Source organism: Helicobacter pylori (assembly GCF_011175115.1).
In the GTDB taxonomy this organism is placed as follows: Bacteria; Campylobacterota; Campylobacteria; order Campylobacterales; family Helicobacteraceae; genus Helicobacter; species Helicobacter pylori_DF.
In genome coordinates, this window is record NZ_SHOW01000001.1 from 403,341 (window position 1) to 461,011 (window position 57,671).

Annotated in this window: 51 protein-coding genes, 2 tRNA genes and 3 pseudogenes (2 of these 56 cut by a window edge); 34 read left to right on the forward strand and 22 right to left on the reverse strand. The window is 39.7% G+C overall.

The window, feature by feature from the left end; all coding sequences use genetic code 11:
• Positions 1-868 carry the 3' portion of a threonine synthase gene (gene thrC / locus EXS92_RS01895; protein WP_165515379.1) on the forward strand. Its footprint begins 587 nt before the window's first position, so only the last 868 of its 1,455 coding nucleotides appear in the window; its start codon lies off the left edge, out of view; it ends in the stop codon at positions 866-868.
• A gap of 105 nt (positions 869-973) precedes the next feature.
• Positions 974-1,687 carry a hypothetical protein gene (locus tag EXS92_RS01900; protein WP_097701662.1) on the forward strand — a complete coding sequence of 238 codons (714 nt, stop codon included), beginning with the start codon at positions 974-976 and terminating at the stop codon, positions 1,685-1,687.
• Between the two features lie 177 nt (positions 1,688-1,864).
• On the opposite strand, the gene EXS92_RS01905 is transcribed toward EXS92_RS01900, so the two are convergent.
• Positions 1,865-2,809, reverse strand: coding sequence for a D-2-hydroxyacid dehydrogenase (locus EXS92_RS01905; protein WP_165515380.1), 945 nt, complete (start codon positions 2,807-2,809; stop codon positions 1,865-1,867).
• A 72-nt stretch (positions 2,810-2,881) separates the two neighbouring features.
• Between EXS92_RS01905 and EXS92_RS01910 the strand changes: the two genes are divergently transcribed.
• Positions 2,882-3,412, forward strand: coding sequence for a hypothetical protein (locus EXS92_RS01910; RefSeq protein ID WP_165515381.1), 531 nt, complete (start codon positions 2,882-2,884; stop codon positions 3,410-3,412).
• A gap of 95 nt (positions 3,413-3,507) precedes the next feature.
• The gene (locus tag EXS92_RS01915; protein WP_165515382.1) at positions 3,508-4,407 is read left to right on the forward strand and encodes an alpha-1,2-fucosyltransferase; all 900 of its coding nucleotides are present in this window, start codon (positions 3,508-3,510) and stop codon (positions 4,405-4,407) included.
• A gap of 16 nt (positions 4,408-4,423) precedes the next feature.
• Here the strand turns inward: EXS92_RS01915 and EXS92_RS01920 are convergent, their stop codons facing one another.
• The 3 genes from EXS92_RS01920 to EXS92_RS01930 all read right to left on the reverse strand — a co-directional run bounded on the left by EXS92_RS01920 (position 4,424) and on the right by EXS92_RS01930 (position 6,569).
• Positions 4,424-5,248 (reverse strand): DNA-methyltransferase, encoded by an 825-nt coding sequence (locus tag EXS92_RS01920; protein ID WP_165515383.1) that lies wholly within the window; start codon positions 5,246-5,248, stop codon positions 4,424-4,426.
• 3 nt (positions 5,249-5,251) lie between these two features.
• Positions 5,252-6,259: an HTH domain-containing protein gene (locus tag EXS92_RS01925; protein ID WP_165515540.1), complete on the reverse strand. Its 1,008-nt coding sequence runs from the start codon at positions 6,257-6,259 to the stop codon at positions 5,252-5,254.
• 218 nt (positions 6,260-6,477) lie between these two features.
• Positions 6,478-6,569 (reverse strand) — tRNA-Ser (locus EXS92_RS01930).
• Between the two features lie 127 nt (positions 6,570-6,696).
• Between EXS92_RS01930 and fabD the strand changes: the two genes are divergently transcribed.
• The 9 genes from fabD (at position 6,697) to EXS92_RS01975 (ending at position 16,928) form a co-directional block, all read left to right on the forward strand.
• Complete coding sequence (gene fabD / locus EXS92_RS01935) at positions 6,697-7,626, forward strand: ACP S-malonyltransferase (RefSeq protein ID WP_165515384.1); 930 nt, start codon at positions 6,697-6,699, stop codon at positions 7,624-7,626.
• A gap of 10 nt (positions 7,627-7,636) precedes the next feature.
• Positions 7,637-8,332, forward strand: a complete 696-nt coding sequence (locus tag EXS92_RS01940) for a 5'-methylthioadenosine/adenosylhomocysteine nucleosidase (RefSeq protein ID WP_165515385.1) — start codon at positions 7,637-7,639, stop codon at positions 8,330-8,332.
• Positions 8,333-8,529: 197 nt separating this feature from the next.
• On the forward strand, positions 8,530-10,587 hold the full coding sequence (gene rpoD / locus EXS92_RS01945) for an RNA polymerase sigma factor RpoD (RefSeq protein WP_165515386.1): 2,058 nt from the start codon (positions 8,530-8,532) through the stop codon (positions 10,585-10,587).
• A gap of 19 nt (positions 10,588-10,606) precedes the next feature.
• Positions 10,607-11,980, forward strand: a complete 1,374-nt coding sequence (locus tag EXS92_RS01950; protein ID WP_165515387.1) for a C40 family peptidase — start codon at positions 10,607-10,609, stop codon at positions 11,978-11,980.
• Positions 11,981-12,033: 53 nt separating this feature from the next.
• Positions 12,034-13,386 carry an FAD-dependent oxidoreductase gene (locus EXS92_RS01955; protein ID WP_033776733.1) on the forward strand — a complete coding sequence of 451 codons (1,353 nt, stop codon included), beginning with the start codon at positions 12,034-12,036 and terminating at the stop codon, positions 13,384-13,386.
• Between the two features lie 6 nt (positions 13,387-13,392).
• Positions 13,393-13,581: a DUF5408 family protein gene (locus EXS92_RS01960; RefSeq protein WP_001123739.1), complete on the forward strand. Its 189-nt coding sequence runs from the start codon at positions 13,393-13,395 to the stop codon at positions 13,579-13,581.
• Between the two features lie 354 nt (positions 13,582-13,935).
• Positions 13,936-14,361 carry a 50S ribosomal protein L13 gene (gene rplM, locus EXS92_RS01965; RefSeq protein WP_000167675.1) on the forward strand — a complete coding sequence of 142 codons (426 nt, stop codon included), beginning with the start codon at positions 13,936-13,938 and terminating at the stop codon, positions 14,359-14,361.
• Positions 14,358-14,747, forward strand: coding sequence for a 30S ribosomal protein S9 (rpsI, locus tag EXS92_RS01970; protein ID WP_001227269.1), 390 nt, complete (start codon positions 14,358-14,360; stop codon positions 14,745-14,747). The genes rplM and rpsI overlap by 4 nt, the downstream gene beginning before the upstream one ends.
• Before the next feature lie 159 nt (positions 14,748-14,906).
• Positions 14,907-16,928, forward strand: a complete 2,022-nt coding sequence (locus EXS92_RS01975; RefSeq protein ID WP_165515388.1) for a methyl-accepting chemotaxis protein — start codon at positions 14,907-14,909, stop codon at positions 16,926-16,928.
• A gap of 378 nt (positions 16,929-17,306) precedes the next feature.
• Here the strand turns inward: EXS92_RS01975 and EXS92_RS01980 are convergent, their stop codons facing one another.
• The gene (locus tag EXS92_RS01980) at positions 17,307-19,079 is read right to left on the reverse strand and encodes a dentin sialophosphopreproprotein (RefSeq protein WP_165515389.1); all 1,773 of its coding nucleotides are present in this window, start codon (positions 19,077-19,079) and stop codon (positions 17,307-17,309) included.
• Between the two features lie 249 nt (positions 19,080-19,328).
• Positions 19,329-20,096 (reverse strand): outer membrane protein, encoded by a 768-nt coding sequence (locus EXS92_RS01985; protein WP_120980166.1) that lies wholly within the window; start codon positions 20,094-20,096, stop codon positions 19,329-19,331.
• Between the two features lie 272 nt (positions 20,097-20,368).
• Between EXS92_RS01985 and EXS92_RS08070 the strand changes: the two genes are divergently transcribed.
• Positions 20,369-20,491 (forward strand): hypothetical protein, encoded by a 123-nt coding sequence (locus EXS92_RS08070; protein WP_269558139.1) that lies wholly within the window; start codon positions 20,369-20,371, stop codon positions 20,489-20,491.
• 5 nt (positions 20,492-20,496) lie between these two features.
• On the opposite strand, the gene prfA is transcribed toward EXS92_RS08070, so the two are convergent.
• Complete coding sequence (gene prfA / locus EXS92_RS01990) at positions 20,497-21,555, reverse strand: peptide chain release factor 1 (RefSeq protein WP_101007699.1); 1,059 nt, start codon at positions 21,553-21,555, stop codon at positions 20,497-20,499.
• 123 nt (positions 21,556-21,678) lie between these two features.
• Positions 21,679-21,948 carry a 30S ribosomal protein S20 gene (rpsT, locus tag EXS92_RS01995; protein WP_001273611.1) on the reverse strand — a complete coding sequence of 90 codons (270 nt, stop codon included), beginning with the start codon at positions 21,946-21,948 and terminating at the stop codon, positions 21,679-21,681.
• A gap of 89 nt (positions 21,949-22,037) precedes the next feature.
• Here rpsT and glmM point away from each other — a divergent pair, with 89 nt between their 5' ends.
• The 10 genes from glmM to EXS92_RS02045 all read left to right on the forward strand — a co-directional run bounded on the left by glmM (position 22,038) and on the right by EXS92_RS02045 (position 30,125).
• The gene (gene glmM / locus EXS92_RS02000) at positions 22,038-23,375 is read left to right on the forward strand and encodes a phosphoglucosamine mutase (RefSeq protein ID WP_165515390.1); all 1,338 of its coding nucleotides are present in this window, start codon (positions 22,038-22,040) and stop codon (positions 23,373-23,375) included.
• Positions 23,369-23,842: a signal peptidase II gene (lspA, locus tag EXS92_RS02005; RefSeq protein ID WP_165515391.1), complete on the forward strand. Its 474-nt coding sequence runs from the start codon at positions 23,369-23,371 to the stop codon at positions 23,840-23,842. The genes glmM and lspA overlap by 7 nt, the downstream gene beginning before the upstream one ends.
• A 20-nt stretch (positions 23,843-23,862) precedes the next feature.
• Positions 23,863-23,938: transfer RNA gene (locus tag EXS92_RS02010), tRNA-Val, on the forward strand.
• A 249-nt stretch (positions 23,939-24,187) separates the two neighbouring features.
• Positions 24,188-24,904, forward strand: a complete 717-nt coding sequence (ureA, locus tag EXS92_RS02015; protein ID WP_000779223.1) for an urease subunit alpha — start codon at positions 24,188-24,190, stop codon at positions 24,902-24,904.
• 3 nt (positions 24,905-24,907) lie between these two features.
• Positions 24,908-26,617 (forward strand): urease subunit beta, encoded by a 1,710-nt coding sequence (gene ureB, locus EXS92_RS02020; RefSeq protein WP_000724295.1) that lies wholly within the window; start codon positions 24,908-24,910, stop codon positions 26,615-26,617.
• A gap of 205 nt (positions 26,618-26,822) precedes the next feature.
• A complete protein-coding gene (ureI, locus tag EXS92_RS02025) occupies positions 26,823-27,410 on the forward strand; it encodes an acid-activated urea channel protein UreI (protein WP_000901256.1) in 588 nt (195 codons plus the stop codon).
• A 1-nt stretch (position 27,411) separates the two neighbouring features.
• The gene (ureE, locus tag EXS92_RS02030) at positions 27,412-27,924 is read left to right on the forward strand and encodes an urease accessory protein UreE (protein WP_000583098.1); all 513 of its coding nucleotides are present in this window, start codon (positions 27,412-27,414) and stop codon (positions 27,922-27,924) included.
• Positions 27,925-27,935: 11 nt separating this feature from the next.
• Positions 27,936-28,700, forward strand: a complete 765-nt coding sequence (locus EXS92_RS02035) for an urease accessory protein UreF (RefSeq protein WP_165515392.1) — start codon at positions 27,936-27,938, stop codon at positions 28,698-28,700.
• A 28-nt stretch (positions 28,701-28,728) separates the two neighbouring features.
• Complete coding sequence (gene ureG / locus EXS92_RS02040) at positions 28,729-29,328, forward strand: urease accessory protein UreG (RefSeq protein WP_000238762.1); 600 nt, start codon at positions 28,729-28,731, stop codon at positions 29,326-29,328.
• On the forward strand, positions 29,328-30,125 hold the full coding sequence (locus tag EXS92_RS02045) for an urease accessory protein UreD (protein WP_165515393.1): 798 nt from the start codon (positions 29,328-29,330) through the stop codon (positions 30,123-30,125). The genes ureG and EXS92_RS02045 overlap by 1 nt, the downstream gene beginning before the upstream one ends.
• A 67-nt stretch (positions 30,126-30,192) precedes the next feature.
• Here the strand turns inward: EXS92_RS02045 and EXS92_RS02050 are convergent, their stop codons facing one another.
• The 11 genes and pseudogenes from EXS92_RS02050 to EXS92_RS02100 all read right to left on the reverse strand — a co-directional run bounded on the left by EXS92_RS02050 (position 30,193) and on the right by EXS92_RS02100 (position 40,707).
• Positions 30,193-32,619 (reverse strand): FtsK/SpoIIIE domain-containing protein, encoded by a 2,427-nt coding sequence (locus EXS92_RS02050; RefSeq protein ID WP_165515541.1) that lies wholly within the window; start codon positions 32,617-32,619, stop codon positions 30,193-30,195.
• A complete protein-coding gene (locus EXS92_RS02055; protein WP_165515394.1) occupies positions 32,612-32,959 on the reverse strand; it encodes a hypothetical protein in 348 nt (115 codons plus the stop codon). Before EXS92_RS02055 ends, EXS92_RS02050 begins: the two co-directional genes overlap by 8 nt.
• A 1-nt stretch (position 32,960) precedes the next feature.
• Positions 32,961-33,379 (reverse strand): annotated as a pseudogene (locus EXS92_RS02060) (SMI1/KNR4 family protein).
• The gene (locus EXS92_RS02065) at positions 33,349-35,166 is read right to left on the reverse strand and encodes an HNH endonuclease (protein WP_165515395.1); all 1,818 of its coding nucleotides are present in this window, start codon (positions 35,164-35,166) and stop codon (positions 33,349-33,351) included. The pseudogene EXS92_RS02060 and the gene EXS92_RS02065 overlap by 31 nt, the downstream one beginning before the upstream one ends.
• 9 nt (positions 35,167-35,175) lie before the next feature.
• Positions 35,176-35,436, reverse strand: a complete 261-nt coding sequence (locus EXS92_RS02070; RefSeq protein WP_079338278.1) for a type VII secretion protein — start codon at positions 35,434-35,436, stop codon at positions 35,176-35,178.
• 15 nt (positions 35,437-35,451) lie between these two features.
• The gene (locus EXS92_RS02075) at positions 35,452-36,015 is read right to left on the reverse strand and encodes a hypothetical protein (protein WP_165515396.1); all 564 of its coding nucleotides are present in this window, start codon (positions 36,013-36,015) and stop codon (positions 35,452-35,454) included.
• A pseudogene (locus tag EXS92_RS07975) lies at positions 36,012-38,425 on the reverse strand (hypothetical protein). Before EXS92_RS07975 ends, EXS92_RS02075 begins: the two are co-directional and overlap by 4 nt.
• 10 nt (positions 38,426-38,435) lie before the next feature.
• The gene (locus tag EXS92_RS02090) at positions 38,436-39,308 is read right to left on the reverse strand and encodes a coiled-coil domain-containing protein (protein WP_165515397.1); all 873 of its coding nucleotides are present in this window, start codon (positions 39,306-39,308) and stop codon (positions 38,436-38,438) included.
• Complete coding sequence (locus EXS92_RS02095) at positions 39,309-40,079, reverse strand: hypothetical protein (protein WP_425251183.1); 771 nt, start codon at positions 40,077-40,079, stop codon at positions 39,309-39,311.
• A complete protein-coding gene (locus EXS92_RS08165; RefSeq protein WP_425250276.1) occupies positions 40,033-40,185 on the reverse strand; it encodes a hypothetical protein in 153 nt (50 codons plus the stop codon). The genes EXS92_RS02095 and EXS92_RS08165 overlap by 47 nt, the downstream gene beginning before the upstream one ends.
• A 312-nt stretch (positions 40,186-40,497) precedes the next feature.
• Positions 40,498-40,707 (reverse strand): hypothetical protein, encoded by a 210-nt coding sequence (locus tag EXS92_RS02100; protein WP_165515398.1) that lies wholly within the window; start codon positions 40,705-40,707, stop codon positions 40,498-40,500.
• Positions 40,708-41,035: 328 nt separating this feature from the next.
• Here EXS92_RS02100 and EXS92_RS02105 point away from each other — a divergent pair, with 328 nt between their 5' ends.
• The 10 genes and pseudogenes from EXS92_RS02105 to EXS92_RS02145 all read left to right on the forward strand — a co-directional run bounded on the left by EXS92_RS02105 (position 41,036) and on the right by EXS92_RS02145 (position 54,082).
• Positions 41,036-44,593, forward strand: a complete 3,558-nt coding sequence (locus EXS92_RS02105) for a bifunctional proline dehydrogenase/L-glutamate gamma-semialdehyde dehydrogenase (protein WP_165515399.1) — start codon at positions 41,036-41,038, stop codon at positions 44,591-44,593.
• A 26-nt stretch (positions 44,594-44,619) separates the two neighbouring features.
• Entirely contained in the window at positions 44,620-46,119 is a 1,500-nt protein-coding gene (gene putP, locus EXS92_RS02110; protein WP_165515400.1) for a sodium/proline symporter PutP, read from the forward strand.
• A gap of 37 nt (positions 46,120-46,156) precedes the next feature.
• Positions 46,157-46,280 (forward strand): annotated as a pseudogene (locus EXS92_RS08170) (DNA cytosine methyltransferase); the annotation flags it as partial.
• Between the two features lie 64 nt (positions 46,281-46,344).
• Positions 46,345-47,568 carry an HNH endonuclease gene (locus tag EXS92_RS02115; RefSeq protein WP_165515401.1) on the forward strand — a complete coding sequence of 408 codons (1,224 nt, stop codon included), beginning with the start codon at positions 46,345-46,347 and terminating at the stop codon, positions 47,566-47,568.
• A complete protein-coding gene (locus EXS92_RS02120) occupies positions 47,565-48,632 on the forward strand; it encodes a DNA cytosine methyltransferase (protein WP_165515402.1) in 1,068 nt (355 codons plus the stop codon). The genes EXS92_RS02115 and EXS92_RS02120 overlap by 4 nt, the downstream gene beginning before the upstream one ends.
• A complete protein-coding gene (locus tag EXS92_RS02125; protein ID WP_165515403.1) occupies positions 48,629-49,327 on the forward strand; it encodes a DNA-methyltransferase in 699 nt (232 codons plus the stop codon). Before EXS92_RS02120 ends, EXS92_RS02125 begins: the two co-directional genes overlap by 4 nt.
• A 51-nt stretch (positions 49,328-49,378) precedes the next feature.
• A complete protein-coding gene (locus EXS92_RS02130) occupies positions 49,379-50,371 on the forward strand; it encodes an agmatine deiminase family protein (RefSeq protein WP_165515404.1) in 993 nt (330 codons plus the stop codon).
• The gene (gene hypF, locus EXS92_RS02135; protein WP_165515542.1) at positions 50,368-52,620 is read left to right on the forward strand and encodes a carbamoyltransferase HypF; all 2,253 of its coding nucleotides are present in this window, start codon (positions 50,368-50,370) and stop codon (positions 52,618-52,620) included. Before EXS92_RS02130 ends, hypF begins: the two co-directional genes overlap by 4 nt.
• Before the next feature lie 2 nt (positions 52,621-52,622).
• On the forward strand, positions 52,623-53,621 hold the full coding sequence (gene hypE / locus EXS92_RS02140; protein ID WP_165515405.1) for a hydrogenase expression/formation protein HypE: 999 nt from the start codon (positions 52,623-52,625) through the stop codon (positions 53,619-53,621).
• 176 nt (positions 53,622-53,797) lie between these two features.
• A complete protein-coding gene (locus EXS92_RS02145; protein ID WP_165515406.1) occupies positions 53,798-54,082 on the forward strand; it encodes a hypothetical protein in 285 nt (94 codons plus the stop codon).
• 392 nt (positions 54,083-54,474) lie between these two features.
• Here EXS92_RS02145 and EXS92_RS02150 read toward each other — a convergent pair whose 3' ends face one another.
• The 3 genes in view from EXS92_RS02150 to EXS92_RS02160 are tightly spaced (at most 9 nt apart) and all read right to left on the reverse strand, a layout consistent with a single transcriptional unit that may run on beyond the window.
• A complete protein-coding gene (locus EXS92_RS02150) occupies positions 54,475-55,407 on the reverse strand; it encodes a GDP-L-fucose synthase family protein (RefSeq protein WP_165515407.1) in 933 nt (310 codons plus the stop codon).
• The gene (gene gmd, locus EXS92_RS02155; protein ID WP_165515408.1) at positions 55,400-56,545 is read right to left on the reverse strand and encodes a GDP-mannose 4,6-dehydratase; all 1,146 of its coding nucleotides are present in this window, start codon (positions 56,543-56,545) and stop codon (positions 55,400-55,402) included. The genes EXS92_RS02150 and gmd overlap by 8 nt, the downstream gene beginning before the upstream one ends.
• Positions 56,546-56,554: 9 nt before the next feature.
• Positions 56,555-57,671: the 3' portion of a mannose-1-phosphate guanylyltransferase/mannose-6-phosphate isomerase gene (locus EXS92_RS02160; RefSeq protein ID WP_165515409.1), read on the reverse strand. 302 nt of this gene lie beyond the right edge of the window; only the last 1,117 of its 1,419 coding nucleotides appear in the window; the start codon falls outside the window, past its right edge; its stop codon occupies positions 56,555-56,557.

Consider the following 57,671-nt stretch of genomic DNA (forward strand, 5'->3'; position numbering starts at 1 on the left):
CGCGCTCAAAAACCTTTTAAAAGACGACGATTTTAACGAAGCTTTAAAAGCGCACCAATTGAAATTAAGCGTGGCTAATTCCGTGAATTTTGGGCGCATCGCTTTTCAAATCGTCTATCATATTTGGGGCTTTTTGGAATTGTATAAAAAAGGCGCGATCAATTCTAAAGAAAAAATCACCCTGGCCATACCCAGCGGTAATTTTGGGAACGCTTTAGGGGCGTTTTATGCCAAAAAAATGGGCTTAAATATCGCTAAAATCAAGGTCGTAACCAACAGCAACGATGTTTTAAGGGAGTTTATAGAAACAGGGCGTTACGATTTAACCCACCGCTCTTTAAAGCAAACTTACTCGCCGGCTATGGATATTTTAAAAAGCTCTAACGTGGAAAGGGTGCTTTTTAGCCTTTTTGGGTTTGAACGCACGCTAGAATTGATGCAAGCTTTAGAAGAAGAGAAATTTTATGCCTTAAAGCCTAAAGAATTAGCCCTTTTACAGGAGCATTTTTCTTGCGCGAGCTGCTCAGATGAAGATTGTTTGAAAACCATTCAAGAAGTTTATGCAGAGCACCAATACCTGATTGACCCCCACACCGCCACCGCTTTAAACGCCAGCTTGAAAACTAATGAAAAAACCCTTGTTTCCGCCACCGCTTCTTATGAAAAATTCCCTAGAACCACCCTTTTAGCCCTAAACGAGCAAAAAAAAGACGATAAAACCGCCCTAGAAGCGCTAAAAAACAACTACAATACCCCAGATAGCCAACGCCTTGATGATTTATTTGAAAGAGGGATCAAGCACCAAGAAGTTTTAAAACTCAATGAGATCAAATCTTCTATTCTTTTGTGGTTAGAAAGCCTACATTAAATCTTTTTTTGAGCTTTTAACCTTAATAAAAGTTACATTTTAAGTTAAAATACACTATAATAAATAAACTCTAAACGAAAATTAAACTGAATGAAAGGAGTTTGAATGAAAAAAATCGTTTTAGTAGCGATAGCCTTACTGATAAGTGGTTGCGCGAGTTATAAGATCACGCCTGAACATGTTACATCTTATAATAATGGGATTCAAGTGATGACCTCCACGCAAGCCAAGTCTAAAGTCCAGTTAGAAATCGCTCAAAGCAAATTGAAAGGTTTGAATGAATCCCCCTTAGTGCTGTATGTAGCGGCGCAAGTTATAGAGGGAAATCCTGTGGTGTTTAGCCGTAAAGCCATTTCGGTGTCTATCAACCAAACGAATTTACCGGTCTTAAGCTTGAGACAGGTGATGAAATCCAGTTTTGATTTTGAGGGCATTTTACAAAGCTTTAATATCAGCGTGCCGACCGCCCCTATTGATAATATCAATATGATCACCCCACCTATGTTTTATTACGGGCAAGGGAGTTTTTTAGCTTATAACGGCATGATGTATGGGGGAATGGGCATGTATGGACCGGGCTTTGGCATGATGATGATGGATGATGTAGAAGAGCAAGAAGTCATGCAAGAAAGCCGCCAAGCTTTAAAAATCCTAGCGATCAATTACCTTAAGAAAAACACCCTTAATGTTGAAAATAAGGCTAAAGGAGGGTTTGTCGTGGTGGATACCAAAAACCTTAAAACCCCGGGCGTGGTGGTGGTTAAAGTCTTTTTAGAAGATGAAATCCACACCTTTAAAATTGATATTTCTAAGATGTAATCACCCCCTTTAATAAAAGCCTTTGGGGGTCAATCCACCTTAAAGGCTTTTTTCTTAATGGGTTAAATCTAGCGGATTGTCTGATAACCATTAAAAACGATTAAACCCCTTTTTTAGATTTTATTTTATGGCAAACAAAAAGGAAAAACCAAACGATTAAACCCCTTTTTTTTGCGTTTATTTTTGAGAAGCTAAAAAATCCTGGATATTTTCTTTGGTTTTTTCCACTAAAGTTTTCAAGCTATCGCTATACGCCCATGCGATATGGGGGGTTAAAAGCAATTTGTTTTGGATCTTTGGGTTCAAAAACGCATGGTCTTTTTCAAAAGGCTCTTTCACAAACACATCGCTCGCGTAATACAAATCTTTGGTTTCTAAAGTTAAAGCCAAATCCTTTTCATTCACAATGCCCCCACGCCCCACATTGATTAAAATCGCCCCTTCTTTTAGGCTTTGCAATTCTTTGAGAGCGATTAAATCGCGCGTGCTTTCATTTAAGGGGGCATGAATGCTGATAATATCGCTTGTTGTGAGCAGATCTTTTAAACTCAAGCGCTCATATTCTTCTTTTTTATCTTTAGGGGAATAATACACCACCTTTGCCCCAAAAGCTTGAGCGATCTTGGCGACTCTTTTACCGATTGCGCCTAAACCAATAACCCCCCATTGACTCCCTTTAATAAGCCCCATTTTCATACCGCTAATGTGCGTAAAAATATCGCTTTGACTATATTCCCCGCTTTTACAATAACGATCGTAATCATTAATCCTCCCCAACAAAGACAACGCGCACGCTAAAGTGTGCTGGGCTACGGATTCTGTAGAATAAGCGCTCACGTTTTTGACTTCTATGCCTAAAGCTTTCGCGCTTTTTATATCCACATTATCCGTGCCTGTAGCGGTGATGCAAATGAGTTTGAGTTTAGGCAATTGGCTTAGAACCTCTTGGGTGATAACGACTTTATTCAATACCATTATTTCAGCGTCTTTACAGCGTTCAACCACTTGATTAGGCGAAGTGATCTCATAAAAATCAAAATCCGCCACTTCTTTTAAAACTTCTAAAGCTTTCAGCCCCACGCTTTTAGCGTCTAAGATTACGCCTTTTTTGAATGTTTTCATCTCTATACTCCTAGATTTAATTTTAAAATTATATAATTAAACCACAAAATCCTTTTTTAAAAGAAACTAAGCATGCCAAAACCCAAGAAAAACACCCTCCCCTGTAGCCTTTCTATCAAAATGTCTTATTTCATGCGTCTTCTCATTAAATGGCGCACCCGCTCTTTAAGCCATAAAATGATGACTCTCATTCAAATCTTAAGCATTCTGGCTTTAGCGAGCAAGGCCAGTGAAGATTTAGAAGAGCAGCTCAAAAAAATCAAAGATTACATTTATAGAACCCTAAACGCTAAAATCGCATCGGATGTGTATGACCGAGTGCTTATTTTAGTGAATGAATATTGCGCTAATGAAGAATTGTTTGATAAAGAGAGCGTTAAAATTTCAGATTTACTCATTCAAGACATTCAGCTTTACGCTTTAGTCGATGAAATGCTTAAAGAAGACAAATACCAGGTCCAGCACACCATTTTAAAGGGCATCATCAAGCGCAAATACGATGAAGCCTACTCGCTCAATAGCGAAGACAGGATTCTTTTAGAATACCAAGAACGCTTGCTAGAGCCCTCATACGCGTCTTTTTCAAATAAAAAATTCAAATGATTTGAAAGCGTTATTCCGCTTTTTGGGCTTTTATTGAAAAAGGGCTTTAAAATGGGCTAAAATTAGGGTTTTATTTGACAATATAAAGGGATTGAATGGCTTTTAAGGTGGTGCGAATTTGCGGGGGGCTTGGGAATCAAATGTTTCAATACGCTTTCGCTAAAAGTTTGCAAAAACACTCTAACACGCCTGTGCTGTTAGATACAACTTCTTTTGATTGGAGTAATAGGAAAATGCAATTGGAGCTTTTCCTTATTGATTTGCCCTATGCGAGCGAAAAAGAAATCGCTGTGGCTAAAATGCAACACCTCCCCAAGCTAGTAAGAGACGCACTCAAACGCATGGGGTTTGATAGGGTGAGTCAAGAAATCGTGTTTGAATACGAGCCTAAATTACTAAAGCCAAGCCGCTTGACTTATTTTTATGGCTATTTTCAAGATCCACGATATTTTGATGCTATATCCCCTTTGATCAAGCAAACCTTCACCCTACCCCCCCCCCCCGAAAATGGAAATAATAAAAAAAAAGAGGAAGAATACCACCGCAAGCTTTCTTTGATTTTAGCCGCTAAAAACAGCGTGTTTGTGCATATAAGAAGAGGGGATTATGTGGGGATTGGCTGTCAGCTTGGTATTGATTATCAAAAAAAGGCTGTTGAGTGTATGGCAAAGCGCGTGCCAAACATGGAGCTTTTTGTGTTTTGCGAAGATTTAAAATTCACGCAAAACCTTGATCTTGGCTACCCTTTTATGGACATGACCACTAGGGATAAAGAAGAAGAGGCGTATTGGGACATGCTGCTCATGCAATCTTGCAAGCATGGCATTATCGCTAACAGCACTTATAGTTGGTGGGCGGCTTATTTGATAAACAATCCAGAAAAAATCATTATTGGCCCCAAACACTGGCTTTTTGGGCATGAAAACATCCTTTGTAAGGAATGGGTGAAAATAGAATCCCATTTTGAGGTGAAATCCCAAAAGTATAACGCTTAAAGCGGCTTAAAAGGGCTTATTGGAAATTCAAATCTTTGATTTTAGATCGGATTTCTTTATAGCGAGCGTCTAATTCTAATTTTCTGTTCATGGATATTTTGATAAATCCGCTTTCTTTTTCTATGCCAATAAATTTTCTCTTCAAAAGATTAGCCGCAATGCCTGTGGTGGAGCTCCCGCTAAAAGGATCGCCAATGAGGGAATTGTCATCGCTCGCCATTAAAAGCAAGCGCACCAACAAAGCGAGGGGTTTTTGAGTGGGGTGCTTGCCATTAATTTTTTCCCAAGGAGCGATCGCTGGGAAATTCCACACATCACGCATTTGTTTATCGTTATTGATCTTTTTTAAAATCTCATAGTTAAAAACATGCTTGTGCTTGCGGCTTTTCCTCGCCCAAATGATTTGCTCAGCCGAATGCGTCAAATAACGGCAGCTGAAATTTGGGGGAGGGTTGGTTTTTTGCCAGGTGATGAGGTTTAAAATCTTAAAATCCAATTTTTGTAAAATGCGCCCCAAAGAAAAGATATTGTGGTAAGTCCCGCTGATTAAAAGGCTTCCTGTGTTTTTTAAAGCCTTTTTGGCGTTGTTTATCCACTGGTGATTAAACTCATCAATATCGTTAATCCCATTTTCTTTATCCCAATCGCCTTTATTGACGCTCACAATCTTACCGCTCTGTATGCTTAAGCCGCCATTAGAAAGGAAATAAGGCGGATCGGCAAAAATCAAATCAAAAGCATTTTCAAATTGGGGCAACACCTCATTACAATCCCCTTGATAAAGAGTAAAAAGCTCGTCTGCACTTTTAAAAATGGGGCGAGAAAGATAAGGCGCTCCCATTTTTTATTCTGCTTTAATGCCTTTATCTTCAATGTGTTTTTCAATGTGTTTTTGCATTGCTTCATCATCAAGCACTGGATCAAAAAACTTCTCCATATCCACTGCCGTATCAAGTCCTTTTTCAATTTGCTTGTTAATCTTTTCCATAAAAGGCTTAAAATCCTTCGGACTTTGTTCTATAAGCATGTTGAGTGTGGGTATATCAACCTCCCTTTCTCTAGCTGAAAACAAGATTTTGGAGTTTGAGATCCCAGATTCTAGCTTGATCACCCCTATACCAAAGCTTTGGTTGAGTCGTCCCAATTCACCTAAAATATCATCTTTATCTTTATCTTTAATATTTTTTACTACCAAATACCCCTCATTAGCCCAGCTAGAATTGCTCACCGCTTGAAAATAGCTCTCTTTTAAATTGGAAAGACTAAGCTCTCTTTTAAGCTCAAAGGAAAAAAGCTTGTGTCTTTTTTGACCGGTATGGTGTAAAAATTTCAAAGTTTGTTCTTTATATTTACTTTTAAGATCTTTATCATAGGGAAAATACACGCCCACGATGTCAGGATAATTCCACTCACACTTGCCTTGTTTGTCTTTTTGGCACTTTTCATGATAGATGGTTTTGCATAGGAGCCTGAATTTTGGATCTTCGCTGAGGAATTTCACAAGCAGTGGGTGTAAATCCCTTTCGTTAAAAGAGACTTCTTGTTTTTTGGCTGCATCTAAACACCCGCTCTGTCCATCATCTTTTTCTTTGGCGTTTGAGGTTTCTTGTGGAGGAAATTCTCTTTCGCGAGATTTGAGCCAATAAAAATAGGCTTTTCCTTGTTTGTGTGCAACATAAAATTGCTTCTTGTCTTGACCAAGATCACTTCCAATTGTGGACCAAGGTGTTTTTCCTATGCTTGTGCGTTCTTTATCCAATCCCATTTCACAAGCTTTCTCAAAAATTTCTTTAACGCTCAAAGGTCTCTCTGCTTGTTCTAAAACTTTTTTAGCTAATTCTCTATAAAAAATCATGTTCTTTCTTTTTTGTGGTTATGAGCAGAAACGATTATACTCAAAATGTTTGAAAATACCGCAACCCTTATAGGGTTAGGCTGGGTGTCTCTCTTCACCCAACCTAAAATTTGTATTTGTAAAATCTGTAAAAGGAGTGTCGTAAAAGGAATGCTTAGAAACTATGGTGTCTCGTTAATACATTCTAAACAAAAAGTTTTTAAAGGCAAAAAGGCTGGCGGACAGGGAGGGATTCGAACCCTCGGTAACCTTGACGGCTACGCATCCTTAGCAGGGATGTGGTTTCAGCCAACTCACCCACCTGTCCTTCAAAAAGTAGAATTATAGTAAAAATAAGTTAAAATAAACCTTAAACTTTAATGGTTTCTAAACAAAACTAAGGGCTTTTATATTACAATTTTAAATTATGGATTAATAAAATTTAAAGGATAACCATGCAATACGCGCTATTATTTCCAGGGCAAGGCTCGCAATGTATAGGAATGGGGAAATCGTTCTATGAGAGCCACACCCTAGCTAAAGAATTGTTTGAAAGGGCTTCTAACGCGCTTAAAGTGGATATGAAAAAAACGCTTTTTGAAGAAAACGAGCTTTTAAAAGAGAGCGCTTACACCCAGCCTGCCATTTACTTAGTGAGCTATATCGCTTATCAGTTACTCAACAAGCAAGCAAATGGGGGGTTAAAACCCGTTTTCGCTTTAGGGCATTCGCTCGGCGAAGTGAGCGCGGTGTCTTTGAGCGGGGCACTAGATTTTGAAAAAGCCCTTAAACTCACGCACCAAAGAGGCAAAATGATGCAAGAAGCGTGCGCGAATAAAGACGCGTCCATGATGGTCGTTTTGGGCGTTTCTGAAGAAAGCCTTTTGAGTTTGTGTCAAAGAACCAAAAACGTGTGGTGCGCGAATTTCAATGGCGGCATGCAAGTGGTTTTAGCTGGGGTTAAAGACGATTTGAAAGCCCTAGAGCCGACTTTAAAGGAAATGGGAGCTAAAAGAGTGGTTTTTTTAGAAATGAGCGTGGCGAGCCATTGCCCTTTTTTAGAGCCTATGATTTTTAAATTCCAGGAATTGCTAGAAAAAAGCCTGAAAGATAAATTCCATTTTGAAATCATCTCCAATGCGACTAACGAAGCGTATCACAACAAAGCAAAAGCCGTTGAATTATTGAGCTTGCAACTCACTCAGCCGGTGCGTTATCAAGACTGCGTGAAATCTAACAATGACCGAGTGGGTGTCTTTTTTGAATTAGGCTGTGGGAGCGTGTTAAAAGGACTTAACAAGCGCTTAAGCAACAAGCCCACCATAAGCGTAGGGGATAATAAGGGGCTTGATGAAGCCATTGAATTTTTAGAAGAATACGTGTGATGGGGAGAAAATGGTGCAAAAAATTGGCATTTTAGGGGCGATGAGAGAAGAAATAACCCCTATACTAGAATTGTTTGGCGTGGGTTTTGAAGAGATCCCTTTAGGGGGGAATGTTTTCCATAAAGGCGTTTATCGTAACAAGGAAATCATTGTCGCTTATAGCAAGATTGGCAAGGTGCATTCCACTTTAACCACAACGAGCATGATTTTAGCGTTTGGCGTTCAAAAGGTGCTTTTTAGCGGGGTGGCTGGAAGCTTAGTCAAAGACTTAAAAATCAATGATTTGTTAGTGGCTATTCAATTGGTCCAGCATGATGTGGATTTGAGCGCGTTTAAGCACCCTTTAGGGTTCATCCCAGAAAGCGCGATTTTTATTGAAACGAGCGAAAGTTTGAACGCTTTGGCTAAAAAGATCGCTAATGAGCAACACATCGTGCTCAAAGAGGGCGTCATCGCATCAGGCGATCAGTTTGTGCATAGCAAAGAAAGGAAAGAGTTTTTAGTTAGCGAGTTTAAGGCGAGCGCGGTGGAAATGGAGGGGGCGAGTGTGGCGTTTGTGTGCCAAAAATTTGGCGTGCCATGCTGCGTGTTAAGGAGCATTAGCGATAACGCTGATGAGGAAGCTAACATGAGCTTTGATGAATTTTTAGAAAAAAGCGCTCACACTTCAGCGAAATTTTTAAAAAGCATGGTGGATGAGCTTTAGGGTTTGTTTTTATAGAGTGGCGGGATGGAGGGGTGGAATGTAAAAAAGCTTTTTAGTATTTTTTACATTTTGTGATGAATATTGATATAAAGCGAGGAAAAATTCCAATAATATAATTAGAATTTAAGCTATCTTTTAGTAAAATAAAATAGGAATAGGTGTATCTTATCTTATAGACCTAGCTTTTGATTGAAAGCATGGGTTCTTATTTTATGGAGTGTCCAATGAAAAAGAAAGCTAACGAAGAAAAAGCCCCCAAAAGAGCTAAACAGGAAGCCAAAGTAGAAGCCGCACAGGAAAATAAAACTAAAGAAAACAATAAAGCCAAAGAGAGCAAAATTAAAGAAGTTAAAACCAAAGAGAGCAAAGTCAAAGAAACTAAAGCGAAAGAACCTGTTCCTGTTAAAAAGCTTAGTTTTAATGAAGCGTTAGAAGAATTATTCGCTAATTCCTTAAGCGATTGCGTTTCTTATGAGTCCATCATTCAAATCAGCGCGAAAGTCCCCACTCTAGCCCAAATCAAAAAAATCAAAGAATTGTGCCAAAAATACCAAAAAAAATTAGTCAGCTCTTCAGAATACGCTAAAAAACTCAATGCGATTGACAAGATTAAAAACACCGAAGAAAAGCAAAAAGTTTTAGATGAAGAATTAGAAGATGGCTATGACTTTTTGAAAGAAAAGGATTTTTTAGAGTGGAGCAGGAGCGATAGCCCAGTGCGCATGTATTTGCGTGAAATGGGGGATATAAAACTTTTAAGCAAAGATGAAGAGATCGAATTAAGCAAGCAAATCCGCTTGGGTGAAGACATTATTTTAGACGCGATCTGTTCAGTGCCGTATTTGATTGATTTTATCTATGCGTATAAAGACGCTTTAATCAATCGTGAAAGAAGGGTTAAAGAGCTTTTTAGGAGCTTTGATGATGACGATGAAAATAGCGTGAGTGATCCTAAAAAAGATGATGACAGCGAAGAAGACGAAGAAAACGAAGAAAGGAAAAAAGTCGTTTCCGAAAAAGACAAGAAGCGCGTTGAAAAAGTCCAAGAGAGTTTTAAAGCCCTAGACAAGGCTAAAAAAGAATGGCTTAAAGCCCTTGAAGCCCCCATAGATGAAAAAGAAGACGAGTTAGTGCGTTCATTGACCCTAGCTTACAAACGCCAAACGCTCAAAGACAGACTCTATGATTTAGAACCTACCAGCAAACTGATTAATGAATTAGTCAAAACGATGGAAACCACTTTAAAAAGCGGCGATGGGTTTGAAAAAGAGTTGAAACGCTTGGAATACAAACTGCCCTTATTCAATGACACCCTAATCGCAAACCATAAAAAAATCCTTGCTAATATCACTAACATGACTAAAGAAGATATTATCGCTCAAGTGCCAGAAGCGACTATGGTGAGCGTGTATATGGATCTTAAAAAGCTTTTTTTGACTAAAGAAGCGAGCGAAGAAGGCTTTGATTTAGACCCTAACAAGCTAAAAGAAATTTTAGAGCAAATCAAAAGAGGGAAATTGATTTCCGATCGTGCTAAAAACAAAATGGCTAAATCCAATTTAAGGTTGGTAGTGAGCATCGCTAAACGATTCACGAGCAGAGGCTTACCTTTCTTGGATTTGATTCAAGAGGGTAATATCGGCTTGATGAAAGCGGTGGATAAGTTTGAACATGAAAAGGGCTTCAAGTTTTCTACCTATGCGACCTGGTGGATCAAGCAGGCTATCAGCAGAGCCATAGCCGATCAAGCCCGCACTATCCGCATCCCCATTCACATGATTGACACGATTAATCGCATCAATAAAGTCATGCGCAAACACATTCAAGAAACCGGCAAAGAGCCTGATTTAGAAGTGGTGGCTGAAGAAGTGGGGCTTTCCTTAGATAAAGTGAAGAATGTGATTAAGGTGACTAAAGAGCCTATCAGTTTGGAAACCCCAGTCGGCAATGATGATGACGGCAAATTTGGGGATTTCGTGGAAGATAAAAATATCGTTAGCTCCATTGATCACATCATGCGAGAAGATTTGAAAGCCCAAATTGAAAGCGTTTTGGATCAGTTGAACGAGCGAGAAAAAGCGGTGATCCGCATGCGTTTTGGGCTTTTAGACGATGAAAGCGATCGGACTTTAGAAGAAATCGGCAAGGAATTGAATGTTACTAGAGAAAGGGTGCGCCAGATTGAAAGCTCTGCGATCAAAAAATTGAGAAGCCCGCAATACGGGCGCATTTTAAGAAATTATTTGCGCATTTGATGTTGAGGTTCTCTAAAGCATGCGTTACTTTCTTGTAGTTTTCTTGTTTTTATTTGTGGGTTGCATGAAAAAGGATTTCACGCTCAAAGATTTATCCTTGCCCCAAGAGGCTTCAAGCTATCTTGCAAGCTCTCAAAATGGCAGTAACAATAACCAAAGCATCGACCCTCAAGCGTTAAGAGAAAATCTAAAAGAGAGCTATCTCAAAGCGTGGTATTCCCCATGGCTAGATGCGAAAGTCAAAAGCAATAAAAAAGAAGTGTTTTGGATCCTTAAGGAGATGAATAAATCCACCGGTTATGGCGAAGATCTAAAACCCAACGCAAAAGCCTTCAATGATGAGCTTATTAAGAGCATGGATATTGAGCATTACCCTAGTGCTAAGATTAAGGCTGTGGTGGTGCGAGATAGCGATGTGAGGGCTGTACCCACTAACAAGCCTTTTTACCTCTCTCAAAAAGGCTACCCTTTTGACAGGTATCAAAATTCGCTGATTTTTCAAGGCACACCGGTTTTAATCACGCATTTCAACACGGATAAAACTTACGCCCACATTCAAAGCAGTTTTGTTTATGGTTGGATCAAAGTTAGCGATTTAGCCTACATGCATGATAAAGACATAGAGCTTTTAATTCATCTTAAAGATTATGTCATGCCTATAAAAGATAAAATCCCCCTTTATACAGACTATGGGGATTTTTACACCAATGCTAGAGTGGGCGAATTGTTCGCTCTCATCCCCCAAAGTCAAAAAACGCCTGAAAAATCCCCAAAAAAGGAATTAAAAGCCTATGGTTTTTTGAGGGACGCTAAGGGCTATGCAACTTTACAAAGCGTGATTTTAGAAGAAAAGGATTTTTTTGTTTTCCCTAAAGCTTTTAACAGCGAGAACATGGCGTATTTTATAGACACCATGCTAGGGCAAAAATACGGCTGGGGTGGGCTATTGGGCAATAGGGATTGCTCGGCTTTCACTAGGGATAGTTTTGCTAATTTTGGTATTTTGCTCCCCAGAAATTCCTACGCGCAAAGCCGTTATGCGAACAATTATGTGGATTTAAGCTCTATGAAAGCCAAAGAAAAAGAAGACTACATCCTTAAAAACGCCACGCCTTTTGGAACGCTCATCTATTTAAAAGGGCATATCATGCTCTATTTAGGTACACACAACCATCAAGCGATAGTCGCTCACAGCATTTGGTCGGTGCAAACCCAAAAGCATTTTAAAACCTTGAGCCATAAAATAGGAGGCGTGGTGATCACTTCATTATGGTTAGCAGAAGAACATAATGGGGCATTTTCTAAAAAGAAATTATTGATTGATAGGGTGCTTGGAATGAGCGATTTGAAAGATTTTGTCCATAAAACTTCAAGCCCTTTGAATGCGAATTGATTTTCTTATACTATGATTACGATTCATTAATTTAAAACATTTGGAGAAAGACAATGAGTATGGAATTTGATGCTGTCATTATTGGAGGTGGGGTTTCAGGGTGTGCGACCTTTTATACTTTGAGCGAATACAGCTCTTTAAAGCGCGTGGCTATTGTGGAAAAATGCTCTAAATTAGCTCAAATCAGCTCCAGCGCTAAGGCTAATTCGCAAACCATTCATGATGGCTCTATTGAAACGAATTACACTCCAGAAAAAGCTAAAAAAGTGCGTTTGAGTGCTTATAAGACCAGACAATACGCGCTCAATAAAGGCTTGCAAAATGAAGTGATCTTTGAAACCCAAAAAATGGCCATAGGCGTGGGCGATGAAGAATGCGAGTTCATGAAAAAACGCTACGAATCCTTTAAAGAAATCTTTGTGGGGCTAGAAGAATTTGACAAACAAAAGATTAAAGAATTAGAGCCTAATGTGATTTTAGGGGCTAATGGGATAGACAGGCATGAAAACATTATCGGTCATGGCTATCAAAAAGACTGGAGCACCATGAATTTTGCGAAGTTGAGCGAAAACTTCGTTGAAGAAGCTTTAAAATTAAAGCCTAACAACCAGGTGTTTTTGAATTTTAAAGTGAAAAAGATTGAAAAACGAGACGACACTTACGCCTTAATTTCTGAAGACGCTGAAGAAGTGTATGCTAAATTCGTGCTAGTCAATGCCGGCTCTTACGCTTTGCCTTTGGCTCAGAGCATGGGTTATGGCTTGGATTTAGGGTGCTTGCCTGTGGCGGGTAGCTTTTATTTTGTGCCTAATTTATTAAGGGGCAAGGTTTATACCGTTCAAAACCCCAAACTCCCTTTTGCAGCCGTGCATGGCGACCCTGATGCCGTCATTAAGGGTAAAACGCGCATCGGGCCTACCGCTTTAACGATGCCTAAATTAGAGCGCAACAAATGCTGGCTTAAGGGCATTAGCTTGGAATTACTAAAAATGGATTTGAATAAAGATGTGTTTAAGATCGCGTTTGATTTGATGAGCGATAAAGAAATCCGTAATTATGTGTTTAAAAACATGGTTTTTGAATTGCCCGTTATCGGTAAAAAGAAATTTTTAAAAGACGCTCAAAAAATCATCCCCTCTCTTAGCCTAGAAGATTTAGAATACGCTCATGGTTTTGGCGAAGTGCGCCCGCAAGTTTTAGACAGAACCAAGCGAAAGCTGGAATTAGGCGAAAAAAAGATTTGCACGCATAAAGGCATCACTTTTAACATGACCCCCTCTCCAGGCGCGACGAGCTGCTTGCAAAACGCCCTTGTGGATTCCCAAGAAATCGCTGCGTATTTGGGCGAGAGCTTTGAATTAGAACGCTTTTATAAAGATTTATCCCCAGAAGAATTGGAAAATTAAAAACGCATGCCAAAAGAACAAGAAGCCCGAGAAATCGCTAAAAAGGCCGTTCAAATCGTGTTTTTTTTAGGGATTGTGGTGGTGCTTTTGATGATGATAAACCTTTACATGCTCATCAATCAAATCAACGCGAGCGCTCAAATGAGCCAACAAATCAAAAAGATAGAAGAAAGGCTCAATCAAGGGCAAAAATAGAAGCTTTGGCTTATTAAGCATGAGTAACAAAATTAAAAAAAGCTTAAAGGCATTTTTTAAAATAAATACAATAAAATAGCTTGCGTAAGCAAGTGATAGCCTCTTTAAAAAGCGGTCTTTTGGGGTTAGGGGGTTTTTAGTTGGGGGTTGTAGGGGAGGGCTATTGTAAAATACCCCCCTATTCTTTTAAAAAAAATGCGTTTTACTTAAGAAATGAGTTTGACCATAAAATCAAAAGCAATCAAACAAATTTTTTAAAAAACCCTATTTTTAAACTTTAAACTACGCTTAAATTCAGCAATATTTAAGTTTATTTCCTTATAATGAGTGCTTTAATTTTATCAAAGGATTCTTATGACAAAGACTGCTAAAGTCAATGACATCGTTCGTGATTGGGTCGTTTTAGACGCTAAGGACAAAGTTTTTGGCCGCTTGATCACTGAAATCGCTGTGCTTTTAAGAGGGAAACACCGCCCTTTTTACACCCCTAATGTGGATTGTGGGGATTTTGTGGTGGTTATCAACGCCAATAAGGTTAAATTTTCAGGCATGAAATTAGAGGATAAAGAGTATTTTACCCATTCAGGCTATTTTGGCAGCACCAAGAGCAAGACTCTCCAAGAAATGCTAGAAAAAACCCCCGAAAAGCTCTACCACTTAGCCGTTAGGGGCATGCTCCCTAAAACGAAATTAGGGAAAGCGATGATTAAAAAACTCAAAGTTTATCGTGATGACAAGCACCCTCACACCGCACAAACTAGCAAAAAGGACGCTAAATGAGAAAAATCTATGCTACCGGTAAAAGAAAAACCGCTATCGCTAAAGTGTGGCTCACTCCGGGTAAAGGCGAATTGAGTATCAATGAGCAGAGCTTGAATCAATGGTTGGGCGGGCATGAAGCCATTAAAATGAAAGTCATGCAACCTTTACTTTTAACCAAACAAGAGCAATCTGTGGATATTAAAGCGGTGGTTTTTGGTGGGGGCTACTCAGCGCAAGCGGAAGCCTTAAGGCATGGCATTTCTAAAGCCTTGAACGCTTATGATATTGCTTTTAGAGCCATTTTAAAACCTAAAGGCTTGCTCACTAGGGATTCAAGGGTGGTTGAACGCAAAAAATATGGTAAAAGAAAGGCCAGAAGAAGCCCGCAATTCTCTAAAAGGTAATTTTTATTTCTTTTTCTCTTCTTTGGGGGAGTTTTGGGGGCTTTGGAGGGCTTTGGCTCTCTTTTATTTTCTGCTTTTTATTCTCTCTTGTTTTATTAAAGTTTCAAAATAATGTATAATAATCATTCTCTATCAATTCGTTTTAAAAGGGCAAAGGGAATGAAATCTACAAAAATTGGTTTTAAGATTGTGGTGATGGTGTGCGCGGTCGTTATAGCGATTAGCGCTATTATGGGCTTTATTATCAACCACAAGGTTGAAAGCGTGTTGCAAAGCCAAGCCACGGAATTGTTGCAAAAAAAAGCTCAGTTAGTCGGTTTTAAGATTCAAGGCATTATGAAGCGTATTTTTATGGGCGCTAACACCCTTGAAAAATTCTTAAGCGATGAAAATGGCTCTATCAATGACACCCTAAAAAAGCGCATGCTCTCTGAGTTTTTATTAGCAAACCCTCATGTGTTATTGATTAGCGCTCTTTATGCTAACGATGACAAACGAGCGATTAGCGCTATTAAAATCCATTCAAAAATCGCTTACCCTAGTATTGTGCTCAATGAAAACATGATCAATCAAATCCATTCGCTCAAAGAGACAACCCGTTCAGATCCCTATTATAAAGAGGTTGATGGCGATAAAATCTATGGCATGGATATTACCTTCCCCTTAAAGGATAAAAATCAAAATATTATAGGCACTTTAAACTTCTTTTTAAACATTGACGCTTTTTATACAGATGTGGTAGGCAAGAAAAAGAGCAACACCTTTTTAATGGGGAAAGACGGCAGGCTTTTAATCAACCCTAATCGTGAGATCCAAGATAAGATTTTAAGCGCTATCAATCCGGATAAAAGAGTCGCTAAAGCTGTGGAGTATTACAATCAAAACGAAGCGGGCACTTTGAGCTACCATTCATTGAGCGGGAATACAGAAACCTTTTTAGCCATACAGCCCTTTGATTTTTTTGAAGAAAAAGGGGATAACGGCAATCAGTGGCGTTGGGCAATTGGGAAATATGTCAATAAATCTTTAGTCTTTAAAGAAGCGACAAACACCAGATACATTATCATCACCACTTTGATTTTAGGCGTGCTGGTGTTAGCCCTTTTAGTCTTTATCATCATTTCCAGTCTCATAACCAAACGCATCAGTAGGGTCAATAACACCCTAAATGATTTTTTCAACTTGCTTAATAACCCCAAAAATAACCACGCCATAAGCCTAACGCCCCCAAGCGCTTATGATGAAATCGGGCAAATGCAAGCTTCTATCAATGAAAACATCCTTAAAACCCAAGAAAACATTCAAGCCGATAATAAAGCCATTCAAAACAGCATTGAAGTGGCTAATTTTGTGGAAAGTGGGGATTTCACGCAAGAAATCGCATGCGTGCCTAAAAATAAAGATTTGCAAGCTTTAAGAAACACGATTAATAGCATTATCCAGTATTTCCGCAACCAAATTGGCGCCAATATTGAAGCCCTAAACAACGCCCTAGAGCATTATAAAAACCTGGATTTCACCCACCACATCCAAAACCCCAAAGCCAACATGGAAAAAGCGCTCAACACTTTAGGGCAAGAAATTTCTAGCATGCTTAAAGCTTCTTTAGGGTTTGCGAACGCGCTCAATCATGAATCCAAAGATTTAAAAACTTGCGTGGATAACTTAACCAAAACCGCTCACAAGCAAGAAAGGAGCCTGAAAAACACCACCCAATCCTTAGAAGAAATCACTAATATTATCACAACAATTGATTCTAAAAGCCAAGAGATGATCTCTCAAGGCGAAGACATTAAAAGCGTGGTGGATATGATTAGAGATATTGCCGATCAAACGAATCTATTAGCCCTAAACGCCGCTATTGAAGCCGCAAGAGCCGGCGAGCATGGCAGAGGCTTTGCGGTGGTGGCTGATGAGGTGAGGAAACTCGCTGAAAGGACGCAAAAATCGCTCAGCGAGATTGAAGCCAATATTAATATTCTTGTTCAAAGCATTGCCGATAACGCTGAGTCTATCAAAATGCAAAACAAGGGCGTAGAAAACATCCACAACTCCATTAACGCCTTGCAACAAGATGTGCAAGATAATTTGACTATCGCTAATGATTCTTTACAAGTCAGCACTAAAATTGATGGGATCTCCCAAGATATTTTAGAAGACGTGAGCAAGAAGAAATTTTAATTTCTGCTTTTAATTTTGAGCGTCTAAAATATAAAACCGCCCCCTTTTTCTAAAGCAAGGGGTTTTTTTAACTAAAGCACCCTAACGAACGCTAATGCGAAAGGCTCTTTAAAGTCTGCATGGGCATTCCCTAACCTAAAAAGATTAGAGGTATTTTGTTAGCTTGAATATAGCCTAAGCGCTACATCTTGCACCCTAAAGGACGGAGTTTTTTGCGCTAGTTTGATGATAAAAAGCTTTGGTTGGATTTTTAAAAGCGTTCTTAAAGGGAGTTAGTTGGGGTTAAAGGGGTATTCATCGCCAAAGTATCCCCCTTAAAAGAATTATAAATAAAAATATTAAGTTTCGGCTATCACTCTTTGATGTTGGGGTTTAATCTCAATTCCCCATATCGCCACCCATATCCCCCATGTCTCCCATATCGCCACCCATATCCCCCATGTCTCCCATATCGCCACCCATGTCGTCGTTCATGTCCCCCATATCGCCCATGTCATCGTTGCCATTACCCATGTCGTCGTTCATGTCGTTCGCGTTGTTCATGTCATCGCCCATGTCGTTGCTCATGTCGTCATTAGCGTTGCCCGTATCATCGTTGCCATTGTTCATGTTGCTCATATCATCAGTGTTACCGGTATCGGTGTTACCAGTGTCCGTATTGCCGGTATCCGTGTTATTCATATCGCCGGTATTGTTGCCGCTAGCATCTTTATCATCAGTGGGGGTGTCGTTTGCGTTGCCGGTGTCAGTGGTGTTAGTGTCCATGTGATCATCGTTGTGATCATCGTTAGTGGTGCTGTTAGGGTTTATGAACGCGTTACCCCCTTGATCTTTGCTGTCATTCGCATGGGTGTTGTCCATGTTGTTAATAGGCGTTTGTTGCACAGGTTGTTGTATAGGGTTATTGATCGCATCATTCAAATCGTCTCTATCATCGCCATCAATTTTCAAACTCCCGTCTAAATAATTCCCCACCACATCGCTGCTATGGCTTAATTGTTGCACGCTGTCTAGGGCTTTATCCACTTGAGCTTGTTGCTCGCTTGAAAGCCCTTTTTGATCTTTTAAGTCATTGTCCAATTGGTTGAGATTGTTGTCTAATTTGTCCCTCACTTCCATAGCTTTATCAACAACCGAATCAATCTTACTAGGACTCGCCCCGTCTTGCTTCATTTCTTTGATTTGCCCCACTAAATGGTTAAGCTCTTTGGCTTGAGAAGTTATCGCATCCACGCTTTTAGTGGGCATGGCTTTAGTGTGGAAAAGCGAATTGTCTTTGAGCATGCGGCTGTTGTCTAAATTGACTAAAGCGCTATTCAAGCGGTTGGTTTGAATGCCTTTGCTGAATTTGGGATCACGATAAAAGCTCATGAGATTAGCCTGCTGTAAGGATTTATCGTCCTTATCATCTCTGTCATCATCAGTAGGCGTATCAAGTTGGTTGATGGAAGCGTCATGGTCTAAAATCTCTTCTTGATCGATCGCATACATGTAATTTTCTAACATCAAGTAATCTTGAACTTGCATCATGAAAAACATGTTAGGGTAGAATCCATACATGCCATCATAAAAGTCATAAAAATCATACATGCCCATTCCATACATGCCATACATGCCATAATAAGGGCTATAGTAAGAGTTGTAATAGTTGTTGCTCCTATAATAAGGGCTTTGAGCCTTTTCATTCTCTTGTTGTTTTTTAAGATACGCCCCTACCACGCTCAAATCAGCGAGCATTTTTTGAGCCGTTTTTTGATCTTTTAAAGAAATGCCTAATGGGATATAAATACCGGTGCGGTAACTATAAAAAGAATCCCTAGCGATGATTTTAAGGCAATATTTCAAATTCTTTTGCAATTTTAGGGCTTGCCTTAAATGAGCATGCGCTCTTAAATTCCCCAAAATGCCAGAGTTAAAACGCATTTTTTCCACTAGCGTGCTGAATTTTTTCGCATCGCCATTAGCCGCATTGATATAGTTTAAAGCCGTAGCTCCCCACTCTGTGGTGCTGCTTTTATAACCCCCAAAATTCACTATTTTTGGCGTTAATTCCCCTTTTAATTGCGAATCTTTTAAGTCAAACAACGCCCTATTCACGCTAATAGCGTTTAAACTGAGTGTCATCATAAAAAGTATTTTTATAGCTTTCATTTATAACCTTAAAAAATATCTGTTGAAAGCATTATAGACTATTTTTAGAAATCAAAATGACTTTTGAAAACAAGCCAAAGTAAAAAATAAAACCTAAAAAACAAAAGGTTCTGTTTTAAGCGCTTCTTTAGTTTTAAAAAACTTTCTTAAACAAAAACCTAACCCCCAACACAACAAAACAAACACCGCAAAAAAAAGAAAAAAGAAATCAACAGAGAGAAAACCCTCTATTGGAAAGAAGAGAAAGGCTTAGAAGTTGATCATGTAGTTAAAATAGATAGAGAAGTTCCTTTTATAGAACACATCCACCGATCCATCTACGCCCCTTTCCTTATAGAATTGGTTGGTAAATAAAGGCAATTTAAGGCCCACTTCAATCCCGCTGTGTTTAGAGAAATTGCTCCTGAAACCAAATTCAACAGGCATTTGGAAATAGCTCGTGTTCATGCTCGCTGAACAGCCTGCGGTGTTGTTGCAAATTCGCATTTGAGATTTCAAGTAGCTCTCTCCTTGGACGATAAACGAATCCCCTCCTAACCCAAAGCCTAAGAACAACCCTGCTGTGTTATAGCCCTCTTTACTTTCATAGAAGTTATAGAGCGCATCAAAGCCCACGCCATAAGTGAAGTCATTCACTTGAGACGCGCCTTCCATGATTCCAAGCTGGCTCCCCACAAAGCTTAAATTCGCATGGTTATAGCTGTAGTATCCATAAGACCTAAAGCCAAAGCGTTTGGTTTTGCCAAAGAACCACTTATACCCTGCCATCGCATCTACCCCATACATTTGCCCGTAATTATTGGTGTTGATCACGCTTGGCACTTCTTGGGCTGGAGCTACTTGATTGCTGCTAAATATTGAAGTGTCTATTGGGGTGTTATTGTTAGCGCCTGGGGTGCGGGTGGTGTTTTGGTTTTCTAAATTAGAATATTGAAACCCCCCTCCTAAAAACGCGCCGCTTTTTTCTGCCATGGACACACTAAAGGCTAATGCCATACCTAAAAAAACCTTTTTCATTTAAAACTCCTTAATGTGAGAAATCCTAAGAATTTCTTTTTTTATTGCATTCATGCTATGGTGCAAAAATATAGGGAGCTATCAAAATTTGAGAGTTGTCCTTGAATACATTCGCTTCTACAGAATACAATTCGCTCTTACAAACATTGATCTTTGGAGTTATATCACAAAAAAGTGAATTTTTTGTTAAGAATGGGTTAAATAAATCGTTTTATTTTTTAAAAATGTATTTATATATATAAAGAATTTAAAATTATATTTAACTAGATTTTATGGAAGCTCTTGCGCTGTTTTTGTGGGGCGAAAATTTGGAGCATGTTAGGGTTTTTGGTAGTAGCGGGTGGCTATCTTTAAAAAAGGCTTGGGTGTTTTATCGCTTTTATCGTATCGTGTAAAAATCTCATTCAAACTGGCTTTGAGTATGAGCGATTAAGGGGTTGATCACTTCATCTAAATTCCCTGAAAGCATGATCTCTTCTAAACTATACAGAGTTAAATTGATTCTATGCTCGCTCAAGCGGTTTTGCGGGTAATTATAGGTGCGGATCCTTTCGCTCCTGTCCCCACTACCCACTTGCTCTTTTCGGTCTTTGGCGTTAGCGAGTTGTTGCTCTTCAATTTGTTTTTCATAAAGGCGCGCTTTTAAGATTTTTAGGGCTTTGTCCTTGTTTTTATGCTGGGATTTTTCATCTTGCATGCTCACGCTGATATTGGTGGGAAGGTGCGTGATGCGCACCGCAGAGTCTGTGGTGTTGACGCATTGCCCCCCATGCCCGCCAGCGCGAAACACTTCAATCTTTAAATCGCTAGGGTTGATAGAAACTTCCACATCATCCACTTCAGGCATGATCGCTACTGTGATAGCGGAAGTGTGGATTCGCCCTTGAGATTCTGTCTCGGGGACTCTTTGGACTCGATGCGTGCCTGCTTCAAATTTGAGCCTTGAATACACGCCCTTGCCCTTAATCAAAGCGATGATTTCTTTATAGCCCCCTACACTGTTTTCGCTAGAGCTCACTACCTCTACTTTCCATTTTTTCAAATCCGCATAACGGCAATACGCTTTAAACAAATCCCCTACAAAAATGCCCGCTTCATCGCCCCCTGTGCCGGCCCTTAACTCTAAATAGATGTTTTTATCGTCGTTAGGGTCTTTGGGGATAAGGAGTTGCTTAATGGCAGTTTCTAGATCGCTTTTTTGGATTTCTAAAATTTTTAACTCTTCTTTAGCCAGTTCGCTCAATTCCTTGTCTTCTAAAAGCTCCTTATTTTCTTTGATACCCTCTAAAACGCTCAAATACTCCTTACTCGCTATGGAAATTTCTTCAATGGAACTTTGCTCTTTGCTCAATTCGGTGAGTTTTTTAATATCGCTAATCACTTCAGCGCTAGAAAGCAACGCCGTGAGTTCGTCGTATCGTTTGAGAATGGAAGAAAGCTTTTCAGCTAGAATAGACATGCAAGACTACCTATAAAAAGATGTGAATAAAAAATACAACAATCTAAAAAACGCAAAACTTAAAAAGAAGCCCAATAATAAAAACCCACTACTGAGCTTGAAGAAGTCAAAAACGCCCCAAAACTAAGCGAGAGCGATTTTTTTCACTGAAGCGTTAAGCCTTGAGACTTTCCTAGAAGCGGTGTTTTTCTTTAAAATCCCCTTGCTGACAAATTTATGCAACTCTTTATTAGCGATTTTCAAACGCTCTTGAGCTTTTGCTACATCATTGATAGCGACCGCTTCACGCACGGCTTTAATGATATTTTTAATTTTAGTTTTATAGAACCTGTTGCGTTCGGTTCTTTTAATGGTCTGTCTGATTCGCTTTTCTGCGGACTTATGATTTGCCATAGCCTTGTTTTAATCCCTTTGTAATGTAAAATTTGGCATAATTCTATCTAAAAATTGATTAAAAATAGTTTAAAAGGTATTTTATAACGATGAAAATTTTTGGGACTGATGGCGTGAGGGGTAAAGCAGGGGTGAAACTCACCCCCATGTTTGTGATGCGTTTGGGCGTTGCTGCCGGATTGTATTTTAAAAAACATTCTCAAACGAATAAAATTCTAATCGGTAAAGACACCAGAAAAAGCGGCTATATGGTAGAAAACGCTTTAGTGAGCGCTTTAACTTCCATAGGCTATAATGTGATTCAAATAGGGCCTATGCCTACCCCTGCGATTGCGTTTTTAACCGAAGACATGCGCTGTGATGCGGGCATTATGATAAGCGCGAGCCACAACCCTTTTGAAGACAATGGCATTAAGTTTTTCAATTCTTATGGTTATAAGCTTAAAGAAGAAGAAGAAAAAGCGATTGAAGAAATCTTTCATGATGAGGAATTACTGCATTCTAGCTATAAAGTGGGCGAAAGCGTCGGTAGCGCTAAAAGGATAGATGATGTCATAGGGCGCTATATCGTGCATTTAAAACACTCTTTCCCCAAACATTTGAATTTACAGAGTTTAAGGATCGTGCTAGATACGGCTAATGGTGCGGCTTATAAGGTGGCTCCAGTCGTTTTTAGCGAGCTTGGGGCTGATGTGTTAGTGATTAATGATGAGCCTAACGGGTGTAACATTAATGAGCAATGCGGGGCTTTACACCCCAACCAATTGAGCCAGGAAGTGAAAAAATACCGCGCGGATCTGGGCTTTGCTTTTGATGGCGATGCCGATAGGCTAGTGGTGGTGGACAATTTAGGGAATATCGTGCATGGGGATAAACTTTTAGGGGTGTTAGGGGTTTATCAAAAATCTAAAAACGCCCTTTCTTCTCAAGCAATTGTCGCTACGAGCATGAGCAATTTAGCCCTTAAAGAATACTTAAAATCCCAAGATTTGGAATTGAAGCATTGCGCGATTGGGGATAAGTTTGTGAGCGAATGCATGCAATTGAATAAAGCCAATTTTGGAGGCGAACAAAGCGGGCATATCATTTTTAGCGATTACGCTAAAACAGGCGATGGTTTGGTGTGCGCTTTGCAAGTGAGCGCGTTAGTGTTAGAAAGCAAACAGGTAAGCTCTGTTGCGTTAAACCCCTTTGAATTATACCCTCAAAACCTAGTGAATTTGAATGTCCAAAAAAAGCCTCCTTTAGAAAGCCTGAAAGGTTATAACGCTCTTTTAAAAGAATTAGACAAGCTAGAAATCCGCCATTTGATCCGCTATAGTGGCACTGAAAACAAATTACGAATCCTTTTAGAAGCCAAAGATGAAAAACTTTTAGAATCCAAAATGCAAGAATTAAAAGAGTTTTTTGAAGGGCATTTGTGCTAAAAACCACCCAAAAAAGCCTATTGATTTTTATAGGGGTTTTTTTTCTTATTTTTGGCGTGGATCAAGCGATTAAATACGCTATTTTAGAGGGGTTTCGCTATGAAAGTTTGGTTATAGATATTGTTTTAGTGTTCAATAAAGGCGTGGCGTTTTCCTTGCTCAGTTTTTTAGAGGGGGGTTTGAAATACTTGCAAATCCTTTTGATTTTAGGGCTTTTTATCTTTTTGATACGCCAAATTGAGCTTTTTAAAACCCATGCGATAGAGTTTGGCATGGTGTTTGGCGCTGGGGTTTCTAATGTTTTAGACCGGTTTGTGCATGGGGGCGTGGTGGATTATATGTATTATCATTATGGCTTTGATTTTGCTATTTTTAATTTCGCTGATGTGATGATAGATGTGGGCGTAGGCGTTTTATTGTTAAGACAATTCTTTTTTAAGCAAAAACAAAACAAAATTAAGGCATAATTGCCCTTTTTAAAATAAAAGGTCGCGTAGCTCAGTTGGTAGAGCACTACCTTGACATGGTAGTGGCCGCTGGTTCAAGTCCAGTCGTGGCCACCATTATCACTCCAATTTTAATTCTCATTTTTTTGCGAGTTTTTGATCTTTATAAATTCTAAAGGGGTATTAAACGCGCTTCCAATAACGCTTTTATAGCGCTTCAAAACTATAACACTAATTCATTTTAAATAATAATTAGTTAATGAACGCTTCTGTTAATCTTAGTAAATCAAAACATTGCTACAATTACATCCAACCTTGATTTCGTTATGTCTTCAAGGAAAAACACTTTAAGAATAGGAGAATGAGATGAAACTCACCCCAAAAGAGTTAGATAAGTTGATGCTCCACTACGCTGGAGAATTGGCTAAAAAACGCAAAGAAAAAGGCATTAAGCTTAACTATGTAGAAGCAGTAGCTTTGATTAGTGCCCATATTATGGAAGAAGCGAGAGCTGGTAAAAAGACTGCGGCTGAATTGATGCAAGAAGGGCGCACTCTTTTAAAACCGGATGATGTGATGGATGGCGTGGCAAGCATGATCCATGAAGTGGGTATTGAAGCGATGTTTCCTGATGGGACCAAACTCGTAACCGTGCATACCCCTATTGAGGCCAATGGTAAATTAGTTCCTGGTGAGTTGTTCTTAAAAAATGAAGACATCACTATCAACGAAGGCAAAAAAGCCGTTAGCGTGAAAGTTAAAAATGTTGGCGACAGACCGGTTCAAATCGGCTCACACTTCCATTTCTTTGAAGTGAATAGATGCTTAGACTTTGACAGAGAAAAAACTTTCGGTAAACGCTTAGACATTGCGAGCGGGACAGCAGTAAGGTTTGAACCTGGCGAAGAAAAATCCGTAGAATTGATTGACATTGGCGGTAACAGAAGAATCTTTGGATTTAACGCGTTGGTTGATAGGCAAGCAGACAACGAAAGCAAAAAAATTGCTTTACACAGAGCTAAAGAGCGTGGTTTTCATGGCGCTAAAAGCGATGACAACTATGTAAAAACAATTAAGGAGTAAGAAATGAAAAAGATTAGCAGAAAAGAATATGTTTCTATGTATGGCCCTACTACAGGCGATAAAGTGAGATTGGGCGATACAGATTTGATCGCTGAAGTAGAACATGACTACACCATTTATGGCGAAGAGCTTAAATTCGGCGGTGGTAAAACCCTAAGAGAAGGCATGAGCCAATCCAACAACCCCAGCAAAGAAGAACTGGATCTAATCATCACTAACGCTTTAATCGTGGATTACACCGGTATTTATAAAGCGGATATTGGTATTAAAGATGGCAAAATCGCTGGCATTGGTAAAGGCGGTAACAAAGACATGCAAGATGGCGTTAAAAACAATCTTAGCGTGGGTCCTGCTACTGAAGCCTTAGCTGGTGAAGGTTTGATCGTAACGGCTGGTGGTATTGACACACACATCCACTTCATCTCCCCCCAACAAATCCCTACAGCTTTTGCAAGCGGTGTAACAACTATGATTGGTGGCGGAACTGGCCCTGCTGATGGCACTAACGCAACCACTATCACTCCAGGCAGAAGAAATTTAAAATGGATGCTCAGAGCGGCTGAAGAATATTCCATGAACTTAGGTTTCTTAGCTAAAGGTAACGCTTCTAACGATGCGAGCTTAGCCGATCAAATTGAAGCCGGTGCGATTGGTTTTAAAATCCACGAAGACTGGGGAACAACTCCTTCTGCAATCAATCATGCGTTAGATGTTGCGGACAAATACGATGTGCAAGTCGCTATCCACACAGACACTTTGAATGAAGCCGGTTGTGTAGAAGACACTATGGCAGCCATTGCCGGGCGCACTATGCACACTTTCCACACTGAAGGCGCTGGCGGTGGACACGCTCCTGATATTATTAAAGTGGCCGGTGAACACAACATTCTGCCCGCTTCCACTAACCCCACTATCCCTTTCACTGTGAATACAGAAGCAGAGCACATGGACATGCTTATGGTGTGCCACCACTTGGATAAAAGCATTAAAGAAGATGTTCAGTTCGCTGACTCAAGGATCCGCCCTCAAACCATTGCGGCTGAAGACACTTTGCATGACATGGGGATTTTCTCAATCACTAGTTCCGACTCTCAAGCTATGGGTCGTGTGGGTGAAGTTATCACCAGAACTTGGCAAACAGCTGACAAAAACAAAAAAGAATTTGGCCGCTTGAAAGAAGAAAAAGGCGATAACGACAACTTCAGAATCAAACGCTACTTGTCTAAATACACCATTAACCCAGCGATCGCTCATGGGATTAGCGAGTATGTAGGTTCTGTAGAAGTGGGCAAAGTGGCTGACTTGGTATTGTGGAGTCCAGCATTCTTTGGCGTGAAACCCAACATGATCATTAAAGGCGGATTCATTGCGTTAAGCCAAATGGGCGATGCAAACGCTTCTATCCCTACCCCACAACCGGTTTATTACAGAGAAATGTTCGCTCATCATGGTAAAGCTAAATACGATGCAAACATCACTTTTGTGTCTCAAGCGGCTTATGATAAAGGCATTAAAGAAGAATTAGGACTTGAAAGACAAGTGTTGCCGGTAAAAAATTGCAGAAATATCACCAAAAAAGACATGCAATTCAACGACACTACCGCTCACATTGAAGTCAATCCTGAAACTTACCATGTGTTCGTGGATGGCAAAGAAGTCACTTCTAAACCAGCTAATAAAGTGAGCTTGGCTCAACTCTTTAGCATTTTCTAGGATTTTTCTAGGATTTTAAGGAGCGTTCCTCCTTAAATCTTAGTTTTTAAGCTCTCTGACTTTTATTATTTATTAAAAGTTAGGGGCTTATTTTTTTGTTTTATTTTTTGTCAATTTACTATTTTTCTTTATGATTAGCTCAAGCAACAAAAGTTATTCGTAAGGTGCGTTTGTTGTAAAAATTTTTGTTTGGAAGGAAAAGGCAATGCTAGGACTTGTATTGTTATATGTTGGGATTGTTTTAATCAGCAATGGGATTTGCGGGTTAACCAAAGTCGATCCTAAAAGCACTGCGGTGATGAACTTTTTTGTGGGCGGGCTTTCCATTATTTGTAATGTGGTTGTCATCACTTATTCTGCACTCAACCCTACAGCCCCTGTAGAAGGTGCTGAAGATATCGCTCAAGTATCGCACCATTTGACTAATTTCTATGGGCCAGCGACTGGGTTATTGTTTGGTTTCACCTACTTGTATGCGGCTATCAACCACACTTTTGGTTTGGATTGGAGGCCTTATTCTTGGTATAGCTTATTCGTAGCGATCAACACGATTCCTGCTGCGATTTTATCCCACTATAGCGATATGCTTGATGACCACAAAGTGTTAGGCATCACTGAAGGCGATTGGTGGGCGATCATTTGGTTGGCTTGGGGTGTTTTGTGGCTTACCGCTTTCATTGAAAACATCTTGAAAATCCCTTTAGGGAAATTCACTCCATGGCTTGCTATCATTGAGGGTATTTTAACCGCTTGGATCCCTGCTTGGTTACTCTTTATCCAACACTGGGTGTGAGATGATCATAGAGCGTTTAGTTGGCAATCTAAGGGATTTAAACCCCTTGGATTTCAGCGTGGATTATGTGGATTTGGAATGGTTTGAAACGAGGAAAAAAATCGCTCGTTTTAAAACCAGAAAAGGCAAAGACATAGCCATACGCCTTAAAGACGCTCCCAAGTTGGGTCTCTCTCAAGGGGATATTTTATTTAAAGAAGAGAAGGAAATTATCGCCGTTAATATCTTGGATTCTGAAGTCATTCACATTCAAGCTAAGAGCGTGGCAGAAGTAGCGAAAATATGCTACGAAATAGGAAACCGCCATGCGGCTTTATACTATGGCGAGTCTCAATTTGAATTTAAAACACCATTTGAAAAGCCTACACTAGCGTTACTAGAAAAGCTAGGGGTTCAAAATCGTGTTTTAAGTTCAAAACTGGATTCCAAAGAACGCTTAACCGTGAGCATGCCCCATAGTGAGCCTAATTTTAAGGTCTCGCTAGCGAGCGATTTTAAAGTGGTCATGAAATAGAAAAATAACAAATGGATAAAGGAAAGAGCGTGAAAAGCACTGAAAAAAGCGTGGGTACGCCCCCAAAAACTCCAAAGACAGACAACAATGCTCATGTGGATAACGAATTTCTGATTCTGCAAGTCAATGATGCGGTGTTCCCTATTGGATCTTACACGCATTCTTTTGGGCTAGAAACTTACATCCAGCAAAAAAAGGTTAGCAATAAAGAAAGCGCTTTAGAGTATTTAAAAGCCAATCTCTCTAGCCAGTTCCTTTACACGGAAATGCTGAGCTTGAAACTAACCTATGAAAGCGCTCTCCAACAAGATTTAAAAAAAATTTTAGGGGTTGAAGAAATCATTACGCTATCCACAAGCCCCATGGAATTACGATTAGCCAATCAAAAGCTAGGCAATCGTTTCATTAAAACCTTACAAGCCATGAACGAATTAGACATGGGCGCATTTTTTAACGCTTACGCTCAAACAACCAAAGATCCCACCCATGCCACTAGCTATGGCGTTTTTGCGGCGAGTTTGAATATTGAATTGAAAAAGGCTTTAAGGCATTATCTTTATGCGCAAACTTCCAACATGGTGATCAACTGCGTTAAAAGCGTCCCACTATCTCAAAACGATGGGCAAAAAATCTTATTGAGCTTGCAAAGCCCTTTTAACCAGCTCATAGAAAAAACCCTAGAACTAGACGAAAGCCACCTGTGCGCGGCAAGCGTTCAAAACGACATTAAGGCGATGCAACATGAGAGTTTATACTCGCGCCTTTATATGTCTTGAATTTTAATCTCAAATTGAAAGGAATTTTATGGTAAAAATTGGAGTTTGTGGTCCTGTAGGAAGCGGTAAAACCGCCTTGATTGAAGCTTTAACGCGCCACATGTCAAAGGATTACGACATGGCGGTTATCACTAATGATATTTACACTAAAGAAGACGCAGAGTTTATGTGTAAAAATTCGGTGATGCCACGAGAGAGGATTATTGGCGTAGAAACAGGAGGCTGTCCTCACACCGCCATTAGAGAAGACGCTTCCATGAATTTAGAAGCGGTAGAGGAAATGCATGGCCGTTTCCCTAATTTGGAACTGCTTTTGATTGAAAGCGGAGGCGACAACCTTTCAGCGACTTTCAACCCAGAGCTAGCGGATTTTACGATTTTTGTGATTGATGTGGCTGAGGGCGATAAAATCCCCAGGAAAGGCGGCCCAGGAATCACGCGCTCAGACTTGCTTGTCATCAATAAAATTGACTTAGCCCCCTATGTGGGAGCGGACTTGAAAGTCATGGAAAGGGATTCTAAAAAAATGCGCGGCGAAAAGCCCTTTATTTTTACGAATATCCGCGCTAAAGAAGGTCTAGACGATGTGATCGCTTGGATCAAGCGCAACGCTTTATTGGAAGATTGATGAACACTTACGCTCAAGAATCCAAGCTCAGGTTAAAAACCAAAATAGGGGCTGACGGGCGGTGCGTGATTGAAGACAATTTCTTCACGCCCCCCTTTAAGCTCATGGCGCCCTTTTACCCTAAAGACGATTTAGCTGAAATCATGCTTTTAGCGGTAAGCCCTGGCTTAATGAAAGGCGATGCGCAAGACATGCAATTACACATCGGTCAAAATTGCAAGCTAAGGATCACCTCGCAATCCTTTGAAAAAATCCATAACACTGAAGATGGGTTTGCCAGCAGAGACATGCATATCGTTGTGGGGGAAAACGCTTTTTTAGACTTCGCGCCTTTCCCGTTAATCCCCTTTGAAAACGCGCATTTTAAGGGCAATACCACGATTTCTTTACGCTCTGGCTCTCAATTGCTCTATAGTGAAATCATTGTCGCCGGGCGAGTGGCACGCAATGAGTTGTTCCAATTCAACCGCTTGCACACCAAAATCGCTATTTTACAAGATGAGAAACCTATCTATTATGATAATACGATTTTAGATCCCAAAACCACCGACATGAATAACATGTGCATGTTTGATGGCTACACGCATTATTTGAATTTGGTGCTTGTCAATTGCCCCATAGAGCTGTCTGGTGTGCGAGGATTGATTGAAGAGAGCGAAGGAGTGGATGGAGCCGTGAGCGAGATTGCTAGTTCTCATCTATGCCTAAAAGCTTTAGCGAAAGGCTCAGAACCCTTGTTGCATTTAAGAGAAAAAATCGCTCGCCTAATCACGCAAACGATTACGCAAAAGGTTTGAAAGCGCTTTAAAAAGATTAAATCCCTTTAGTCTTTTTAACCCCCCCACTTTTTTTAACTCTCTTTTTTTAATCTTGTAAGCTGAAGGGCCTAAACTCAGTGCGGCTGTCTTTAGAAAGCTCTACAAATAGCGCGTTGAGTTCGCTTGGTGAAGATAAACCGCTTTGGAGGGCGCTCAAGTTTTCCCCATTGCACCTAAAGACTAGGCATTGCTTGAAGTGGTTGCTTAACAATTCTCTTAACTTGTCAAGATGGTAATTAGTTTTAATTTGTTTGAAGTCGTGCACAAAGATGATGCAATACTGCTCGTTGTCGGTGGCTTTTTCTAAAAACGATCTTAATTTTTCCACCCCTATTTTGTCGTGCAACTCTTTGGCTTCGTTGAGATTGTCTATCACAAGTGCACTATTAGGATTCATAGCGGTGTCTAAAACGCTCCCTAGAGGGCCTTGCATGGGCGTGATGTGGTGTTTTTTCAATTCATCAAGTTCTCTCACAAGGCGTTTTTCGGCGTTGTAGAAGAGCAACTCTTTGTTGGCAGTCTTGAAATTTTGAGCGAAAAGCTTCATTAAAGCGATGCGAGCGTTTAAATCTTGGCTCACCACCAACAAATGCGATTCGTTACTTTCAAACTCCACTATCAAGTCCTTTTGCTCATAATCCACTGTTTTGCCCAGATGCAAGCGCATTTCATTAGCCTTAAAGGTGTTGGGTATTTTTAAAGGTGTTTCGCCATTATAGATTTTACGATCTATGGGGGTGAGATTTCTTTGGTTAAATTCTTCATGGATTTTTTTGATAAACGCTGTGAAATCATCAGGGGCTTTAGGGATACTCATCTTGGTGTGGTATTTTTGATGCCCTCCGTTGTTGTTAAAAATGCCTTCTGGTTTTTGAATCTCACAAGCCGCATCATCGCCCAAAACACTACTGCTGTCTTCTGCATCCATAGGCAAAGCGATGCGGTTGGCGATTTGAGCCTTAAAGCTTGGATTAATGTCAGTGCCGCGCATGGTTTGAGTGGCTAAAGCTAAATGCACCCCATAGCTGCGGCCCTTTTTAAGCAGGGTGTTTAAATGCCCCTCCACCGCTTTAGTGGATTTATTATCGCTAAAAAGCACCTGAAATTCATCAATCACTACAATCAATCTGGGCATTTTTTCATGCTTTCGGTAATCGCTTAAATCTTTCACCTTAAACTGCTTGAACAGCTCGGCTCTTTTTTGTATTTCATCACAAAGCCAGCTTAAAAAACTAACACCAAAACCCACCGAACTCGCCACGCTCACCAACCTCGCATGCTCTAAAACCGGATCTGTGTATGCGTTAAATTCCACCCCCTCTTTATAATCTAACAAAAAGAGTTGGACTTCATCGGGTGCGTAGTAGAAAGCTAAATTTTGGATCAACACATGCAAGAAATTGGATTTCCCGCTCCCACTGTGGTCGCAAATGAGCGTGTGGTTTTGCACTTCACCGATTTCAAAACACACTTCCTTATGGTTAATATCCCACCCCACCGGCACGCTTATTTCATACTGAGAGCTTTTAGTCCAAAATTTTTCGTCTTTTTGTAAGGCTTTCAACTCGCTTTTGACTACTTTCTTTTTCTCGTAATACGCTTTGATTTTATCAGCGAAGTCTTTCATGTGCTGGGATTTAATACCTTGATCGTTGATGACTTCTATACTAAGATATTTTAAGCACTCAAAACTTGTCCTGTCTTTAAAAAACTCCGCATAGCGTTTCAAATCTTCTGCGGATTGATTGTTTTTTTCGCTCTCCAAATTGACAAAGCTCAAAACCCCATTTTTAGAGCCAAAACGCATGATTTTTTCCAAATAATAAAGCGCGTTTTGACTTAAAGCATCTACCCCACTTAAAAAAAGCGCTTTTAAAGGCAAGGGGTCTTTCTCGTTTTCATTATAATGCGCAAAATCTCTAAAGCCGGCCAATTTTTCTTGCAAATTAACCTTTAAATATTCATACAAATGCTTTAGGGCTTCTTCTATTTCCTTGCTTTCGGTCAAAATCCTTTGCTGGTAAATAAAATCATTGTCTTTATTTAAAAGCCTTCTGGCCAGATTGAAAATACCCCCCAAGCTCAACGCATCAATCAAAATCACTTCCAGTTGCACTAAAGGCACGCTGGAGAGTAAGCGCATGAGCATTTCTCTCAAAAACTGCCCGTCTTTTTCATGCTCTATATACAAGCTTTTAGGGGGGAAAGGATAAACTTTAGGCAATAAAAATTCCATATTAGCACCATTTTTGCCCCTAACTTGCAATAAACCACAGCTCAAAAATTTAGGGTAAGTGGTCGTTTCATTGAATTGCGGCGCGTCTGTGAATTGCGCTTGAACTTGCCTGATACTCTTTTGATAGTCCTCTATTCGTGAGACGATCGGCTTGAGAAAACTCTCTGGCTCTTTTTTAGCAACAACCTTATCTAAGGCATCGTCTAGTTCTTTTAATAAATTACCCGCATCAATCATCTTTATCCTTAAGATATTCATCATAGCGCCTCTTAGCTTCTCTTTCATGCTCTTTGGCTTCACGCACAAGCTTATCAATTTCGCTTGATGAATGGAAATTCATATGAATTTGCTTCTCCAAACGCTTGGCTTCTTCAAGTTGCTCGTCGATTTTTCTTCTTTGGTATTGAGTGTCTTGCTCTAAATTTTCTAAATCATGCGCGATTTTTAGCATCTCCTCTAGCGCCTCATCTTTAAGTCTCTGCCCTAAATCATCTTGCATGGCCTCTTCTACGAAATAGTCGCAAATCCTTCTTAACTCATTGGTGCAACCCTCCAAAAAAACTTTATGAGAAAACATTTTAACCCCTTGATTCCAGTTTTTTTAAAAACATATTAAGATTTAATAGCGCTTTTTTGAGCCATCATCAGTGTCTAAAAACAGCACCACATCAGTAGTCGTATTCCAAAGATAATACCCCCCATACCCGTCATTAGCAAAGACGATTTCTTCAGGCTCTAACCATTCTTTCAAGCTCTGCATGAAATCAACAAACAAGCTCTCTAAATTGAAATTCAAAACATGTTTGAACATGTAGGATTCATTGCCCACCATGAAATAACGCCATTGGCTAAAACCATAGTTTGATCGTTTGATGAAGTCCTTAAACGCATCGCTCAAGCCTATTTTCAACCGCTCTTCTAACCTGTTCAACGCATTTTCATTGAGCGGCTCTACAAATTCCCAATTCAATTCTGTGTTTGTAGGAATGTTGTCCATAGTTTGTATCCTTTCGTGTGTTTCACGCTTAATAATAATTCTTCTCTCACCAACGCTAAATTCTCTAAAACATTCGCATCAAAATGCCACAAATAGCCCCTAGGGATGAATCCTTTTGCGATCTGTTCCAAATCTGTCGCATCAAAGCCCAAATCGTTGTCTTTAAGCGCGGCTTGTAAAGCCTTTAGGGCATGGTGAGCGCATGCGGTTTTATTCCAATCTTCTAAAGGCGCAATGGCGCTAAAAACGCTATCAAATTCCGCTAAACGCAACTCATTGAATTTGACCTCATCAGGGTAGGGGTTTTGCTCATCTACAATAAAGCCCTCTTTACGGATTTCTAAAAACTCTCTATACTCCAACGCTTTTTGCGTATAATTTTCATTCCGTTCTAAAACGGGATCGATTTTTTGACTCAAATTTTCTGTAGCACGCTCCAACTCTGTTTCTAAATTATCAAAAGCTTCATTGATAGCGTTTGAATCGTTAGGGGCTTCTTTGATTTTTTCTGTAAAATCTTGTAAAACTTTCTTACAATTTTTAACGCAATTCTTTTTGGCTAGAGTCAAGCTTTCGTTATAAGAAGGCACGCTTAAAACGCTTGGCATCAAATCCTCTAAACTCTTTTCAAATTCTCGCTCTTTAGAGCTTGCCATGCGATCTAAATCATCGCCAGATAAAGCGTTAGTTTTATCTCTAAAACTTGGCGTTAAATCCTCTAAACTCTTTTCAAATTCTCGCTCTTTAAAAGCTATCATGCGATCTAATTCATCGCTAGATAAGGCGTTATGATGGATCTTGTCTTTCAAATCAGCGCATAGATCAGCGTATAAAGAAGCGAAATTTTCCCTTAAATCTTTCAAGCGCTCATCATCTATAGCCCTCTCTAACTCTGTTTTTAAACGATTAAAGGCTTCATTGATAGCGTTTGAATCGTTATGGGATTCTTTGATTTTTTTTGTAAAACCTTGTAAAGCTTCCTTAATGTTTTTAACGCAATTCTTTTTGGCTAACGAAAAGCTTTCAAAATCAACGCTCATCAAATCCAATCCATGCTCTTTAGAAGTTGTGGCGCGATCCTTATTAGAAAAAGCGTTGATCTTGTCTTTCAAATCAGCGCATAGATCAGCGTATAAAGAAGCGCTAAAATCTTCTCTCAAATCCTTCAAGCACTCATCAAAAACGCTTTTTTTAGGGCTATAAGAGAAAGTAGGCCGTTCAAAATCGTATTCCATTAAAACGCCTGGGGTTGGAAAGTTGTATTCGTTATCTATCGCATCGCTCGCTTGTTTCAAACGCCTGATAAATTCCTGGTGCTTATCGGTATAAAAATGCAACCTCTTTTTAACGCTCTCCCAAGCTTGATTCACAAGATCCACGCTCGCTTTGGCTTGAGTGGAGTAGATTTCAAGCATTCGTTCTAATAACCTTACATTGTGTTCCCATTTTTCTATATTGTCTTCCATAAGGTTTAAGCCCTTTTCACAAAGTTCAGCGCATAATTTAACAGGAGGGATAACCGACCCTACCGCATTACCAAAATCTCTCCCAAGCTCTCCAAGAAATCCCCAAAAACCACTTCGCTCCTTTATGGCTTTTTTTAATTCTCCTATGGCTTTTTCCAATTGCATTTCAATTTTTCTGTGCTCTACTATGATTTTTAGCGCGTAACTATCAAGGTCTTTGATAAAATCACCACACCTTTTTTCCTGCAGGGATTCTTTAAAATCCCTGCATCTTCTAACAACCTCTTTGACTTCTTCTGTATCCGTTTTCCATTCAGCCATAAATTATCCTTAATAATCCTCTTCTAAAACCCTAATCCTCTCTTTAAGCCATGCGATTTGCTCTTGCGCGGCTTCATCAAACTCGTTGAAAGTGCTTTTCAAATTATCCAGCACCTCGCTAAATTTATCCCTCCTAGCGTCTTGCCATGAATCCAAATTATGGAAATGACTGCTCAAGCCATTCACCTCATCATTCAGTAACTCTTTAAAGCGTTCTAAATGCCCTACAAATTCCCTAACCTCTTCGGTATCCATTTGCACTCTGCTCATCGGTTGTCCTTTCTTTTAAAAATTTTCTTCATTGGAATCAGGCTTTTTATCGCCGCTGATTCTAATGCTCCCACCCCCATAGCTAGGGAGTGTTTGCGCTTCTTTTGCTTGGCCTCTTTCTCTTTTATATTTTTCTTGCTGGCTTTGGTGGTATGTTTTCATGCTGTCTATCACGATTGTTTTATGGGTGCTCCCCAAATCGGCGTTGGTGAGCAATTTTTGAGCGCCATTACCCAAGCTGTTAGAATGCCTGTCTTCTATCTTAAGAGACAAATTCAAGCCCTTAAAATTCTCCAAAGCCTCCACTAACGCTACCACAAGCTTTCTGTCCCAAATGGAATTTTTCAAATCCTTACACAAGGAAAAAACATCGCTTGAAAACGGGTAGTCATACAAAAACAAAAGGTCTGAATTTTCTAAAAAATCCACGTTGCAACGCTCTTTAAAACTTCTCAAAAAGCCCTCTTTTAAAGGCGCAAAGCCTTCAGTGATAGGGATTAGCCCCTTGTCTTGGGTGTGTTTAAACACCATAATACTTTTTTCAATCACGACAAATGCGTAAGCGTTCTTAGTCATCATAATTTTTCTACCTCGCTTTCATAGATCAGTTGGCCGTCTTTAAACAGCCCCACTTTAATGCTTTGGGAATCCACGCAACACACCTTCACGTCCACTTCTTCAACCTCTTCTAGCGCTATGGAAATCATTTGCGTGTCTTGAATGTTTAGAGTGTTGGTGTTGGCGAGAGGTTTATCGCTGTAGCGTATCTCTAGCTCATCAAAGCCTCCCCATTCCTCTTTAGTTTGGAAAATCTGGTATTCATTAGGCTTTAAAGAATCCCTATGGATTTTAGCGTGGAATTTCCCCTCTATCTCAATGCCTAAATCGTATTTAAACACAGGGTTGGAATCTATAGAGGGCCTTTCAATCCCGCCTGCTTTGGGTCTGCTTTCTAAAAGCCCAAAAGCCACCCCGGTTTTGCAAGTGGGCTTTAAATAAGGTGGGATCTTAGAAACCTCCTGTAAGCTCTAAAATCTGTTTGTCTGATTTTTCTGTGCCTAGCGGCTCATAAAGAATGAATGCGAAATCATCTTTAGAAGTCTTTTGCTTGTAAGCTTTGAGCTGCTTTTCTTTGGCGTTTTCAAACGCTTGTTTGACTAACGCCGAACGGCTCGCATTCCCGCCTAAGAAAATATGAAACGCCCGACACTCATCATCAATGTTTTCAGCCATCACTTTAGAAAATCCGGCAAAGAAGTTGGCAACGCCTTCATTGATCTTGTCTTTTAAGAGGCTTAAAAGCTCTTTGCAATCAACTTTAAGATCGCATTCTGTTTCTACCCCATTCCTATCCAACAGCATGGTTTTAAAATCCTTTTCAAAACCTTCTATCTCAAACTCTTCATTTTCTTCTATCGCTTCTATAATATCAGCGTCTAGATTTTCTAAAAAAGGGCGTAATTTAGAAGCGATCGTTTGCAAGTTCAAGCGCGCTTCCCTGGAGTTTTGCATAAACGATCCAAAGCGTTGCGTATCAATCCTGTCATAGCTGGGTTTGGCGATGACAACGTCTTTTGCTTTCAGCTCTTGGAAATTTTTGGCATACGTTTCCCAAGCCAACAATTCCAATAAATTTTCACCGCCTAAATATTTATCCCCTCCACTGCTAAAATGCGTCATTTTGTAGGCGAATTTGAGGCTAGCGCTTTTTTCCCATTTGCCAAAGTCAAAATCCGTCGTCCCGCCCCCAAAATCAAACACCCCGTAATAAACCGGCTTGTCTAACTTCTCTGATTTAAAAAACCCGTAGCTTTTTAAAGCGCTAATGGCATACGCACAAGGCTCGCTCGCTCTCAATTCCACTTTGAAAGTTTTAGCCGTTTTTTCATCGTCAAAAACATGCCTAGGTAAGGATTTTTTCAAGCCTTTTTCAAAACTCTCTCTGATTTTTTCAGCCTGATGCTTTTCATACTTGATCGGATAGGATAAAAAGTATTTCAAAAACACGCCATTGTGCATGTTGTTGATGCAGCGGGCCGATGTAGTAAGCATAGATTTCTATGGGGTTAAAACCCGTGCAGTCAGTAAAGCTCTCTAAAGGAAAATCCTTTTCTAAATCCCTAAAATTCTGTTTTTCATCCGATCCAGCCCATTGCTTCAATTTAGAAAAAAACCGATACAAATCATTCCCTTTAACGCCTACAGTGTTCTTTTGGACTTCATGCGCCACTTCTATATCGTTGTGTGCTGTGAAAGGGCGGTGATCTAGCACCTTATAAGCGTTACGAAAGTTTTCTTTATGTCTAAACTCCATGATCGTAGGGTTTTCAAACTTTGTTGGGCTTGCGTCATCTACTAGCCCGCCAATAGAGAGCAAGCGGTATGTTCCCGTTTCATCCATATAGCTTGCGGTCGTGCTTTTAGTCCCAAAGTCAATAGCGACAACGCCCTTTTTTAAATCCTTCAAACTTGAACGCGCATAGAAGTTCATTTCTTTGCTACTAGGGTCTAAATTATCAAACCTAAAGGTTACCCTTTCTTTAGGCGCGCTAGGCGCCTCTAAATCCCAATGCCCTCCATTTAAATCAAGCAATTGGCTTTGGCTATAGCTCTTAAGGCCTGCCGCTATGTTATCCACATTGAGCATCAACTCTTTAAATTTTTCAAAATCCACATCCACATCGCTAGTAGAAACGATCTCTAAGGTTTTTTCTATTTTTTAATTAGTGATCTTTTTAGCTTGCGCTAAATCCTCTAGGAATTTTTGATTTTCATCAGAAAGATACCTTAAAGAAGTCTCATTATTGACGATCGCATGAAGCACCCGCAGCGCTTGTTTAAACTTGATTTTGTCTTCTTCTAGCACTTCTTTTTTGAAATTCAGCTCAATTTTTTCATTGAATTTGACTCCATCTTTTAAAGACCGATCGCACAATTTCTCTACTAAGGGGTGGCCAAGAGGCAGTTCTAAACTTTTTTCTTTTACCATGATATTTCCTTTATTGTGGTTTTTGTGGTTTGGAGAGTTGCTCTTTCAAGCCATCAACCCTCTCTTTGAGGGCGATGTTCTCTTCTTCTAATTTTCGGTTTTGGCGTTTGAGATCCTGGTTTGTGCTCGCTAAACGCCTGTTGTGTAAGTCTAGGTTGCTTTTGGCTTCCATACCCTCTAAGCTCTTTAAGCGCGCTATTTCTCGCTCCAGCTCGGTTTTCTCTGTGGCTATTTTTTCTTCAGCTTGCGCTAATTGGGCGTTAGAGTTTTCTAAAGCTTGCCGTAATTGGTTGTTAGTGTTTTCCAAGCTTTTTTGAGCGCTTTCTAATTGTTTGAGTTTTTCGGTTAGGCGTTGGTTTTCTTTTTCTAAATTGGTGCATCGTTTTTCTAAAAACCCATGCTCATCTTGCAATCGCACTCGCTCTTGTTTGAGGCTACCCTGCTCTTTATTGAGCGCGATAACTTGGTGGTTGAGCTTGTCGTTTTCGGTGGTTAGCGTTTTATTTTTTTCAGTCAGCTCGGCGGTTTTATGAGCTAGTTCTGCTTTTTCTTTAGTGAGCTTTTCTCTAGCTTGCCATAATTGATCGTTAGCGTTTTCTAACCCGCTGATTTTTACAGATAAGCTTTCGTTTTCTGCGAATAACTTGTCGTTTTCGGTTGTCAGTGTGGCGTTTTCTTTGGTTAGCTTGTCTTTTGTTGTGAATAACTTGTCGTTTTTTTGCCGTAATTGATTGTTAGCGTCTTTTAACTCGCTAGTTTCTACAAATAAGTCGTTTTTTTCTCTTAACAACTCGGCGTTTTCATCTTCTAACTCACCGATACGAGCTTCTAATTCTTCTCTGATTGGAGAGAAGCCAAACCATTTTTCAATGAGCGTTCCCATTTATGATCCCATATCCACGATAGTGTGATACACTTTATCATTGTGTTTATAGCCTATTAAGACCACTCTTTGTATCTTTCCAGAAGCGTTTTGCTCTGGGTATAGCACTTTGCATGAATAGTCATAAGCGCTTGGCTCTTTCAAGCGTTCAAATTTATTGTCCTTAACATATTCAAAAAGCAAATCAAACAATTCAGCTAATTTCTCGCCCTTATCACTCCTCTTATCGCTTAATTCTTGGCTCGCTTTGTTATAAAGGCTTTCTACATAGTATTTGCTATCGCTAAGAACATGTGCGATCAAATCCATTGCGCTATGAGTTTCTTCTAAAAATCTAAAATTCAAGCGATCTTTGACTTCTAAAAAGACTTCATAGAGTTTTTCTAATTTTTGGTATGGAGCGTGTCTTCGCTCTAACTCGTTTAGTTTTTGGCTCGTTTGTTCGGCTTGTCCTTTTGCTGTTGATAGCGCTGCAGTTAGGTTTTCTTTGTCTCTAGTTAGATTATCTTTTTCTGTTGATAACCCAGTAATCTTGTTATTTAATTCTGTTTTTTCTGTGGTTAGCCTCTGATTTTTTTCAGTCAGCTCTGTTTTTTCATTTTTTAGCTTGGTGTTTTCGTTAGTCAGATCGGTTTTTACATTTTCTAAAACTTGCTTAGAGTCTTGTAAATCTTTCACTTGCCTTTGTAATTCGGCGTTTTTGTTAGTCAGATCTGTTTTTTCTTTAGTTAGGTTTTCTTTGTCTGCTGTCAGCTTTTGATTTTTTTTCAACTAGCTCGGTGGTTTCAGTCGGCTTGGTGTATTTCTCTTGGAAATTGGTAGATTTTTGAGCGTCTTTTGGGTTTTCTTGGGTGTCGTTAGGGGATTTTCCAAACAAACTGCCTATAAAATGAGAGAGTTTTCTAAGGGGTTCAAAGTCTTCTAATTTAAGATCTTCTAATTTTTGAATGCGATCTTTGAGATCTGCAATAGATTTTAAAAGCTCTTCATTATTGGGGGGTGGAAGCGGTGGGATTTGAAATATTTGGTTTTTCTATTTTCTCATTATTCGTATTTTCTACAATATGAGTGCCACTCATAAGAATATCTCCTTTTATATTATATCAGTGTTAAAAAGATTGTTATTGTAATTTGAGAAAACTTAAAATGAGCTTTATTTCCCCCCTTTTTCGCCCCCTCTAATAAACCCCTAGAATGTAGAATCCCAGTGGTTTAAACTAGAAGAATAAGGGTCAAAAAAGCCCTTAGGCGTGTACTGCACTTCTTTCTTGGTAGAAGCGTCTTTTGAAGAATGGTCTTTAGGAAGACAAGCGAAACGCTGAGCATCAAAGCTAGAGCAACCGCTCAATAACAATGCGCCGAGTGTGCCAATCATAATGCCATTTTTAATTGTTTTCATTTTATATCCTTTGTTTTGTAAAATTTCTTATAAATCCGTTTAATTTAAAATCGTTTCATTGGTTTGAAGCTTTTAAATTACACGGCGAGAATGATAAAATTTATTTTTAAACGAAAAGTAAATGAACTTTTTAAACGATAAAAAATTCCTCTAATTTTTGTCTTAAGCGGTAAATAATTACCACTTTTAAAAAAATCAATTTTAATAATTAAATTCATTTAGTATGAAAACAATCACAAATTAAAAAGCATTATTAAAAATGACCGCTTAAAAAACCCGCTTAAAACATGCTACAATCAAGCCAAATTCTTAAATAAAAGGTAAGCTCATGCAAAAAATCATTGAGGATTCATTAGAATTAGCTAAAAAACTGCAAGATAGTATCAGTAACCATTTGAGCGATCAAGAAAAAGCGTTCCACTCTAAAATGCAAAAGCTTTTAAATAACCCTGAAAACAAAGTCATGCTCATAGAGCTTATGGATCGGAGTTTCAGGTGCTTGGACAATAAAGCCCGCTTTGAAATGATTGAGCATGTTTTAGACAAATACAAAAGCCGTGAGATTTTTTCTTCATTTGAAAAATTGCTTTTAATGGGGTTTTTAAGCTTTGGGAAAATGCTCCCTGATATGAGCGTGCCTTTCTTTGTCAATAAAATCAGAAGCGACACGAAAGCGATGGTCTTAGATCAAGAAGAAAGCCAATTAAAAGAGCGGATTTTAAAAAGAAAAAATGAAAAAATCATTTTGAATGTGAATTTTATTGGCGAAGAGGTTTTAGGCGAAGAAGAAGCTAATGCGCGTTTTGAAAAATACTCTCAAGCCCTAAAATCCAACTACATTCAATACATTTCCATTAAAATCACAACGATTTTTTCTCAAATCAATATCCTTGATTTTGAATACTCTAAAAAAGAGATTGTCAAACGCCTAGACGCTCTTTATGCCCTGGCTTTAGAAGAAGAAAAAAAGCAAGGCATGCCGAAATTTATTAATTTGGATATGGAGGAATTTAGGGATTTAGAGCTCACGGTGGAGTCTTTTATGGAGTCTATCGCTAAATTTGATTTGAACGCTGGTATTGTGTTGCAAGCCTATATCCCGGATTCTTATGAATATTTGAAAAAACTGCACGCTTTTTCTAAAGAAAGGGTTTTAAAAGGGTTAAAGCCCATTAAAATCCGCTTTGTTAAGGGAGCGAACATGGAGAGCGAAGAGACTATCGCTTCCGTGAAAGACTGGGCGTTACCCACATTTTCTAATAAGCAAGACACCGATTCTAATTACAATAAAATGCTGGATTTTGTTTTAGAGAGCGATAATTACAAATACATTCATATTGGTGCAGCAAGCCATAATATTTTTGAAATCGCTTATGTTTATACGCGCATCCATGCCCTTAATGACCCTGTTGTGTTAGAGCATTTTAGCTTTGAAATGCTAGAGGGCATGAGCTTGCAAGCGAGCCAGGAACTAAAAGAGATGCACAAACTCATTCTTTATGCACCGGTGTGCGATGAAGTGCATTTCAATAATGCGATCGCTTACTTGGTGAGGAGGTTAGATGAAAACACCTCAAGCGATAATTTCATGAAAGCTTTCTTCAATCTCAAAGTAGGCACGAGCGAATGGAAAGACCAGGAACAACGCTTTTTAAACAGCCTTAAAGGAATCGCCACTTTAGACAACGCCACCCACAGGACTCAAGACAGAAACGCCAAACAAAGCGGCCATACCACTTACCCAAACCACTCCTTTAAAAACGAAAGCGATACCGATTTTATTTTAAAAGCTAACCGAGAATGGGCTAAAAAAGTGCGCGAGAAAATGCATAACGCTCCTATTTTAGAGCTTTACCCAGAAATGGATGGGAGGTTTGAAGATCCTAATTTAACCCCTTTAGAAGTCTTTGATAGAATCCATCATAAAAAAATCGCTAGCGTGCATTTAGCGGATAAAGAAGCGATTTTAAAAGCCCTAGAAGTGGCTAAAAGCGATAAGAGCCGTTTCAGCCAAAAAAGCTTTACAGAAATCCATGCTTTATTGAGCCAAACCGCTCAGCTTTTTAGAGAAAGGAGAGGCGATTTAATAGGGATTTCGGCTTTAGAAGTGGGTAAGACTTTCGCTGAAACGGACGCTGAAGTGAGTGAAGCCATTGACTTTTTAGAGTTTTACCCTTACAGCTTAAGGGTGTTACAAGAGCAGAATAAAAAAACGAAATTCACCCCCAAAGGCGTGGGTGTGGTCATTGCCCCATGGAATTTCCCTGTGGGTATTTCTGTAGGCACTATCGCTGCCCCCCTAGCCGCTGGCAATCGGGTGATTTATAAGCCCTCAAGTTTGTCTAGCGTAACGGGTTATAAGCTTTGTGAGTGCTTTTGGGATGCGGGCGTGCCTAGAGATGTACTCATTTACTTGCCCTCTAAAGGGAGCGACATTAGCGAACATCTTTTAAAAGATGAAAGCATCAAGTTTGCCATTTTAACAGGAGGCGAAGACACCGCTTATAAAATGCTAGAGGCTAACCCCACTTTAGCCTTGAGCGCTGAAACAGGCGGTAAAAACGCTACTATTGTGAGCAAAATGGCAGACAGAGATCAAGCGATTAAAAATGTTATCCATTCAGCTTTTAGCAATTCGGGGCAAAAATGCTCCGCCACTTCGCTTTTAGTGTTGGAAAAAGAAGTCTATGAAGATGAGAACTTTAAAAAGACTCTAATAGATGCGACTCTAAGCCTTAGCGTGGGCGATCCTTTTGATTTCAAAAACAAAATCGGCGCTCTAGCGGACAAGCCTAATGAAAAGGTCATCAAAGCCATAGATGAATTGAAAAGCTATGAAAATTACGAAATCCCGGCAAGCTTTGTTGATGATAACCCCTATTTGATGAAGCCAAGCATCAAATACGGCACTAAAAAAGGCGATTTCACGCACCAAACTGAGCTTTTTACGCCCATTTTATCCGTGATGAAAGCGCAAGATTTAGATGAAGCGATAGAGATAGTCAATTCTACCGGTTATGGGCTGACTAGCGCGTTAGAGTCTTTAGATGAAAGGGAGTGGGAATACTATTTAGAACGCATTGAAGCCGGTAATATCTATATCAACAAACCCACCACAGGAGCGATCGTTTTGCGCCAACCTTTTGGGGGGATTAAAAAATCCGCTGTGGGGTTTGGGAGGAAAGTAGGCATTTTCAACTATATCACGCAATTTGTGAATATCCACCAAGATGAAGAAGACGAACACGCCTTAAAAAACCCCTTAAGCGAAGCTTTAGAGGGCTTGACTCAAAAAGGCTATGACGAGCACACGCATGAGTTGAAGCGCGCGATTTTTATGGCAAAGAGCTACGCCTATCATTACAAGCATGAATTCAGCCAAACTAAAGACTATGTCAAAATCAGAGGCGAAGACAATCTCTTTTCCTACACTAAAGTTAAAAGCGTGGGCTATCGCATCACCGAAAAGGACACTTTAAGCGACATGTTAGGCGTGGCTTTAGCATGTCTAGTTTCTCAAATCCCTTTAACAATCAGCGCAGAAAACGAGCGAGCGAACAAAGATTTAACATTCTTCTTAGAATGCTTAAAAACGCTCCAAGCAAACGCCCCTATTGTTTATGAAAGCTTGCAAAAATTTAGCGAGAAATTGCATGCTTTCAATCGTATCCGTTATTTAAAAAGCGATCTGGATTTATTGCACAAGCAAGCGAGCGCTTTAGGGATGGTTTTAGCCACAGCTAAACCATGCTTGAACGGGCGTTTTGAATTGCTGTATTACCACTTAGAGCGATCGGTTAGCATTTCGTATCATCGTTACGGGAATTTAGGCTCAAGGGTTTTAAGGCAACCCACTTGCCACAAATCATGCTGTGCTGAAAAATAAATATTGTATTAAATAAGGAGATCAAAATGGGACATGTTGTTTTAAGCACCCCTATTGTTACGATGTTTGTCGTTTATTCGCTGTTAATGCTCTATATTGGTTTTTATTTTTACAAACAAAACGAAACGACTGAGGATTATTTCTTAGGCGATCGTTCTATGGGGCCTGTGATTAGCGCTTTGAGCGCGGGGGCGAGCGATATGAGCGGGTGGCTTTTAATGGGGTTACCTGGAGCCTTATATGTGGGGGGGCTTATCAATTCACACATCGCCATAGGATTGAGTTTGGGAGCGCTCATTAACTGGGTTTTTGTGGCCAAACGCTTGCGCATTTATACGAGCGTGATCGCTAATTCTATTACCATTTCAGATTATTTTGAAACGCGCTTTAGCGATGATAAACACATCTTGCGCTTGATTTCAGCTTTTGTGATTTTAATCTTTTTTATTTTTTACATTTCTTCAGGGCTAGTGAGTGGGGCTAAACTCTTTGAAGCGACCTTTGGCATCCAATACAACTACGCTTTAAGCATTGGCACGCTGATTATTGTTTCTTACACCTTTTTAGGAGGGTATAAGGCGGTGTGCTGGACGGATTTGATTCAAGGGCTTTTGATGATGAGCGCTTTAATCGTGGTGCCGATCGTTATGATAATCCATCTTGGCGGGATTGGAGAGGGGATTAAAATCATTAGAGAAATCAAGCCTGAAAACCTTTCTTTCTTGCAAGGCTCTAGCGTAGTCGCTATTATTTCAAGCCTCGCTTGGGGGTTAGGCTATTTTGGGCAACCCCACATTTTAGTGCGTTTCATGTCTATCCGCTCCATTAAAGATGTCCCTAAAGCGACCACTATTGGGATTTCTTGGATGGTTATTTCTTTGATTGGGGCATGCACTATGGGGCTTTTAGGCGTTGCGTATGTGCATAAATTTGATTTGAGTTTAGAAGACCCTGAAAAGATTTTCATTGTGATGAGTCAATTGCTCTTTAACCCTTGGATCACAGGCATTTTATTGAGCGCGATTTTAGCGGCGGTGATGAGCACGGCCAGTTCGCAACTGCTTGTAAGCTCTTCTACCATTGCTGAAGACTTCTATGCGACGATTTTCAATAAAGACGCTCCGCAAAAACTAGTGATGGTTATTTCTAGGCTTTCGGTTTTAGGGGTGGCTTGCATCGCTTTTTTCATTTCAACGGATAGGAACGCCAGCATTCTCAGCATCGTGAGTTACGCATGGGCTGGCTTTGGCGCGAGTTTTGGCTCTGTGATTTTGTTTTCACTTTTTTGGTCAAGAATGACGCGCGTTGGCGCGATTGCTGGCATGCTCTCTGGGGCTAGCACGGTGATTTTATACGATAAATTTGGCAAAAGCTTTTTGGATATTTATGAAATCGTTCCGGGCTTTATTGCAGCGAGCATCGCTATTGTGATGTTTAGTTTGTTTTCTAGCGTGCGAGCAGGCACTAAAGAGGCTTTTGAAACCATGCTTAAAGAAATTAAAGAAATTGAAAGTTTGAAATATTAATGCTTCAAATGAGTTTGGTTTAATCTTTAATCCCCCTATGCTCTTTAATCAAACCTTAACCTAATATTTCTTTATTTTCTGGGGCAGGAGTAGGGTGCTATGGGCTTTTAGAAGAGGGGTTTGAATGTGTTGCTACCAATAAAATTTTAGATAGCATTCTAAAACCTTTAAACAAAAACTAATGAGCGCTATCTTATAATCCTTTTAAAAAATGAAAGGTTATTGTTGCTTGTTTCTCACTTTTTAAACGCTATTGACCCCTTTAATTTAGGGGTGTTGTTGAGCCGTTTCCAAATTAAAAATGGTTGTATTTATGGGGTGTGTTCTTATAGGGCTTCAAAATTTATCCATGGCTATGAAGGAAGCAAAGCGCAAGTTTTAACCGCTCTCAATACTTTAAGCAAGCATCAAATTTGGCGATTCAATCAAGAGAGCGTTACAAAAATCAAAGGAACTTTTGTTTTCATTTTAGAAAACGACTTGCAATTAGATGAAAACTCTTTTTACAAGAAACTTTTAAACTCACTCATAGACAACGATTTTTTTAACCGCTCCCGTTCAATGACCCCCAATCAAAGACTCTTTTTGAGCGGCTTTTTTGAAAGCAGGGGCAGCATTGATACGCAACGAAATTTTTTAACTTTAGATTACTTCTTTCATAGCCCTTTAGAGTTTAAAAAGTTCCATTATTTGATTGATTTTTTCAATATCCCTAGCGAAGCGCTGAATTTCAATTTCAGGGAATTACAGCCTGAATACGCGCAAGGTATCAACCAACGAAACGCTCAATTTAGGATTTATTTAAATTGGTATTTATACCATATCGGTCTGTTTAACCCCTATAAAGCGCGAATCGCTCATCATATTTTTAAAAACACTCTTGTTAATGATGGCATTTATTATAAATTAAGGGATCGACCAACAACAGAATATCGTGGCAATAGCTTTATAGAACGCGCTCATTTTTATTTGAAAAATGTCCATCAACAAGATTTAGACGATAAAAGCATTGAAAGATTAAGGGAGCAGTTAGGATGGATTCAAAAGAGTGAGGAGTTTAGACGAGATAGCAAAATCATCAATTTTTATCGCATCTCAACGCCCAATGTTTGCAGTGCATGTTGCGGTGATTATGACATTAAAGAAAGGAGTTTTATTTCTTTACCTTTGTATAAAATCACTCAAAATCCCAATTCTTACTACACTGAAATCCACCATGTGATTTCTTTAGGCAAAGACATAGAATTAGATGTTTTAGCAAATCTTGCTAAACTTTGCCCCGCTTGTCATAGGGCTTTAAAAAAAGGGGCTAGCGAAGAGGGGTTTCAAAAACGCTTGATTAGAAAGATTCTAAATCGCAATAAAGACAACTTAGAGTTTGCGCAATTGCGTTTTGAAACCGATGATTTTCCAACGCTCATTAATTGTATTTATGAAAGCTTGAAATGAATTATAAAATTTTAGATTTATTTTGTGGGGCTGGAGGTTTTAGCGCTGGGTTGGAGTGTTTAAAAGAGTTTGACGCTTTAATAGGGCTAGATTGCGATAAACAAGCCCTAATCACTTTTGAAAACAACCATAAAAACGCTACGGGTGTTTGTGGGGACATCACTCAAATTGAAATTAAAGAAAAAGTCATCAAACTAGCCCAAACATTAGAAATCAACATGATCATTGGCGGGCCTCCATGTCAAGGCTTTTCTAATAAAGGGAAAAATTTAGGGCTAAAAGACCCTAGGAATTTTTTATTCTTAGAATATATAGAGATAGTAAAAGCCTTAAAACCAGAAATTTTTATCATTGAAAATGTGAAAAACCTCATCTCTTGCGCTAAAGGCTATTTTTTGGAAGAAATTAAAGAAAGATTGAACGCTTTAGGGTATCAATTAAGCTATCAGATCCTAAACGCTAAAGATTATGGCGTGCCTCAAAACAGAGAGAGAGCTTTTATTGTGGGGGCTAGTCGTTTTAGTTTTGATTTTAATCTTTTAGAGCCTTCTCAAAGCGTGAATGTTCAAGATGCGATAAGCGATTTAGCCTATCTTTGTTCTAATGAGGGGGCGTTTGAGAGCGATTATTTAAACCCTATCCAATCAAGCTATCAAGCTTTGATGCGAAAAAATAGCCCTAAATTATACAACCATCAAGCCACCAACCACTCGCAAGCCGCTTTAGAGAAATTAAAGCTCATTAACAAAGAACAGGGTAAAGAATGCTTGCCTAAAAACTTGCATGGCAAACAGCAATTCAAAAGCACATGGGGGCGTTTGAATTGGAATAAAGTAAGCCCCACCATAGACACACGATTTGACACTCCAAGCAACGGCACCAACTCCCACCCTGAATTGCACCGCTCTATCACGCCCAGAGAAGCCGCCAGGATACAAAGTTTTAGCGATAATTATATCTTTTATGGCAATAAAACGAGCGTTTGTAAGCAAATCGGTAACGCTGTGCCTCCTCTTCTAGCCCTAGCTTTAGGCAAAGCGATCTTAAAAAGCTTAAGAAAATGATACAAATTCATCACGCTGACGCTTTTGAAATCATCAAAGACTTTTACCAGCAAAATTTAAAAGTGGATGCGATCATCACGGACCCTCCTTATAACATTTCGGTTAAAAACAATTTTTCCACCCTAAAGAGCGCTACAAGGCAAGGCATAGATTTTGGGGAATGGGATAAAAATTTCAGGCTTTTAGAATGGATCACGCGTTACGCCCCTTTAGTCAATCCAAACGGCTGCATGGTTATTTTTTGCTCTTACAGGTTTATAAGCTATATCGCTGATTTTTTAGAAGAAAACGGCTTTGTAGTCAAAGACTTTATCCAATGGGTTAAAAATAATCCCATGCCAAGAAACATTAACCGGCGCTATGTCCAGGACACGGAATTTGCCCTGTGGGCGGTTAAAAAGAAAGCTAAATGGGTGTTTAACAAGCCAAAAAATGAAAAATATTTACGGCCCTTGATTTTAAAAAGCCCTGTGGTAAGCGGGCTTGAAAAAGTTAAACACCCCACGCAAAAAAGCCTGGCTTTAATGGAAAAAATCATTTCCATCCACACAAACCCTAATGACATCGTGCTAGATCCTTTCATGGGGAGCGGCACTACCGGCTTAGCGTGCAAGCACTTGAAACGAAATTTTATCGGTATAGAATCAGAAAAAGAATATTTTCAAATCGCCAAAAAGCGTTTGAATTTGTTTTAAAAACGCTATTTGAATGAGATTGTGTTATAGTTATTTAAAAGGATATTTTGAATGAAAAGAATGTTAGCGGAGTTTGAAAAAATCCAAGCGATTTTAATGGCGTTCCCCCATGAATTTGGCGACTGGGCGTATTGCATCAAAGAGGCTAGGGAAAGTTTTTTAAACATCATTCAAACCATAGCCAAACACGCCAAAGTGTTAGTGTGCGTCCATACTAGCGATACTATCGGCTATGAAACGCTTAAAAACTTACCCGGTGTAGAAATCGCAAAGGTCGACACTAACGACACATGGGCTAGGGATTTTGGAGCGATCAGCATTGAAAATCATGGCGCTTTAGAGTGCTTGGATTTTGGTTTTAATGGCTGGGGGTTAAAATACTCTTCCAATTTAGACAATTTAGTGAATTTCAAGCTCAAAAACTTAGGGTTTTTAAAACACCCTTTAAAAACGATGCCCTATATTTTAGAGGGCGGGAGCATAGAAAGCGATGGGGCTGGGAGCGTTTTAACCAACACCCAATGCCTGCTAGAAAAAAATCGTAACCCCCATTTGAATCAAAATGGAATAGAAAACATGCTTAAAAAGGAATTAGGGGCTAAACAAGTGCTGTGGTATTCTTATGGCTATTTAAAAGGCGATGATACGGATAGCCATACCGACACGCTCGCTCGTTTTTTAAATAAAGACACCATTGTTTATAGCGCATGCGAAGATAAAAACGATGAGCATTACACAGCTTTAAAAAAAATGCAAGAAGAATTAAAAACCTTTAAAAAACTAGACGGCACGCCTTATAAACTCATCCCCCTAGAAATCCCCAAGGCCATTTATGATGAAAACCAACAACGCTTACCGGCAACTTATGTGAATTTTTTATTGTGCAATAACGCTCTGATTGTCCCCACTTACAACGACCCTAAAGACGCGCTCATTTTAGAAACCTTAAAACAACACACGCCCTTAGAAGTGATAGGGGTTGATTGTAATACTCTAATCAAACAGCATGGGAGTTTGCATTGTGTAACGATGCAGCTTTATTGAATCAAATCACGCTTTTTGGCGTGGTTCAGGGCGTGGGCATGCGCCCTTTTATTTATACCCTAGCTCAAAAATTAGAGCTTGTAGGCTTTGTGCGTAACACCCAAGCGGCTTTAGAAATCATCTTACCCGCTCATAAAACAGAGTCTTTTTTAAACGCCCTAAAAAAAGGGTTACCCCCTTTAGCGTTGGTTGAAAAAATCATTATTAGCCCTTATGATAAAACGCTCAAATCCAATGGTTTTAGGATTTTAGAAAGCAAGAACCACCCCTTAAATTTGCTCAGTCAAATCCCTAAAGATTTAGGCGTGTGCAAGGATTGCTTGTGCGAAATCAGAGACAAAAACTCCCCCTATTTTCATTACGCTTTCAATTCTTGCGCGAAATGCGGAGCGAGATACAGCCTTTTAAACGCTTTGCCCTATGACAGAGAAAACTCCGCCTTAAAACCTTTCAAACTCTGCAAATTTTGCGCATCCGTTTATAAAGACGCTCATAACAAGCGATTCCACATTCAAGGCATCAGCTGCAAAAAGTGCGGTATCGCGCTCAATTACAAGCGATTCAAAAATGATGACGCTCTTTTAGAATGCGCTAAAGACATTCAAAAGGGTAAAATCATCGCTCTTAAAGGTTTGGGAGGCTTTGCTCTCTTGTGCGATGCGAGGAATTTTCAAACCATAGAAAGATTACGGCTTTTAAAAAACCGCCCCCTAAAGCCTTTTGCGCTCATGTTTAAAGATTTGAACGCAGCCAAGCAACATGCGTTTTTAAATGAATTAGAATGCGAAAGCTTGAATTCTACAAGCACCCCCATTCTTTTAGCCCGTAAAAAACCTGACACCCAATTAGCCCCCAATATCGCTAAAAACTCCCCCTTTTATGGCGTCATCTTGCCCTATACCCCTTTGCATGCTTTATTATTAGATTTATTGGATTTCCCTATTGTATTCACGAGCGCGAATTTCAGCTCCCTCCCTTTAGCGAGCGATGAAAAAGAGATCGATTCGCTTCATTTTATTTTTGATTTTAAGCTCACGCACAATCGCGCTATCATCCATAGGATTGATGATAGTATCGCGCAGCGCGTGGATAATATCATTCGCCCCATGCGTTTGGCTAGGGGGTTTACCCCCCTTTACCTCACTTTACCCAAACGCTCTAATTGTTCGCCCAAAAAGATTTTAGCGCTTGGAGCGGAGCAAAAAGGGCATTTTAGCTTACTGGATAGCGGAACTTCTGTTCTTTTGCTCTCGCCTTTTTGTGGGGATTTGAGCGTTTTAGAAAATGAAAAACACTTTAAAGGAACCTTGAATTTTTTCTTAAAAACCTATGATTTCAAGCCCACGCTCTTAGCTTGCGACAAGCATCAAAACTACACCACCACTAAAATGGCTTTTGAATTTAATACGCCTTTATTGCAAGTCCAGCACCACCATGCCCACTTTTTAGCGAGCGTCTTAGACGCATTATTACAAGATCCGCATTTAAACCACCCCTTTATAGGCATCATCTGGGATGGGAGTGGGGCTTATGAAAATAAGGTTTATGGGGCGGAGTGTTTTGTGGGGGATTTTGAACGCATTGAAGAAGTGGCTAGGTTTGAAGAATTTTGGCTTTTAGGGGGGCAAAAAGCGATCAAAGAGCCTAAACGCCTGGTTTTAGAAATCGCTTTAAAACACCAACTCAACAAGCTTTTAAAGCGCGTTCAAAAGCATTTTAAAGAAGACGAATTAGAAATTTTCCAACAAATGCATGACAAAAAAATTCAAAGCGTCGCCACCAATTCCATAGGGCGTTTGTTTGATATAGTGGCGTTTAGTTTGGATTTAGTGGGAACGATTAGTTTTGAAGCCGAGAGCGGGCAGGTTTTAGAAAATCTAGCCCTACAAAGCGATGAGAGTGCTTTTTACCCTTTTGAAATCAAAAATAGCGTGGTGTGTTTAAAAGAATTTTATCAAGCGTTTGAAAAGGATTTGGGCGTTTTAGAACCCAAACGCATCGCTAAGAAATTTTTTAACAGCCTAGTAGAAATCATTACCGCTTTGATTGCACCCTTTAAAGAGCATGTCGTGGTGTGCAGTGGGGGCGTGTTTTGTAACCAATTGTTGTGCGAACAATTGGCCAAACGATTGAAAAAGCTTCAAAGGGAGTATTTTTTCCACAAGCATTTCCCCCCTAATGACAGCAGTATCCCTGTCGGTCAAGCCTTAATGGCGTATTTCAACCCTACAATCATCAAAAAAGGATAAAAATGGATAGCGTAACTCTAGCATGCGGGAATGGGGGGAAAGAAACAAACGCTTTGATTGAGCGAGTCTTCATGCCCTATTTGAAAGAATTTATCGTTGCGTTTGGTGAAGACGCCCCTAAATTTGAAGCTAGTGGGGAATATTGCGTGAGCACGGATAGTTTTGTCATCACGCCCCTAATTTTTAATGGAGGCGATATAGGCAAGCTTTGCGTTTGCGGGAGCGCGAATGATGTGAGCGTGCAAGGGGGCGAACCTTTGTATTTGAATATGGGTTTTATTTTAGAAGAAGGCTTAGAAATTTCTCTTTTAAAACAAATTTTACAATCCATACAAAAAGAATTATTTAAAGCCAACCTGAAACTCCTCTCCCTAGACACTAAAGTCGTGCCAAAGGGGAGCGTGGATAAGCTTTTTATCAACACAACCTGCATTGGTAAAATCATCAAGCCAGGGATTTCTTCGCGCCATTTACAACCAGGGCAAGCCATTATCCTAAGCGACACGATCGCCAATCATGGGGCAAGCCTGTTTGCGATGCGTAATGAAATCAAGCTTAAAACGAATCTAGAAAGCGATTGCCAACTGCTCTATCCCTTATTAAAACCCCTATTTTTAAGCGATCTCAAAATTGATGCTTTAAGAGATGCGACTAGGGGCGGGTTAGCGAGCGTGCTGAACGAATGGGCGAACAGCTCCAGAGTGAAAATCGTCATAGAAGAAGAAAAAATCCCCTTAAAAGAAGAAACTAAAGGGATTTGCGAGATTTTAGGGCTAGAACCCTACACGCTAGCCAATGAGGGGGTGTTTGTTTTAGCGCTCAATCAAAAAGACGCCCCTAAAGCCTTAGAAATTTTAAAAAGTAACGAGAAAGCCAAAAACGCTTGCGTGATTGGCAAAGTGTTTGAAAACCCCTATCCTAGCGTGGTTTTAAAGAACGCATGGGGTTTTGAAAGGATTTTAGAGGTGCCAGAGGGCGAATTGTTGCCTAGGATTTGTTAAAGCTAAAGCGCTTTTTAAAACCCTACCGCCTTTGCCCTCTAAAATTTTTAGAGATCACCTAAGCTAAGTCTGCTATACTCAAGCTATTTGAGAGAAAACTTACAATAAGAGAGCGTTTTAATAGTGGGTGTTACAAAAAAACGGGCTTGATATGAGCGGTCATTTTTGGGTTTGCTGTGTTTTTTGTGGGGTGTAGTGGTAGTGAAAAACCCCCAATAGACATTGAAGTAACTTTTAGGAACAGCCTTTATTGGATAGACATCATTTCAAATGTTGATAGTATCGCTATATTGAGCGCAAAAATCAATCGTGGGGATTGTGATAACGATGGATTTCCTTATTTCAAGATCAATAAAACGCTAAAATTTGGCGATAGCGACCAATTCTATATACTTCGTTGTCAGCATATCAAAGAAGTTAGTATAAAGACTGATAAAGGGACTTGGAATTTTGGAGAGTGAAAACCAACTGACAATCATCTCTAAAACAGACAGCATAGAAATCTAGGACATTCAATTTAATAGAGGGAATTGCCCGCTCATATAAAAAATAAATCTCATGCCAATCATAGCTACTGGTTGTAAAATACAAGTTTTGATTTAAAGCAAGCGGTGGTTAATCTCATAGAAAAGCCCCTTACATTCCCCACCCCCTAGTTCTTTATGAAAAATTAAAATGCTAACACACCTTGCTTTTTGAAAGCGCTTGAAATTGAGAGCGAAGCCGCACACCAAACCCCTTTTAATGGATCAAAGTTTGTTTGAAGCTAAATGATCACAATATCGCAACTACCGCTAGCCTGACGCCTAATAGCAAAGCGTTTTTATAGCTCTATAAAAGCCTTGATTTTATTTCAAACCTCTAAAAGTTTCAAATAATACTCATAAGCTTCTTTGATGCCCTGCTCTAAAGGGATTTCTAATTCCCATTTTAAAGCCTTTTGTTTGGAAATATCCATAAGCTTTTGCTGCATGCCCACTGGTTTGGATAAATCTTTAACAAACACGCCCTTATAATCTAAAACCTGAGCGACTTTTTCGTAATACTCTTCAATGCTGTAATCCACTCCAGAGCCGACATTCATCACGCTAGGTATTTGAGCGATATTCTCATAAGCGAGAGCGATGAATCTCGCTAAATCTTTAGCGTTTAAATACTCTCTCCTGGCCGTGCCATCGCCCCACATCGCAAAATTTTTTTCATTTTTTAATTTAGCGGCGTGCATCCTAGCAATAAGCCCTGGTATCATGTGCGCTATCTTTTCTTCAAACTTGTCAAACTCGCCATAAAGGTTGCAAGGCACTAAGGTTTTATAAAAAACGCCCTTTTCAGCGCTCACATATTCGCAATACTTCATCACAGAAAGTTTGGCTAAAGCGTAGCCTTCATTCGTTGGCTCTAAAGAGCCGTTCAACAAATCGCTCTCTTTTAAGGGGTTAGGGGCGTATTTAGGATAAGCGCAAGAGCTCGCTAGATTAATGGCTTTTTTCACGCCCAAATCCAAAGCGCTAGAAAAGAGGTACAAGCCCATGAGTAAATTCTCAACCATGTAAGTTGAAAGATCGTTCATGTTAGCGACAATGCCCCCCACTCTCCCGGCGCAATGGATAATGCCTGTAGGCTTGTATTCTTTCAAATAGGCTTGAACGTTGTCTTTATCCAACAAATACAATTCGCTCTTTTTAGGGGTGAGTAAAGTAACATCAGGCTTGTTTTTTTTAAAATACAACGCCGTGTTCTGCCCCACCATGCCATAGGCGCCGGTGATTAAAATAATCTCATTCATAAAAATTCCTTAAAGTATAGCCCCCATCTTGCAAGTAAAGGTTTTTCTGGCATTCTTTTAAATCGTATTCTAACATGTCCTTAACCAACTCTTTTAAATCGTATTCCCTAACCCAGCCTAGCTCTTTCTCAGCCTTAGTGGGATCGCCTAAAAGCAAATCCACTTCAGTAGGCCTGAAATAGCACTCGTCTATGCGCACCACGATTTTGCCTGTTTTTAAATGGCTTAAATTCAATTGTAAAGCGTTCGCTCTTTTTTCATCAATGCTTTTAATCAAACCGATTTCTTTAATCCCTGTATTTTGAAATTCTAGATCAATGCCGATAAATTCAAAGCTCATTTTCACAAAATCGCGCACGCTCGTGGTCTTTCCTGTAGCGATCACATAATCTTGTGGGGTAGGCGCTTGGAGCATCAAATGCATCATTTTCACGTAATCTTTGGCATGCCCCCAGTCTCTTTTAGCGTCCAAATTCCCTAAATACAAGCAATCCGTTAAGTTATACGCTATCGCGCTAGCGGCTCGTGTGATTTTACGGGTTACAAAAGTTTCGCCTCTTACCCTGCTCTCATGGTTAAAAAGGATGCCATTAACCGCAAACAAGTTATAGGCCTCTCTGTAATTTTTGGTGATGTAAAAGGCATACATTTTAGCGACCGCATAGGGGCTTCGTGGGTTAAAGGGGGTGTTTTCATTTTGTGGGGTTTCTAAGACTTCGCCATACAATTCGCTCGTGCTGGCTTGATAGAATCGTGTTTTCTTTTCTAATCCTAAAATCCGCATGGCTTCTAAAATCCTTAGCGTGCCAATACCATCAGCGTTAGCGGTGTATTCTGGGGTTTCAAAAGAGACTTTCACATGGCTTTGAGCGGCTAAATTATAAATCTCTGTAGGCTTAGTGGTAGCGATTAAATGGATGAGGTTAGAGCTATCGGTCATATCCCCATAATGCAAGAAAAAACGCCTCTTATGCTCGCTATGCAAATCTTCATACAAATGATCGATCCTAGAAGTGTTGATGCTAGAAGAGCGCCTTTTTAACCCATGCACTTCATAGCCCAAATTCAGCAAGTATTCAGCCAGATAGCTCCCGTCTTGCCCGGTAACCCCAGTGATCAAAGCGATTTTTTCTTTCATTATTTTTCCTTATATTAAATTTTTTTGATTTTGTCTGTTAAAATCATCATCAATGCGCACAATATCGTCTTCACCGACATACTCGCCCACTTGAACTTCTATGATGATTAAAGGGATTTTGCCGTAATTAGCCAAGCGGTGTAGGGTGTTTTTAGGGATATAAGTGGACTCATTAGCTTGCAATTCAAACATTTTATGATCCAACTCCACGCTCGCCATCCCGCTAATCACCACCCAATGTTCGCTCCTGTGGAAATGCTTTTGTAAAGAAAGCCTAGCGTTTGGTTTGACTTCTAAAATCTTAACCTTGTAACAACCGCTCTCATGCAAGACTTCATAACTCCCCCAAGGGCGATACACTTTAGTGTGCGTTTGTAACAATTCTTGGTTATGCGTTTCTATCTCGCTCACTAGGGCTTTTAAATCCTTAGCTTTGTCTTTATGAGCGACTAAAAGAGCGTCTTTAGTGTCAATAATGGCTAAATTCTCAACGCCTAAAAGAGCGCTCACTTTATGAGAAAACACTAAATTATTTTCGCTTTCTTTGGCAAAAATAGGCGTTTGATTCAGGCTGACATTTTCTTTAGGCTCGTTAGCCACTTCTTCAAAAAGAGCGTTAAAATTCCCTAAATCGCTCCACTTGGCGTTTAATCCTACCATTTTGATTTTGTGGCTTTGTTGCATTAAAGCAATATCCACGCTCACGTCTTCTAAATCTTGCATGCTCTTTTCGCTCAAACGCGCGATCTTTTGTTCAAAAAAATACGCGTTTTCTAACGATTCAAACGCTCTTTCACACCCCTTTAAAATAGTAGGGGCATGCTTTTTTAGTTCGTCTAAAAAAACGCCCGCTTGGAAAACAAACATGCCGCTATTGAAATAAAAACCCCCGCTTTTTTGAAACTCTATCGCTTTTTCTAAACTTGGCTTTTCAATGAAGCGCTTCACATCTAGAGCGTTAGGGCTTTCAATATACCCAAACTCCGTATTGGGCTTTTCAATACTCACCCCAAAAGTGACTAAAAAGCCTTTTTGGGCTAAATTAATCGCTTTTTTTATCGCGTTTTCATACGCTTGAAAATCTTTAATCAGATGATCGCTTGGCGTAACGATGAGTAAATCTTCT

Coding starts and splice junctions, on each gene's coding strand:
- EXS92_RS01900 (WP_097701662.1), top strand. CDS start 974: ATGAAAAAAATCGTTTTAGTAGCGATAGCCTTACTGATAAGTGGTTGC.
- EXS92_RS01905 (WP_165515380.1), bottom strand. CDS start 2,809: ATGAAAACATTCAAAAAAGGCGTAATCTTAGACGCTAAAAGCGTGGGG.
- EXS92_RS01910 (WP_165515381.1), top strand. CDS start 2,882: ATGCCAAAACCCAAGAAAAACACCCTCCCCTGTAGCCTTTCTATCAAA.
- EXS92_RS01915 (WP_165515382.1), top strand. CDS start 3,508: ATGGCTTTTAAGGTGGTGCGAATTTGCGGGGGGCTTGGGAATCAAATG.
- EXS92_RS01920 (WP_165515383.1), bottom strand. CDS start 5,248: ATGGGAGCGCCTTATCTTTCTCGCCCCATTTTTAAAAGTGCAGACGAG.
- fabD (WP_165515384.1), top strand. CDS start 6,697: ATGCAATACGCGCTATTATTTCCAGGGCAAGGCTCGCAATGTATAGGA.
- EXS92_RS01940 (WP_165515385.1), top strand. CDS start 7,637: ATGGTGCAAAAAATTGGCATTTTAGGGGCGATGAGAGAAGAAATAACC.
- rpoD (WP_165515386.1), top strand. CDS start 8,530: ATGGGTTCTTATTTTATGGAGTGTCCAATGAAAAAGAAAGCTAACGAA.
- EXS92_RS01950 (WP_165515387.1), top strand. CDS start 10,607: ATGCGTTACTTTCTTGTAGTTTTCTTGTTTTTATTTGTGGGTTGCATG.
- EXS92_RS01955 (WP_033776733.1), top strand. CDS start 12,034: ATGAGTATGGAATTTGATGCTGTCATTATTGGAGGTGGGGTTTCAGGG.
- EXS92_RS01960 (WP_001123739.1), top strand. CDS start 13,393: ATGCCAAAAGAACAAGAAGCCCGAGAAATCGCTAAAAAGGCCGTTCAA.
- rplM (WP_000167675.1), top strand. CDS start 13,936: ATGACAAAGACTGCTAAAGTCAATGACATCGTTCGTGATTGGGTCGTT.
- rpsI (WP_001227269.1), top strand. CDS start 14,358: ATGAGAAAAATCTATGCTACCGGTAAAAGAAAAACCGCTATCGCTAAA.
- EXS92_RS01975 (WP_165515388.1), top strand. CDS start 14,907: ATGAAATCTACAAAAATTGGTTTTAAGATTGTGGTGATGGTGTGCGCG.
- EXS92_RS01980 (WP_165515389.1), bottom strand. CDS start 19,079: ATGAAAGCTATAAAAATACTTTTTATGATGACACTCAGTTTAAACGCT.
- EXS92_RS01985 (WP_120980166.1), bottom strand. CDS start 20,096: ATGAAAAAGGTTTTTTTAGGTATGGCATTAGCCTTTAGTGTGTCCATG.
- EXS92_RS08070 (WP_269558139.1), top strand. CDS start 20,369: ATGGAAGCTCTTGCGCTGTTTTTGTGGGGCGAAAATTTGGAGCATGTT.
- prfA (WP_101007699.1), bottom strand. CDS start 21,555: ATGTCTATTCTAGCTGAAAAGCTTTCTTCCATTCTCAAACGATACGAC.
- rpsT (WP_001273611.1), bottom strand. CDS start 21,948: ATGGCAAATCATAAGTCCGCAGAAAAGCGAATCAGACAGACCATTAAA.
- glmM (WP_165515390.1), top strand. CDS start 22,038: ATGAAAATTTTTGGGACTGATGGCGTGAGGGGTAAAGCAGGGGTGAAA.
- ureA (WP_000779223.1), top strand. CDS start 24,188: ATGAAACTCACCCCAAAAGAGTTAGATAAGTTGATGCTCCACTACGCT.
- ureB (WP_000724295.1), top strand. CDS start 24,908: ATGAAAAAGATTAGCAGAAAAGAATATGTTTCTATGTATGGCCCTACT.
- ureI (WP_000901256.1), top strand. CDS start 26,823: ATGCTAGGACTTGTATTGTTATATGTTGGGATTGTTTTAATCAGCAAT.
- ureE (WP_000583098.1), top strand. CDS start 27,412: ATGATCATAGAGCGTTTAGTTGGCAATCTAAGGGATTTAAACCCCTTG.
- EXS92_RS02035 (WP_165515392.1), top strand. CDS start 27,936: ATGGATAAAGGAAAGAGCGTGAAAAGCACTGAAAAAAGCGTGGGTACG.
- ureG (WP_000238762.1), top strand. CDS start 28,729: ATGGTAAAAATTGGAGTTTGTGGTCCTGTAGGAAGCGGTAAAACCGCC.
- EXS92_RS02045 (WP_165515393.1), top strand. CDS start 29,328: ATGAACACTTACGCTCAAGAATCCAAGCTCAGGTTAAAAACCAAAATA.
- EXS92_RS02050 (WP_165515541.1), bottom strand. CDS start 32,619: ATGATTGATGCGGGTAATTTATTAAAAGAACTAGACGATGCCTTAGAT.
- EXS92_RS02055 (WP_165515394.1), bottom strand. CDS start 32,959: ATGTTTTCTCATAAAGTTTTTTTGGAGGGTTGCACCAATGAGTTAAGA.
- EXS92_RS02065 (WP_165515395.1), bottom strand. CDS start 35,166: ATGGCTGAATGGAAAACGGATACAGAAGAAGTCAAAGAGGTTGTTAGA.
- EXS92_RS02070 (WP_079338278.1), bottom strand. CDS start 35,436: ATGAGCAGAGTGCAAATGGATACCGAAGAGGTTAGGGAATTTGTAGGG.
- EXS92_RS02075 (WP_165515396.1), bottom strand. CDS start 36,015: ATGATGACTAAGAACGCTTACGCATTTGTCGTGATTGAAAAAAGTATT.
- EXS92_RS02090 (WP_165515397.1), bottom strand. CDS start 39,308: ATGGGAACGCTCATTGAAAAATGGTTTGGCTTCTCTCCAATCAGAGAA.
- EXS92_RS02100 (WP_165515398.1), bottom strand. CDS start 40,707: ATGAAAACAATTAAAAATGGCATTATGATTGGCACACTCGGCGCATTG.
- EXS92_RS02105 (WP_165515399.1), top strand. CDS start 41,036: ATGCAAAAAATCATTGAGGATTCATTAGAATTAGCTAAAAAACTGCAA.
- putP (WP_165515400.1), top strand. CDS start 44,620: ATGGGACATGTTGTTTTAAGCACCCCTATTGTTACGATGTTTGTCGTT.
- EXS92_RS02120 (WP_165515402.1), top strand. CDS start 47,565: ATGAATTATAAAATTTTAGATTTATTTTGTGGGGCTGGAGGTTTTAGC.
- EXS92_RS02125 (WP_165515403.1), top strand. CDS start 48,629: ATGATACAAATTCATCACGCTGACGCTTTTGAAATCATCAAAGACTTT.
- EXS92_RS02130 (WP_165515404.1), top strand. CDS start 49,379: ATGAAAAGAATGTTAGCGGAGTTTGAAAAAATCCAAGCGATTTTAATG.
- hypE (WP_165515405.1), top strand. CDS start 52,623: ATGGATAGCGTAACTCTAGCATGCGGGAATGGGGGGAAAGAAACAAAC.
- EXS92_RS02150 (WP_165515407.1), bottom strand. CDS start 55,407: ATGAATGAGATTATTTTAATCACCGGCGCCTATGGCATGGTGGGGCAG.
- gmd (WP_165515408.1), bottom strand. CDS start 56,545: ATGAAAGAAAAAATCGCTTTGATCACTGGGGTTACCGGGCAAGACGGG.